This is a genomic window from Nocardia sp. NPDC050717, from assembly GCF_040654275.1.
GTDB lineage: Bacteria > Actinomycetota > Actinomycetes > Mycobacteriales > Mycobacteriaceae > Nocardia.
On record NZ_JBFAHR010000001.1, the window covers coordinates 1,138,307 to 1,195,977 of the forward strand.

General features: G+C 69.9%; 48 protein-coding genes (2 of these 48 running past the window's edge). 34 read left to right on the forward strand and 14 right to left on the reverse strand.

The window, feature by feature from the left end; genetic code table 11:
* The 4 genes in view from AB0H56_RS05430 to AB0H56_RS05445 are tightly spaced (at most 52 nt apart) and all read left to right on the forward strand, a layout consistent with a single transcriptional unit that may run on beyond the window.
* Positions 1-1,853, forward strand: the 3' portion of a protein-coding gene (locus AB0H56_RS05430) for an SCO2524 family protein (protein WP_357157474.1). 4 nt of this gene lie to the left of the window's left edge; 1,853 of the gene's 1,857 nt are visible here — the last part of the coding sequence; its start codon lies beyond the left edge, outside the window; its stop codon occupies positions 1,851-1,853.
* Between the two features lie 4 nt (positions 1,854-1,857).
* Complete coding sequence (locus AB0H56_RS05435; protein WP_357157477.1) at positions 1,858-2,778, forward strand: SCO2523 family variant P-loop protein; 921 nt, start codon at positions 1,858-1,860, stop codon at positions 2,776-2,778.
* Between the two features lie 52 nt (positions 2,779-2,830).
* On the forward strand, positions 2,831-3,829 hold the full coding sequence (locus AB0H56_RS05440) for an SCO2522 family protein (protein WP_357157480.1): 999 nt from the start codon (positions 2,831-2,833) through the stop codon (positions 3,827-3,829).
* Between the two features lie 40 nt (positions 3,830-3,869).
* Complete coding sequence (locus tag AB0H56_RS05445; RefSeq protein WP_357157483.1) at positions 3,870-4,838, forward strand: SCO2521 family protein; 969 nt, start codon at positions 3,870-3,872, stop codon at positions 4,836-4,838.
* Here AB0H56_RS05445 and AB0H56_RS05450 read toward each other — a convergent pair whose 3' ends face one another.
* From AB0H56_RS05450 to AB0H56_RS05465, 4 genes are all read right to left on the reverse strand, one after another.
* Positions 4,839-5,696, reverse strand: a complete 858-nt coding sequence (locus tag AB0H56_RS05450; RefSeq protein ID WP_357157486.1) for a hypothetical protein — start codon at positions 5,694-5,696, stop codon at positions 4,839-4,841. It abuts the gene before it with no gap.
* Positions 5,693-6,226 carry a GNAT family N-acetyltransferase gene (locus AB0H56_RS05455; protein ID WP_357157489.1) on the reverse strand — a complete coding sequence of 178 codons (534 nt, stop codon included), beginning with the start codon at positions 6,224-6,226 and terminating at the stop codon, positions 5,693-5,695. The genes AB0H56_RS05450 and AB0H56_RS05455 overlap by 4 nt, the downstream gene beginning before the upstream one ends.
* 161 nt (positions 6,227-6,387) lie before the next feature.
* Positions 6,388-7,869: a nitrate/nitrite transporter gene (locus AB0H56_RS05460; protein ID WP_357157491.1), complete on the reverse strand. Its 1,482-nt coding sequence runs from the start codon at positions 7,867-7,869 to the stop codon at positions 6,388-6,390.
* A 140-nt stretch (positions 7,870-8,009) separates the two neighbouring features.
* The gene (locus tag AB0H56_RS05465; protein ID WP_110036422.1) at positions 8,010-8,681 is read right to left on the reverse strand and encodes a FadR/GntR family transcriptional regulator; all 672 of its coding nucleotides are present in this window, start codon (positions 8,679-8,681) and stop codon (positions 8,010-8,012) included.
* Between the two features lie 258 nt (positions 8,682-8,939).
* Here AB0H56_RS05465 and AB0H56_RS05470 point away from each other — a divergent pair, with 258 nt between their 5' ends.
* The 7 genes from AB0H56_RS05470 (at position 8,940) to AB0H56_RS05500 (ending at position 18,592) form a co-directional block, all read left to right on the forward strand.
* Entirely contained in the window at positions 8,940-10,088 is a 1,149-nt protein-coding gene (locus AB0H56_RS05470) for an MFS transporter (protein WP_357157903.1), read from the forward strand.
* A gap of 286 nt (positions 10,089-10,374) precedes the next feature.
* Positions 10,375-11,814 carry a nitrate/nitrite transporter gene (locus tag AB0H56_RS05475; protein WP_357157494.1) on the forward strand — a complete coding sequence of 480 codons (1,440 nt, stop codon included), beginning with the start codon at positions 10,375-10,377 and terminating at the stop codon, positions 11,812-11,814.
* Between the two features lie 30 nt (positions 11,815-11,844).
* The gene (nirB, locus tag AB0H56_RS05480; protein WP_357157497.1) at positions 11,845-14,373 is read left to right on the forward strand and encodes a nitrite reductase large subunit NirB; all 2,529 of its coding nucleotides are present in this window, start codon (positions 11,845-11,847) and stop codon (positions 14,371-14,373) included.
* A 154-nt stretch (positions 14,374-14,527) separates the two neighbouring features.
* Positions 14,528-14,905, forward strand: coding sequence for a nitrite reductase small subunit NirD (nirD, locus tag AB0H56_RS05485; RefSeq protein ID WP_280342710.1), 378 nt, complete (start codon positions 14,528-14,530; stop codon positions 14,903-14,905).
* Positions 14,902-16,149, forward strand: a complete 1,248-nt coding sequence (locus AB0H56_RS05490; protein WP_357157500.1) for a uroporphyrinogen-III synthase — start codon at positions 14,902-14,904, stop codon at positions 16,147-16,149. Before nirD ends, AB0H56_RS05490 begins: the two co-directional genes overlap by 4 nt.
* A gap of 173 nt (positions 16,150-16,322) precedes the next feature.
* Positions 16,323-17,000, forward strand: a complete 678-nt coding sequence (locus AB0H56_RS05495) for a CbiX/SirB N-terminal domain-containing protein (protein ID WP_357157907.1) — start codon at positions 16,323-16,325, stop codon at positions 16,998-17,000.
* A 1,034-nt stretch (positions 17,001-18,034) separates the two neighbouring features.
* Positions 18,035-18,592, forward strand: a complete 558-nt coding sequence (locus AB0H56_RS05500) for a hypothetical protein (RefSeq protein ID WP_357157503.1) — start codon at positions 18,035-18,037, stop codon at positions 18,590-18,592.
* Here the strand turns inward: AB0H56_RS05500 and AB0H56_RS05505 are convergent.
* Complete coding sequence (locus AB0H56_RS05505) at positions 18,576-19,523, reverse strand: helix-turn-helix domain-containing protein (protein ID WP_357157506.1); 948 nt, start codon at positions 19,521-19,523, stop codon at positions 18,576-18,578. The genes AB0H56_RS05500 and AB0H56_RS05505 overlap by 17 nt on opposite strands.
* A 128-nt stretch (positions 19,524-19,651) precedes the next feature.
* Between AB0H56_RS05505 and AB0H56_RS05510 the strand changes: the two genes are divergently transcribed.
* The 8 genes from AB0H56_RS05510 (at position 19,652) to AB0H56_RS05545 (ending at position 28,630) form a co-directional block, all read left to right on the forward strand.
* Positions 19,652-20,581: an NAD-dependent epimerase gene (locus tag AB0H56_RS05510; RefSeq protein ID WP_357157509.1), complete on the forward strand. Its 930-nt coding sequence runs from the start codon at positions 19,652-19,654 to the stop codon at positions 20,579-20,581.
* An 80-nt stretch (positions 20,582-20,661) separates the two neighbouring features.
* Positions 20,662-21,624: an alpha/beta hydrolase family protein gene (locus AB0H56_RS05515; RefSeq protein ID WP_357157512.1), complete on the forward strand. Its 963-nt coding sequence runs from the start codon at positions 20,662-20,664 to the stop codon at positions 21,622-21,624.
* Positions 21,625-21,655: 31 nt separating this feature from the next.
* Positions 21,656-21,994 (forward strand): TfoX/Sxy family protein, encoded by a 339-nt coding sequence (locus tag AB0H56_RS05520; RefSeq protein WP_357157515.1) that lies wholly within the window; start codon positions 21,656-21,658, stop codon positions 21,992-21,994.
* A gap of 69 nt (positions 21,995-22,063) precedes the next feature.
* Positions 22,064-22,516: a VOC family protein gene (locus AB0H56_RS05525; RefSeq protein ID WP_357157518.1), complete on the forward strand. Its 453-nt coding sequence runs from the start codon at positions 22,064-22,066 to the stop codon at positions 22,514-22,516.
* A gap of 104 nt (positions 22,517-22,620) precedes the next feature.
* A complete protein-coding gene (locus tag AB0H56_RS05530; RefSeq protein WP_357157521.1) occupies positions 22,621-22,842 on the forward strand; it encodes a hypothetical protein in 222 nt (73 codons plus the stop codon).
* Positions 22,843-23,009: 167 nt separating this feature from the next.
* Positions 23,010-25,595 (forward strand): LuxR C-terminal-related transcriptional regulator, encoded by a 2,586-nt coding sequence (locus AB0H56_RS05535; RefSeq protein ID WP_357157523.1) that lies wholly within the window; start codon positions 23,010-23,012, stop codon positions 25,593-25,595.
* Positions 25,596-25,729: 134 nt separating this feature from the next.
* Complete coding sequence (locus AB0H56_RS05540) at positions 25,730-27,622, forward strand: alkyl sulfatase dimerization domain-containing protein (RefSeq protein WP_357157526.1); 1,893 nt, start codon at positions 25,730-25,732, stop codon at positions 27,620-27,622.
* A 39-nt stretch (positions 27,623-27,661) separates the two neighbouring features.
* Positions 27,662-28,630 (forward strand): DUF389 domain-containing protein, encoded by a 969-nt coding sequence (locus AB0H56_RS05545; protein ID WP_357157529.1) that lies wholly within the window; start codon positions 27,662-27,664, stop codon positions 28,628-28,630.
* Between the two features lie 57 nt (positions 28,631-28,687).
* Here the strand turns inward: AB0H56_RS05545 and AB0H56_RS05550 are convergent, their stop codons facing one another.
* The gene (locus AB0H56_RS05550) at positions 28,688-29,041 is read right to left on the reverse strand and encodes an SHOCT domain-containing protein (RefSeq protein WP_357157532.1); all 354 of its coding nucleotides are present in this window, start codon (positions 29,039-29,041) and stop codon (positions 28,688-28,690) included.
* Positions 29,042-29,054: 13 nt separating this feature from the next.
* Positions 29,055-29,486 carry a DUF6325 family protein gene (locus AB0H56_RS05555; RefSeq protein WP_357157535.1) on the reverse strand — a complete coding sequence of 144 codons (432 nt, stop codon included), beginning with the start codon at positions 29,484-29,486 and terminating at the stop codon, positions 29,055-29,057.
* Between the two features lie 159 nt (positions 29,487-29,645).
* Between AB0H56_RS05555 and AB0H56_RS05560 the strand changes: the two genes are divergently transcribed.
* The 9 genes from AB0H56_RS05560 to AB0H56_RS05600 all read left to right on the forward strand — a co-directional run bounded on the left by AB0H56_RS05560 (position 29,646) and on the right by AB0H56_RS05600 (position 40,983).
* On the forward strand, positions 29,646-30,845 hold the full coding sequence (locus AB0H56_RS05560) for an NAD-dependent epimerase/dehydratase family protein (RefSeq protein WP_357157537.1): 1,200 nt from the start codon (positions 29,646-29,648) through the stop codon (positions 30,843-30,845).
* Entirely contained in the window at positions 30,838-32,703 is a 1,866-nt protein-coding gene (locus tag AB0H56_RS05565) for a hypothetical protein (RefSeq protein ID WP_357157540.1), read from the forward strand. Before AB0H56_RS05560 ends, AB0H56_RS05565 begins: the two co-directional genes overlap by 8 nt.
* Complete coding sequence (locus AB0H56_RS05570) at positions 32,700-34,580, forward strand: glycosyltransferase (protein ID WP_357157543.1); 1,881 nt, start codon at positions 32,700-32,702, stop codon at positions 34,578-34,580. Before AB0H56_RS05565 ends, AB0H56_RS05570 begins: the two co-directional genes overlap by 4 nt.
* Positions 34,581-34,622: 42 nt before the next feature.
* Complete coding sequence (locus AB0H56_RS05575; protein ID WP_357157546.1) at positions 34,623-36,281, forward strand: SulP family inorganic anion transporter; 1,659 nt, start codon at positions 34,623-34,625, stop codon at positions 36,279-36,281.
* Between the two features lies 1 nt (position 36,282).
* A complete protein-coding gene (locus AB0H56_RS05580; protein WP_357157549.1) occupies positions 36,283-36,942 on the forward strand; it encodes a GAP family protein in 660 nt (219 codons plus the stop codon).
* A gap of 13 nt (positions 36,943-36,955) precedes the next feature.
* Positions 36,956-37,906: a hypothetical protein gene (locus AB0H56_RS05585; protein WP_357157552.1), complete on the forward strand. Its 951-nt coding sequence runs from the start codon at positions 36,956-36,958 to the stop codon at positions 37,904-37,906.
* Positions 37,907-37,977: 71 nt separating this feature from the next.
* Positions 37,978-38,637, forward strand: a complete 660-nt coding sequence (locus AB0H56_RS05590) for a GAP family protein (RefSeq protein ID WP_357157554.1) — start codon at positions 37,978-37,980, stop codon at positions 38,635-38,637.
* A 14-nt stretch (positions 38,638-38,651) separates the two neighbouring features.
* A complete protein-coding gene (locus tag AB0H56_RS05595; RefSeq protein ID WP_357157557.1) occupies positions 38,652-40,331 on the forward strand; it encodes a SulP family inorganic anion transporter in 1,680 nt (559 codons plus the stop codon).
* A 28-nt stretch (positions 40,332-40,359) separates the two neighbouring features.
* Entirely contained in the window at positions 40,360-40,983 is a 624-nt protein-coding gene (locus AB0H56_RS05600) for a DUF4203 domain-containing protein (RefSeq protein WP_357157560.1), read from the forward strand.
* Here the strand turns inward: AB0H56_RS05600 and AB0H56_RS05605 are convergent, their stop codons facing one another.
* Complete coding sequence (locus AB0H56_RS05605; RefSeq protein ID WP_357157563.1) at positions 40,984-41,598, reverse strand: TetR/AcrR family transcriptional regulator; 615 nt, start codon at positions 41,596-41,598, stop codon at positions 40,984-40,986. It abuts the gene before it with no gap.
* A 116-nt stretch (positions 41,599-41,714) separates the two neighbouring features.
* On the opposite strand from AB0H56_RS05605, the gene AB0H56_RS05610 reads away from it, so the two are divergent.
* From AB0H56_RS05610 to AB0H56_RS05635, 6 genes are all read left to right on the forward strand, one after another.
* On the forward strand, positions 41,715-43,088 hold the full coding sequence (locus tag AB0H56_RS05610; RefSeq protein WP_357157565.1) for an NAD(P)-binding domain-containing protein: 1,374 nt from the start codon (positions 41,715-41,717) through the stop codon (positions 43,086-43,088).
* Positions 43,085-44,227 (forward strand): serine hydrolase domain-containing protein, encoded by a 1,143-nt coding sequence (locus tag AB0H56_RS05615; RefSeq protein ID WP_357157568.1) that lies wholly within the window; start codon positions 43,085-43,087, stop codon positions 44,225-44,227. Before AB0H56_RS05610 ends, AB0H56_RS05615 begins: the two co-directional genes overlap by 4 nt.
* 2 nt (positions 44,228-44,229) lie before the next feature.
* Positions 44,230-45,270 carry an NAD(P)-dependent alcohol dehydrogenase gene (locus AB0H56_RS05620; protein WP_357157910.1) on the forward strand — a complete coding sequence of 347 codons (1,041 nt, stop codon included), beginning with the start codon at positions 44,230-44,232 and terminating at the stop codon, positions 45,268-45,270.
* Positions 45,271-45,281: 11 nt separating this feature from the next.
* The gene (locus tag AB0H56_RS05625) at positions 45,282-46,925 is read left to right on the forward strand and encodes a class I adenylate-forming enzyme family protein (RefSeq protein ID WP_357157571.1); all 1,644 of its coding nucleotides are present in this window, start codon (positions 45,282-45,284) and stop codon (positions 46,923-46,925) included.
* Positions 46,926-46,939: 14 nt separating this feature from the next.
* Positions 46,940-48,679: an amidohydrolase family protein gene (locus AB0H56_RS05630; protein ID WP_357157574.1), complete on the forward strand. Its 1,740-nt coding sequence runs from the start codon at positions 46,940-46,942 to the stop codon at positions 48,677-48,679.
* A gap of 114 nt (positions 48,680-48,793) precedes the next feature.
* Positions 48,794-49,141 (forward strand): hypothetical protein, encoded by a 348-nt coding sequence (locus AB0H56_RS05635; protein ID WP_357157576.1) that lies wholly within the window; start codon positions 48,794-48,796, stop codon positions 49,139-49,141.
* A gap of 5 nt (positions 49,142-49,146) precedes the next feature.
* Here the strand turns inward: AB0H56_RS05635 and AB0H56_RS05640 are convergent, their stop codons facing one another.
* From AB0H56_RS05640 to AB0H56_RS05665, 6 genes are all read right to left on the reverse strand, one after another.
* The gene (locus tag AB0H56_RS05640; RefSeq protein WP_357157579.1) at positions 49,147-50,319 is read right to left on the reverse strand and encodes an NADH:flavin oxidoreductase; all 1,173 of its coding nucleotides are present in this window, start codon (positions 50,317-50,319) and stop codon (positions 49,147-49,149) included.
* Between the two features lie 57 nt (positions 50,320-50,376).
* On the reverse strand, positions 50,377-51,084 hold the full coding sequence (locus tag AB0H56_RS05645; RefSeq protein ID WP_357157582.1) for a cutinase family protein: 708 nt from the start codon (positions 51,082-51,084) through the stop codon (positions 50,377-50,379).
* Positions 51,085-51,121: 37 nt separating this feature from the next.
* On the reverse strand, positions 51,122-51,877 hold the full coding sequence (gene narI / locus AB0H56_RS05650) for a respiratory nitrate reductase subunit gamma (protein ID WP_357157585.1): 756 nt from the start codon (positions 51,875-51,877) through the stop codon (positions 51,122-51,124).
* Entirely contained in the window at positions 51,874-52,554 is a 681-nt protein-coding gene (gene narJ / locus AB0H56_RS05655; protein WP_357157587.1) for a nitrate reductase molybdenum cofactor assembly chaperone, read from the reverse strand. The genes narI and narJ overlap by 4 nt, the downstream gene beginning before the upstream one ends.
* 133 nt (positions 52,555-52,687) lie before the next feature.
* Entirely contained in the window at positions 52,688-54,373 is a 1,686-nt protein-coding gene (narH, locus tag AB0H56_RS05660) for a nitrate reductase subunit beta (RefSeq protein ID WP_357157912.1), read from the reverse strand.
* A 10-nt stretch (positions 54,374-54,383) separates the two neighbouring features.
* Positions 54,384-57,671: the 3' portion of a nitrate reductase subunit alpha gene (locus tag AB0H56_RS05665; protein ID WP_357157590.1), read on the reverse strand. 423 nt of this gene lie beyond the right edge of the window; the window shows 3,288 of its 3,711 coding nt (coding positions 424-3,711); the start codon falls outside the window, past its right edge; its stop codon occupies positions 54,384-54,386.

Genomic DNA, 57,671 nt, shown 5'->3' on the forward strand with positions numbered 1-57,671 from the left:
GAATCCAGCCCAGACAACAGATTCTGGACATTTGGAGCGCCATGCTCTCGGCCTGCTACCGGGACGAGAAATGGCATTGGGACGGTGTCCTCGGCGCGAATTCGATCAGTGATTCCGAGCAGCTGCTGTGCCTGCTCTATCCGGCGACCGAGATCGAGAGCTTCGCGCTGGACCGGCCGGAGGCCATGTCCGACGACGTGAAGTTCGTCCTGGAGGCCTTCGGCGGCCAGGCCAGGATCGGCATCACCGTGCTCGGCCTCGTCGAGGAATACCTCGCCCGCAACACCGATCCCGACGGTGTGCCGCGCTTCGACGCGGGCAGCTACCTGCGCGCTCCCGATGACGGTGAACCGACCCAGGCCCAGCACACCCTCGAAGTCGTGGACGGCTACTCGATGTCGGTGACGCTGTGCATCGCGGCCCTCGGCTTCGCGCGCGTGTTCGACCGGTGGGCGCGTACCGAGCGACGCAAGGACGTCAGCGCCCGGATCACCGAGCTGAGCGCGGGTTTGAGTACCCGACTGACGGCCGCGATGACGGGCCTGGTGCGCAGTTTCGTGGTCAACACGGCCTCGCCGCGCTCGCCCGCGGGCAAGGTGATGCTCGGCATGCTCAACCAGTCGGGCCAGTCGGAGAAGGCGGTCGTCGACGCGGTGGCCCGCAGCCTCGATCGCGTGCGTGCCCGCCTGCGCAACGACGTCACGCTCGGCCGGGCGCCGGAATCCGAACTCGACGACGAGGACCTGCTCTTCGAGTGCGGGTGGAGCTGGGGCGTGGTGCAGGGCGCCGACCCGGTCGACTTCGTGCCCGACGAGATCGGTTCCAGCATCGGCTACGCCGACCCCCGCCCCTACCTCTACTTCACCATCACCGCGCTCGACGGCATCAACGACGTGCTCTCCCAGCGCACCCGAGAGCTCGACCTGCTCGACGACACCCAGTACCGCCTGGCCGAGGCGCTGCGCATCCGCTGGGACATCACCCAGCGCTACTGGGCCACCGTCGCCCGGTTCGGCAGCGGCACCTGGCCACTGGAGGACATCCCGTGGCGGACCTCCGACGGCGAGGAATCGGACTACTTCTCCCTGATCGTGTCCGCGGTGCTGATCCAGGAACTGGTCGCCCGCACGGCCTCCGACGACGACCTGACCCGCGCGATCGGCATCTTCGACGAGCTCGCCCGGCGCGGGCGCATCATCCGGCGGACCACCCAGGACGACCCGTCGGTGGCGCTGCACCATCCCGGTGTCCGGATGACGTTGCGCGGCAGCGAACTCGTCGAAGGCGGCGGCCCCCGGCTGGAGTGGATCGCCTCGGACTTCGCGCCCGTGCTGCTCAAGCGCAGTCTGCAGGCGGCGCGCCTGTCCGGCAACATCACCGCGCGCGACCGGCTGATGGAACTGGCCAAGAAGGTGATGGACCATCTCGACCTGCGCATGATCTCCGAGGGTGATGCCGCGGGCCTGTGGGACGACCCCGGTGCCGTCTTCGGCACCGCGGCCGCGCCGGGTCAGACTCGCCCCTCGTGGTACATGACCGAGCGCGTCATCGAATGCCTGGTCACCGCCGACCGCACCTATCGCGAGCCGCCGCTGCGCTCGCCCGCCATGGTCGTGCGCGCCGTCGAACTGCTCAACGAGGCCGAGCACCTGCTCAATCAGGAGATGCTCAATGTCAGCGTCGAGGACACCTCGGCCAATCGCACCGCGCTCGACGGTGTCGAGCAGCAGCTGGCCAGGGCCAGAGATGTGGTGAATCTGCAACCGGGGACGGCGTTCACGCTCGCCTCGGCGGCCCTGATCGAACTCGACCGGCTCGCCTACGCTCGTCTCGACGCGATGAGGAGCACCTGACCCGATGATCGTTTTCGCCACCTCGGACAAGGGCGGCACCGGACGGTCGGTGACCAGTTGCAATCTGGCCTACCGGCTCGGGCTGCGCGGCATCAGCACGGCCTATCTGGATTTCGACTTCGGCTCACCCACGGCGGGCGCGCTGTTCGAGATCAGCGCCGTCGAACGCGGCACCCAGCCGGGCAGCGGCCTGCACTCGTATCTGCGCGGTCACAACACCCTGCCGCAGCGCATCGACGTGCGGGCCAACACCAATCGGGATGCCCTGCGCAGCCAGCGATCTCGCGGCGGCAAGCTGGTGCTGCTGCCGGGTGACGAGGGCGGCGGCGAGGCCATGTCGGCCAACGACCAGCACGTGGTGCGCCGCTGCCGGGAACTGCTGCTCGACCTCGACAGCACCTACAAGGTGGTGATCGTCGACCTGAGCGCGGGCCGGTCGGTGGCCATGCAGATCGCGCTGGAAGCGACGCGGCCGCAGGACATGCCGGACAAGGAGGTGTGCTGGCTGGTCTACCACCGCTGGACCCGCCAGCACCTGATGGCCGCCCAGGGCCTGGTCCACGGGCCCAAGGGCCTGTTGAAGACCGGGGTGGAACTCGGCTACGCCCCCGACGACCTGCTGGCCCGGATCCGCTACGTGCGCACCGCCGTTCCGCGCGTCACCGACGAGCACGCGGCCAGCGGCGGCCCGCAGGCGGCCTGGTTGCTCAAGCAGAACGACGCGCTGCGATCGCTCGCCGCCGAATACCGCCTCGGCGCCGGCGCGCTGCTGGGGGAGACCCCCGTGGAGCCGGTCCTGCAGTGGCGCGAGCAGATCGTGCTCGATGCGGATGTCAACGCGGGCATCGCCAATCGCGCGACGGTGGAGGCGTTCGAGGAATTGGCGCGGCGGCTGTGGGATCGCGCGACCTGGGTACGCGTCTAGCGTTAGAATCCGCTCCGGTTCTGTCCGGTCGGGTAGGCAAGGGGTTGCAGTGGTGGGTGGCGCCGTCTACGCCGAGTCGACGGCGTCCGTGCGGGTCGAGGACGTTCCGCTCGCGCATCTGTCGATCGAGGTCGGGCACTTCTACATGTCGGATCTGCTCAACGGCGAAACGGCCATCGCCGCCCAGTTCCGCAAGGTCGCCCCGCTGCTCGAGGCGTTCACCGACATCGCCAGGCAGGAATTCGCCGAGGTCGCGGGCGGCCCGGCGCGCGTGCGGGTGAGCACCTGTTTCCTGCTCGACGACTACTTCCAGACCGACGCCGACCCCCGGCAGATCGTGCCCAAACTGCTGCGCATCGCCCGCGAGTGCGGCGTCCGGATCGACTACCTGGCCAGCGAGGCCGGATGCAGCAGGTATCTGCGCAGGCAGCACGAGGAACCGCGGATTCCGCTGGCGCAGATGGTCGCCGACTCGATCGTCGCCGAACCCGCTCCGGGCAGCACCGGGCGGCGCCCACCGACCGCGGAATCGGGCTGGCTGTGCAACGGTGAACGCTCCAGCGACCACGAGCCGGGCCAGGCCATGGAGGTCAACTACCGGCCGCCGGTGGAGTTCGCGGCGCGCAATCACTCGATCTTCCTCGACGTCGAGATGTGGCGCGACCGCGCCGGGCAGGACGTGCTCTGGTCATGTCCGTTCCTGGCCTCGGTCTGGCAGCTGCTGCGGCTGGGGATGCTGCGCTATGAGGGCAGAGCCGTCGTCGACGCCGAGTACTGGGGGCCCGAGCACGCCTGGCCCGCGCGCTGGGAGGACTTCCCGAGTGTGATCCGGCTCCAGGAACGGGCGGCGCCGTTCGCCGCGTTCCGGTCGCTGTCGCTGCTGCCGCAGCGGTACGTGGGCATCGAACACGCGGTGCGGATGATTCTCGATCACGTCCAGCCCGACCACGCCGTCGTCGCGCTCATCGCCCGGCGCGCGAGCGAGCAGGGCATCACCGTGACCGACGACGTCACCGACCGCCTCTCGCATTTCTTCCTCAGCACCGTGTGATCACCGTGCCGTGGCACGGGCGACCGGTTACGCTGCAGCAATGCAACTCAGCGGTGGTCCGCTGGCACTTCTGGGTGAAGTGCGCACCGGCCTGCTCCCGGAGTCGGCGGCTCTGAGCCGCGGGTCGGCGGCGGAATTGCTGACCCTGGTTCGCGGCCGCCGCGTGCAATCGCGCGAGCGGCCGGTGAGCTGGGCGCAATCCCCGGTCATCGCCGAGGGGGTCGACTGCAGGCTCGCCACACCGTCGCGTGGCCGCGTCCGCGGGGTCGGCACCGTCGCGGCGCACGCGGTCGTGCTCGGCGGCCGGATTCTGCAGAGTTCGGCCATGGCCACCGTCACCGCGGGTGAGGGCACGCACCGGCGCGGCTGGGGCCACTATCTGAGCCGGATCGGCCTCGTCGAGATCCTCACCAGGATTCCCGCCGACATCGGCGCCCAGCTCGTCGACGGCTTCCTCGGTCCCGGTGATCCGACCGTGGCCACGCTCGACCCCGGTGCGATCGCGGCCCGCCTGCACATGCGGGTGCGCACCGACCCGATGCTGAACCAGAAGCCGCCCATCCAGACCGGCGCGTCCCGGTTGCGCTGGGCCGCCAGGGTGGAGCGCGGGGCGGCGCCGAGCATGTCGTTCGTGCTCGTCGACGACGAGACCAGACTCGCCTCGGTCGTCGTCGGCGACGACGCGGAACTGCCCGCGGTGCAACGCTTCTGCGAAGACCTGGCCATGCACGACTGGTTGCTCACCGTGCTCACCGAGGTGATCGACGAGGCCGAGATGGCCGAGCTCTCGCGCAGTTCCCCCGCCCAGGTGCTCACCCCGCTGCTGGAACACCTGGTCCACCTGTGGCTGCCCGGCGCGTTCACACCGGCGCCGCTGCGCGGCCTGTGGACGGGTCTGGAGAGCGATCCCGGTTTCACCGTGCAGTGGAATTCGCGGATCGGGCAGCTGCGCGACCGGGTGGCGGTGGCCACGCTCGGCGCGCTGACCCGCAGCCAGACCCGCTGGTGATCAGAGCCGGAACAGCTGGCGCACCAGCAGGGCGAAGAACACCGAGGTCGACACGATGCCCGCGTACGATTCGACGATCAGCGTCGCCTGCGCGAAGGTGCTGAGCGCGGGCAGGTCGTCGGTGCCCACCGGATTCAGGAAGTTGAGCAGCCCCACCCTGGTGGCCGTGGCGAACCCGATCCCGGTGCTGGACAGGTAGAAGACCGCGACGAACACCGCGATCTCGAGTGCGATCCAGGCCAGCAGCAGGAACGGCCGATACCCGTAGCCGCACAACAGATCCGAGACGATGCCGGGCAGCCGCCGCCAGCGGGGGGTGCGCGCCCTGGTCTTGGCCCGCGCCATGTTCAGCCCGCACCGGTCCTGGCCGCGCGGGTTCTCGGTGATGGTGTGCAGGCGGTAGGCCTGCCGGTAGGCGAGGGCGGCGTGTGCGGGAAGCCGATGTGCCGAAAGCTGTTCGCCGAGTTCCTCGTACACCTCGGCGAGCAGGGTGGACTGGGTGCGGCTCAGGCGCAGCGGGCCACGGAATTCGACCTCGGCGGCGAACAGCGCGGTGAGCACGGTCTCGCAGGCCAGTTCGCGTCCCGCGTTGTCCAGCACGTCGGGGTCGGCGTCGCGGTAGAGGTGGGCGAAGACGAGGCTGTCGCCGACCCGGCGGGTGGACGGCGGAACATAGTCGGCGAGAAACTGTTCCACGCGGTGGTTGAGCTCGTCGAGCAGGGTGTATTCGGTGGCGGCGCCGGGCGCGCGCTGGAAATCGGCGATCACCTCGGCGAAAGCCCCGGCGTGCCTGCGGATGAGCGTGGTCTTGGAGGCGACGAAATCGCCGAGCCGGTCGTGTTCGGCGTACTCGGTCATCCGTCGTCGACCGGTCCGCGATCTTTACGCCAGCGCCGATCGGCCGGGTCGGCGGCGGACCACTCAGGAGATATTCGGTGTACCAACAGGTCTCGTGGCTCACCCGCCCCGAAGTACTGTTCCTCGTGGTCGAGCCAGGTGAAGCCGGAGTCCTTGTAGAGATTGGCCGCGGGCACATTCGACGGCCGCACGGTGATGAAGATGGCCTCCACCTGCGAGGACCGGCAGCGTGCGAGCGCGCGGTCGAGTAATGACCGGCCCAGCCCCTGGCCCTGAAACCGCGCCGACACGGCCAACCCGATCAGCCACGCGCTGCGCCTGCCGACCGCGACGAGCGCGTACCCGCAGATCGAACCGTCCAGATCGGCGACCACCCATTGTGATCCGTGAATATCGAACAATTGCCGCAGCGCGAAATAGGGGTAGGCCAGCGGCACGAATTCTTCCGACTCGAGTTCGGCGATGGCGGCCAGATCATCGATGGTGGCGGACCGGAATCGTAGCTCTGCCTGCTCGTTCGAGATGTTCAATACCGCTCACCTCTGCCGCCCCGGTGCAAGTCTGCTTTCCAGAGTAGAGCGCGGCATCGGCCGCGGCCACCACGATGGCCGAAAGGTGTTGGCACACAGCCGAAGGCCGCGTCCGGGGAGGGGAACCCGGGCGCGGCCTTCGTGGTCGGTGAGCTGGGGGATCAGACGTTGGCGTAGGCCAGGGAGGGGGCCTTCTCGATGGCGAAGGAGCTGCGCAGGTAGTACCACCAGGTGACGGCGGCCATCACCAGGAAGGCGCCCGCGTAGGCCCAGAAGGCGGGGGCCATGGTGCCGAAGTTGATGTTGGACAGGCGAAGTGCCTGCTGCAGGAGGTAGCCGCCGGAGGCGCCGATCGCGCCGATGACACCGATCGCGGCGCCGGCCTGGCGGCGGGCCGAGGCATTGGCCTCGGTGAGGTCGAGGCCGTGTTCGGAGGCGTGCTTCTTGGCGGTGGCGCTGAAGATGGACGGGATCATCCGGTAGGTCGAGCCGTTGCCGATGCCGGTGAGCACGAACAGCAGCAGGAACGCGGCCAGGTAGAGCGGGAAGCTCTTCAGGTCCAGCGCCACCATGATCAGCGCGACGGCGACGGCCATGCCGGAGAACACGAAGACGGTGATCTTGGCGCCACCGACCTTGTCCGAGACCCAGCCGCCGAACGGACGGCTGAACGAGCCGACCAGCGCGCCGAGGAAGGCCAGGTTGCCCAGCGTGGTGATCCAGCCGATCTTGGCCAGGTCGGGGAAGTTCGCCTTGATCAGGGTGGGGAAGGCGAAGGAGAAGCCGATGAACGAGCCGAAGGTGCCGATGTAGAGGAACGACATGATCCACGTGTGCGGATTGGTCAGCGCCAGCCGGTAGGACTTGCCGTCGGACTTGGCGTTGGTGATCGAGTCCATGTAGCGCAGCGCGCCGAACGTGGCGACCAGGATGAACGGAATCCACACCAGCACAGCGAGTGTGATGCCGAACCGGTAGCCCGCCGGGTCCTTGGCCGTCAGGTGCGTGCCCAGGGTGATCAGCAGCGGCAGCACCAGCTGGGTCTGCGCGACACCGAGATTGCCGCCCGCGGCGTTGATGCCGAGCGCGGCGCCCTTCTTGCCCTCGGGGAAGAAGAACGAGATGTTGGCCATCGAGGAGGAGAAGTTGCCGCCACCGAAACCGGCGAGCGCGGCGAGGATCAGGAACACCCACATCGGCGTGCCGGGCTGGTTGACGAAGTAGGCCAGGCCCAGCGTCGGGATGAGCAGCATGGCCGCGCTGAACGCGGTGAACGCCCGCCCGCCGAATCGGGGGATCGCGAAGGTGTAGGGGATGCGCAGGGCCGCGCCGACCAGGGTCGGCGTCGAGGTCAGCAGCAGGGCGTTGCTCACGGCGACCGGGTTGCCCTTGCCGAGGCCTTCGAGGAATCCGAAGCCCGCGGCGCCCATGCTGGTGACGACCGTGCCCCAGATGACCCAGACACTGAAGCCGAGATTCTCGGCGAAGACGGAGAAGATCAGATTCTTGCGGGCGGTCTGCTTACCGCCGGATTCCCAGAATTTCAGGTTGTCGGGTTCCCAGTGGGTCAGCCAGCGACCCTTCTTCTCATATGTGAAGGACGGGTTGTCCGTCTCCTGGCCGGTGGCGGCAATCGCGGTCATCGGCTTCCTCTCGATCGAGCGCGTGGCGCGGGGTCGAGTCAACGGTAGGAAGTGGTTGTTGCGTAGCCGTGGCCTCAGGTGACGATCCAGCCAACTCGGGCTCACCGGGGAAATCGGCGGCTGGTGACCGTCCGGTTACATCAGCGATCGGGGTACTGGCCGATGAGGGTGGCCAGGAAGCAGCGGGTGGCCTGCATCGCCTTGTCGGCGTCGCCGTCGATGACGGCCTGCACCAGTTCGGCGTGCTCGGTGTCGTAGGCGTCGTCGGAGCGGGAGGTCCGCGCGTGGATCACCTGCTCGATGATCGGCAGCAGCGAATCGTAGAACTCCAGGTACACCGCGTTGTGGCTGGCGACGACGATCGCGCGGTGCAGTTCTACGTCGGCGGCGATGGCCACCGGGTCGGGCTCGTTCCAGGTGCGGTTGCTGCGTTCGGCCAGCAGGCGGCGCAGGTTGGCGATGTCGGTGTCGTCGCGGCGCCGCGCGGCCAGACCGGCCGCGGTGGTGTCGAGGGCCTGCCGCAGCTCGAGGATGTCGCGCTCCTCGGCGTCGGCGAAGTACTTCGCCAGGGTGCCGCCGACCTCCGAGGTGGCGATCACATAGGTGCCCGAGCCCTGACGGCGCTCGAGCATTCCTGCGTGGACGAGGGCTTGCACGCCCTCGCGGACGGTGTTGCGCCCGGTCCCGGTGAGCTCGGTGAGCTCCGGTTCGGTGGGTATCCGTTGGCCGACTGGCCAACGGCCGGAACGGATTTCGGCCCGAAGCTGCTCGGTGACCTGGGCGATGAGGCTGGTTCGCCGGACGGGTTGCACGTCAGCAAGGGTACTTGGCCCGCCGCCCGGTGACTTTCGGCCGGACTCGGGGGCGGGGCAGATCTCCCGTTGGAGATTGCTCACAGAGGCTTGGCGATGGTCATCGGGTCATCCTATGATTTCGTGGTGCCGCCACTCCACGAATCCGCCACCGCCCCACACCCGCGTGACCTCGAGTCGGAGGTCGTTGTCGACGAGGGACGCATCAGCCGTCGATCGTTGATCGAGGGGCGGCTGCTGGTTCTCGCGGCCATCGTCATGTCCGCGCTGACGCTGCGGGCCGCGGTCACCGCGTTCAGTCCGCTGGCGGAGGAGATCGGCGCCGATGTCGGATTCGGGACGGCGATCGTCGGCGTCTTCGGCATGCTGCCGACCGCCATGTTCGCCGTCGCGGGACTGGTCACGCCGGTGCTCGTGCGCCGGTACGGGCTCGAGCGCACGGTCCTGATCGCCATGCTGCTCGCCGGTGTCGGCTCGCTGACCAGGGTGTTCGCGCACAGCACCGGCGAACTGCTGGCCTTCTCCGCCGTGGTCCTGCTCGGCATGGGCATCGGCAACGTGGTGATCCCGCCGCTGGTGAAGCGCTATTTCGCCGACCGGCTGGCCGCGATCAGCTCCCTCTACATCGTGATGGTGCAGCTGAGCACAGTCGTGCCCGCCTTCGTCGCGGTGCCGCTGGCCGAGGACCACGGCTGGCGGATCTCGATGGGCGTGTGGGCGCTGGTCGGCTTCGCCGCCGCCGTGCCGTGGCTGTTCGTGCTGCGCGACCGCAAGGGTCGCGACCTGGTCGACGTTACCGCGCTGCCCGCCGAACCCGCGCCCGCCGCGGGCAAGATCTGGCGTTCGCCGCTGGCCTGGGGCATGGCCGCGATGTTCGGCATGACCTCGCTGACCACCTACGCCATGTTCGCCTGGCTGCCCAAGATCCTGTCCGACGCGGGCGCGAGCGCCGGCTTCGGCGGCAGCATGGTCGGGCTGTTCGCGCTGATGGGCCTGATCCCCGCGCTGGCCGCACCGACCGTGGTCTCGCGGATGCGCAACCCGTTCCCGGTGGTCGTCGGCTGCGTCGCGCTGTTCGTCCTCGCCTTCGCGGGCCTGCTGATCGCCCCCATGGGCGCGCCGGTGCTGTGGGTGGTGCTGCTCGGCCTCGGCCCGAGCACCTTCCCCATGGCGCTGACCCTGATCAACCTGCGCACCCGCACCCCGCGGGGCTCGGCGGCGCTGTCCGGGTTCACCCAGGGCGTCGGTTATGCCGTCGCCTGCGTCGGTCCGCTGCTGTTCGGCATGCTGCACACCTGGACCGGTGGCTGGCTCGCCCCGTTCAGTCTGCTCGTTGTCGCGCTCGGCATTCTGCTCGCGGGTGCCTGGCAGGCGTGCAAGCCACGCATGCTCGAAGAGACCTGGTGACCGCGAACTCCTCACCGTCGGTCATTTCTCGAAGTGCGCTTTCGGCGGCTCTGTTCTAGAGTCGCTCGAAGCGGCGTAGCTCACACCCTCACCGGCGCACACCGCGAATTCTCGCCGCTTCCTTACCCGCGGAAATCGTTGTGTCACACGGCGGAAACAAACGTTCCGATCTCACCCCCGGCAACCGGGAATCGTGAGAAACCGTTGATTCGGGCGACATTTCCCGCAGCATTCCGGCAATACCCATTTCCTACCGTTGGGCCATCGCACTTTTGGGAGGCCCAACTTGAGGACGCTGCAGCGTAACCACGACATCGCGGACTGGGATGCCGAAGATGTCGCGGCCTGGGAGGCCGGCGGCAAGGACATCGCCAAGCGCAACCTGATCTGGTCGGTGATCGCCGAACACATCGGGTTCTCGGTGTGGTCGATCTGGTCGGTGATGGTGCTGTTCATGCCCACCGACAAGTACGGCATCGACGCGGCGGGGAAGTTCTTCCTGGTCGCCATGCCGACCCTGGTCGGCGCATTTCTGCGGATCCCCTACACGGTGGCGACGGCCCGTTTCGGCGGTCGCAACTGGACGATCTTCAGCGCGCTGATGCTGCTGATCCCGCTGCTGTTGACGCTGTATTTCGTCAACCAGCCCGGCACCTCGTACACGACCTTCCTGATCGTGGCCGCGTTCGCCGGCTTCGGTGGCGGCAACTTCGCCTCCTCGATGACCAACATCAACGCCTTCTACCCGCAGCGGCTCAAGGGCTGGGCGCTGGGCGTGAACGCCGGTGGCGGCAACATCGGCGTCCCGGTGATCCAGTTGCTCGGGCTGCTGGTGCTGGTCACCCTCGGTGGCGACCACGCCTCGGTCATCTGCGCGATCTACCTGGTGTTCGTCGGCCTGACCGCGGTCGGCGCCGCCCTCTTCATGGACAACCTGACCAACCAGCAGGCGGACCTGTCCTACATGGGCAAGGCGCTGCGGGTGCCGCAGTCGTGGGCGATCGCCTTCCTCTACATCGGCACCTTCGGTTCGTTCATCGGCTACAGCTTCGCCTTCGGCCAGATTCTGCAGATCAGCTTCAAGGCCGGTGGCGACACCGCCGCGCAGGCCGCCGTGCACGCCGCCTCGATCGCCTTCATCGGCCCGCTGCTCGGCTCGCTGTCGCGCCCCTACGGCGGCAAGATGGCCGACCGGATCGGCGGCAGCAAGGTCGCGCTCGGCACCTTCGGCGCCATGATGGCGGCCGCGCTGATCGTGATCGCCGCCTCGACGATGGCCGATCGCAACAACGGCATCGCCTCGGGGGCGACCATGACGGTCCTGGTCATCGGCTTCATCGCGCTGTTCGTGCTCTCCGGTTTCGGCAACGGCGCCGTCACCAAGATCATCCCGTCGGTGTTCGAGGCCAAGTCGAAGAGCCTGCCGCTCTCGCGCACCGAGCGGGCCGCCTGGTCGCAGAACACCGCGGGCGCCCTCATCGGGTTCGTCGGCGCGATCGGCGCCCTCGGCGGCGTCGGCATCAACATGGTGCTGCGCTCGTCCTACTCCTCCACCAACTCCGCGACCACCGCGTTCTGGGTGTTCCTCGCCTTCTACGTGGTCTGCGCCGCGGTCACCTGGACGGTGTTCCTGCGCCGTCCCCGCCTGTCCGCTGACGCCGATGTCGTGGTCGAGGCCGAGTCCCTGGTCCTCGAGGCCGAACACACCGCTTCGTCGGCTCGCTGACAACCGGCCCACACCTTGGAGGTCACCCTCATGAACAGCACGCGCAAGACAGTGGTCGTGGTCGGCCACGGCATGGTCGGACACCGTTTCGTCGAGGCACTGCGGTCCCGCGACGAGGCAGGGCAGTGGCGCATCGTCGTCCTGTCTGAGGAGAAGCTGCCCGCCTACGACCGGGTCGGCCTGTCCTACTACGTCGGCAACTGGAACCCCGAGGAGCTGGCGCTGCCCGGCAACTCCTACGACGGCGACGACCTGGTCGAGCTGCGGCTCGGCCAGCGCGGTGAGTCCATCGACCGCGCGGCCAAGACCGTCACCAGCTCCACCGGCGAGGTCATCGCCTACGACGCGCTGGTGATGGCGACCGGCTCCTACGCCTTCGTGCCGCCGGTGCCCGGCCACGATCTGCCCGAGTGCTTCGTCTACCGCACGATCGAGGATCTCGACGGCATCCGCGCCGCCGCCGAGGCCGCCGGTCCCGGCGCGCACGGCGTGGTCATCGGTGGTGGTCTGCTCGGCCTCGAGGCGGCCAACGCGCTGCGCCTGATGGGGATGACCCCGCACGTCATCGAATACAACGACCGCCTGATGCCCGCCCAGGTCGACGCCGGTGGTGGCGCGATCCTGGAGAAGCTGGTCTCCGACATCGGCCTGAACGTGCACACCGGCGTCGGCACCGCCAAGATCGAGTCGATCGAGGAGGAGACCGGCGGGGTCACGCTGCACCTGTCCGACGAGTCGGAGATCCACGCCTCGCTGGTGGTGTTCTCCGCGGGTATCCGTCCGCACGACAGCGTCGCCAAGGACGCGGGCCTCGAGCTCGGCCCGCGCGGCGGCATCCTCACCGATGTCGGCTTGCAGACCTCCGACCCGCACATCTGGGCGATCGGCGAGTGCGCCGCGGTCGAGGGTGTCTGCTACGGCCTGGTCGCGCCGGGCTACACCACCGCCGAGATCGTGGCCGACCGGCTGCTCGGCGGCGCGGGGGAGTTCCCCGGCGCCGACATGTCCACCAAGCTCAAGCTGATGGGCGTGGACGTGGCCTCCTTCGGCGATGCGCACGCCACCACCGAGGGCGCGCTCTCGGTCGTGCTGCACGACGCCGCCAAGGGCACCTACGCCAAGCTCGTCGTCTCCGACGACGCCCAGACCCTGCTCGGCGGCATCCTCGTCGGTGACGCCAGCCAGTACGCGGCGCTGCGCCCGCTGGTCGGGCGTCCGCTGCCCGCCGACGCGGCCGCGCTCATCTCGCCCGCGGGCGCCGAACTCGGCGCCGACGCGCTGCCCGACGACGCCCAGATCTGCTCCTGCAACAACGTCAGCAAGGGCGCGATCTGCGGCGCGATCGCCGAGGGCGCCTGCGACATCCCCGGCGTGAAGAGCTGCACCAACGCGGGCACCTCGTGTGGTGGCTGCGTGCCGATGATCAAGAAGCTGCTCGAGCAGAGCGGTGTGGCGCTGTCGAAGGCGCTGTGTGAGCACTTCGCCCAGTCGCGCGCCGAGCTGTTCGACATCGTGAACGTCACCGGCATCCGCACCTTCTCCGAGCTGATCGCCAAGCACGGCACCGGCTCGGGTTGCGACATCTGCAAGCCGACGGTCGCCTCCATCCTCGCCTCCACCTCGAGCGAGCACATCCTCGACGGCGAGCAGGCCGCGCTGCAGGACACCAACGACCACTTCCTGGCCAACATGCAGAAGAACGGCACCTACTCGGTGGTGCCGCGGATGCCCGGCGGCGAGGTCACCGCGGAGCAGCTGATCGTGATCGGTGAGGTGGCCAAGGAGTTCGACCTCTACGTCAAGGTCACCGGCGGTCAGCGCATCGACCTGTTCGGCGCGACGGTCGAGCAGCTGCCGCTGATCTGGAAGCGGCTGGTCGACGCGGGCATGGAGTCGGGGCACGCCTACGGCAAGTCGCTGCGCACCGTGAAGAGCTGCGTCGGATCCACCTGGTGCCGCTACGGCCAGCAGGACTCGGTCGGCATGGCCGTGCTGCTGGAGAAGCGCTACCGCGGCCTGCGCTCGCCGCACAAGCTGAAGCTGGCCGTCTCGGGCTGCGCGCGCGAGTGCGCGGAGGCGCGTGGCAAGGACGTCGGCGTGATCGCCACCGAGAACGGCTGGAACCTCTACGTCGGCGGCAACGGCGGCCTGACCCCCAAGCACGCGGTGCTGCTGGCAGGCGATCTCGACGACGAGACGCTGATCCGCTACATCGACCGCTACCTGATGTTCTACATCCGCACCGCCGACCGCCTGCAGCGCACCGCGCCCTGGCAGGAGGCGCTCGAGGGCGGCCTCGACTACCTCAAGGCCGTGGTGTGCGAGGACAGCCTCGGTATCGCCGCCGACCTGGAGGCCGCCATGGCCAAGCACGTCGAGGGCTACAAGGACGAGTGGGCCGCGGTGCTCGAGGACGAGAACAAGCTCTCGCGGTTCGTCTCCTTCGTCAACGCGCCCGAGGAGGCCGACCCGACCATCTCGTTCGACGACAGCGGTGAGCGCAAGGTGCCGGTCCTGCTCGGGCTGCCCGGAATGCCCGTAGGCGGCAGCCGTGCGTAACCACGGAGGGCATTGCGGGCAGCCCGCGTGCGACAGCCTGCCCGGGATGCCCGTCGGTGTTGGCTCGAACACAGCCGCGGCTGCGAAATAAGCGCTTAACGCTGCGGAAACAGGGCGCCTGTACCAATAGATAAGGCGTTCGGAGGAGGAACCGATGACCGTTGTCGATACACCCACCATCACCACCGAGACCACGACCTGGACCCAGGCGTGCCGACTCGATTTCCTGATCCCGGGCCGCGGCGTCGCCGTCCTGCTCGCGGGCGGCAAGCAGGCCGCGCTGTTCCTGCTCGCCGACGGCACCCTCGCCGCTGTCGGCAACATCGACCCCTTCGGCCGGGCCGCGGTGATGTCGCGCGGCATCGTCGGTGACCGCGGCGGCGTGCCCGTCGTCGCGTCGCCGCTGCTCAAGCAGGCGTTCTCGCTCATCGACGGGCGCTGTCTCGACGACCCCACCCAGTCGCTGCCGGTGTACGCCGTGCGCCTCGACGGCGGCGTCGTCGCGGTCTCGGACGAACCGGTGAGTCCATGACCCTGCCGACCGAACCCCGCCCGGCGCTGGCCGGTTTCACCATCGGTGTCACCGCCGCGCGCCGTGCCGAAGAATTCAGCACGTTGCTCAACCGGAAGGGCGCGACCGTGGTGTCCGCGCCCGCCATCCGGATCATCCCGCTGGCCGACGACACCGAGCTGGCCCGCGTCACCGAACAGCTGATCGCCGATCCGCCGCAGATCACGGTCGCCACCACCGGCATCGGGTTCCGCGGCTGGATGGAAGCCGCCGAGGGCTGGGGGCTGGCCGAGTCGCTGCGCGACACGCTCGCCGCCACCCGGATGCTGGCTCGCGGCCCCAAGGCCAAGGGCGCCATCCGGGCCGCCGAGCTGCGCGAGGAATGGTCGCCCGCTTCGGAGTCCTCGGCCGAGGTGCTCGACCACCTGCTCGCCGAGGGCGTGGAGGGGGTGCGCATCGCGGTCCAGCTGCACGGCGCGACCACCGAGTGGGAGCCGGTCCCCGACTTCTGCGAGGTGCTGCGCTGCGCGGGCGCCGATGTCGTCCCCGTGCCGGTGTACCGGTGGGAGCCGCCGTCGGATCGCGGTCCGATGGACTCGATGATCGAGTCGATCGTGGCGGGCAGCCTGGATTGCGTCACCTTCACCAGCGCGCCCGCCGTGGCCTCGATGTTGATGCGCGCCAAGGAAACCGGCCTGCTCGACGCGCTGCTGCACGCGCTGCGCGGGCGGGTGCTCGCGGCCTGCGTCGGCCCGATCACCGCGGCCCCGCTGGAGGAACTCGGCGTGCCGACCACGATGCCGGGGCGCGCGCGGCTCGGCGCGCTGGCCCGCCATGTCGCCGAGGAACTGCCGCGCCGGGCCAGCCGGATCTACGCGGCCGGTCATCTGATCAGCGTGCGCGGCGGCTGCGTGGTCGTCGACGGCGAGGTGCGGCAGCTGGCGCCGGCGCCGATGGCGTTGATGCGGTCGCTGGCGCGGCAGCCGGGCCGGGTCGTCTCCAGGGAGGACCTGCTCTCGGCGCTGCCCGGCGGTGGCGACGACACCCACGCGGTGGAGACCGCGATCGCCCGGTTGCGCGCCGGACTCGGCACGCCCAAGGCGATCCAGACCGTGGTCAAGCGCGGCTACCGGCTCGCGCTCGACGCCGCCGACTGCTCCGACACCGACATCCCGCCGCGGCCGCCGGTACAGCCGCCGCATCCGGCAGGCATCGGCACGCCAGCGCGTTCGCCGCGGCCCGTGCAACCGATCGGGGTCTGGTGAGTGCCGCGCGGCCGGGCGAGCCGGCTTCGGTGCGCATCACTCACGGTGTTCGGTGGGGTGATTCGGCTGCGGATGGTGGCGTGACCGACGGTGCTGTGCTCGGTGCCGCGCGGTCGGGTGATCCGGCGTTGGTGCTCGTGGCGCACGGCACCCGCAGTGCGCGCGGGGTGGAGATGATCGCGGCGCTCGCCGACGCCGTGGCGGTCGAACTCGGCGCCACCGTTTCCGGCGCGGAATCGGCTGGGGCAGCGCCCAATCCGGCGCTGCGCACCGCGTTCGTCGACGTGCTCGGTCCGTCGCCTTCGGAGGTTCTGCGCGATCTGGACGGTCCGGCCGTGGTGGTTCCGGCGTTCCTCGCCTCGGGCTATCACGTCTACCAGGACGTGCCGCGCGAGGTCGCGGAGAGCGGTCATCCTTCGGTCGCGGTGACCGCCGCGATGGGGCCCGATCCGGCGCTGACCAGGATCATGGCGGTGCGCCTGCGCGCCGCGGGCTGGCGCCCCGGCGATGCCGTGGTCTTCGCCGCGGCCGGGTCGTCCGACGCCCGCGCCCGCCGGGATGTCCGCCGCGCGGCCGGCATGCTCGCCGAACAGCTCGGCGCGCCGGTCCGCATCGCCTACGTGGCGACCGGCACCCCGCGGGTCCCCGAAGTCGTCACCGCCCTGCGTGATTCGGGCGCCGAACGCGTCTTCATCGCGTCCTACTTGCTCGCCCACGGCCTGTTCCACCAGCGCCTGCACGTCGCGGGCGCCGACGGCGTCGCCGAGCCCATCGGCGTCCACCCCGCCGTCGTGCGCCTGATCGCCGACCGCTACCGCACCGCGGCGCGCGACCTGGTCCGCGTGCGCTGAGCGGCGCGATCGCGGAATCTCCTTTGTCCGCGCGGTAACTCGAGCGTCCTCTGGATGGTCACCGAGGTCGACGGGATGGTCGCCGCGGTCGACGGGGCGCGGACAGCGGTACCGCCGTTCAGCCCCCCGCTCGTGCGGCGGTCGTGTCGGTGGGCGGATCGCCGCTGGTCGGACGGTCGCTGTGCGGACGACTAGAGTTGGTCTGACTTCACGTAGAGGGGGCTGACACTGTGCCGGATTCGTCCGCGGAGCACGATCCGCGACCACAGGACGAGCTGACGTCGTATCCCGACGAGGTGCCCTCGGCGCCCGCGCCGGGCCACATCCCGCAGCCACTACCGGGCCCGCCTCACGCCATCGGTCAGCCCACATACCCACCTGTGCCGCCCTACCCGGGCGCCCCGGGCCAGCCGCCGTACCCGGGCGTGCCTGGCCAGCCGCCGTACGCGGGCGTGCCTGGCCAGCCGCCGTACGCGGGCGTGCCGGGCCAGCCGCCGCAGCCTGGCGTGCCGGGCCAACCGCCGCAGCCTGGCGTGCCGGGCCAACCGCCGCAGCCGGGCGTCCCTGGCCAGCCGCCGCACGCTGGCGTGCCTGGACAGCCGCCGCCTGGCGTGTCGGGCCAACCGTCGCACCCGGGGGTACCTGGCCAACCGTCGCACCCCGATGTTCCTGGCCGACCGCCGCACTCGGATGCCGCTGGTGCGTCGCCGCCGTACCCTGCGTCGGGTCCAGGTCAGGGGGGCGTTGAACAGGCTCCGTATCCACCGGCGGTTCCGGGCGCCGCGCCCGATCCGGCGCCGGGGCACCCGCCTTACCCCGTGCCCGGGCAATCCCAGGCCGCCGGGACCGGGGATCAGGCGGCGTATCCCGATGCTGTTCCCGGAGTGCCGACCCCGGTCGGACAGGTTCCCGGCCAGGCACCGCATCCGGGGTTCGGTGGTGGACAACCTCCGTATCCGGGCGTCCCGTCGTTCCCGGGTGGGGCCCAGCTGCCTTACGCGGGTCAGGTTCCCGGGCAGCCGTATCCGGGTGCGGTGCCACCGGGTGGGTACGCGCCGGTTCCGGTGGGCGAGCAGGGGCCGCGCGTGGTGCCCGAGACGGTGCGGATGGCGTTCTTCGTGATGCTGGCGGGTGCCGCGGTGACGCTGCTCAGTGCCGCGTACATGCTGACGACCATCGATCAGATCCGGGAGGAGGCGCTCGACGCCTCCGGTGGGGTGCTGCGCGGGAACGATCTGGATGTGGCCGTGTACGCCGGGATCGGCGGTGGGCTGCTCACCTCGGCGGTGTCGGCGGGGTTGTGGGTGTGGATGGCGTTCGCGTGCCGGGCCGGGAAGAACTGGGCCAGGATCACCTCCACCGTGTTCTTCGGCATCAACGTGCTGTTCTCGCTGATCGCGGTGGTCGGCGTGTTCGTCGGCAACAGTCTCGGCTCCGGCGGCGGTGACGTGCAGTCGATGGTCTTCACCGGCGTGACGTTCCTGATCGGCCTCGGCGCCGTGGTGCTGCTGTGGCAGCCGCGGTCGGGCGCCTTCTTCGCCCCGCCCGTGCCGCCGGGCTACCAGCCGTACCCGCCTACCGGGCCGTGGTGAAGTTCGCCCGGTAGGTGCTCGGCGGCACGCCGAGGTGCCGGATCATGTGCTGGCGCAACGATTCCGCCGTCCCGATCCCGCTGTGCCTGGCGACCTGTTCGATCGGCAGCGAGGTCGATTCGAGCAGGGCGCGGGCCCGGTGCAGGCGCTGATGTAGCAGCCATTTCTGCGGGCTGAGCCCGGTTTCCTCGTGGAAGCGGCGGGTGAGGGTGCGCACGCTGGTGTTGGCGTGCCCGGCGAGTTCGCGCAGCGACAGGGGAGTGTCGAGGCGCTCCATGGCCCAGGTGCGGGTGGCCGAGAGGGAGAGGTCGTCGTCGGCGGGCAGCGCGGTGTCGACGAACTGGGCCTGGCCGCCGGGCCGCACCGGTGTCACCACGGCGGCCCGCGCGGCCGCGTTCGCGACGGCGGCGCCGTAGTCGGCGCGGATCAGGTGCAGGCACAGGTCGATTCCCGCTGCGGCGCCCGCCGAGGTGGTCACCGGACCGTCCTCGATGAACAGCGCGTCGGCGCGCACGGTGACGGCGGGGAAGGCCGCGGCCAGTTCGTCGGCGAGTCCCCAGTGCGTGGTCGCGGTGCGGCCGTCGAGGAGTCCGGCCTGGGCAAGCACGAACGCGCCGGAGCAGATCGAGGTGACCAGCGTGCCGCGCTCGACGGCCGCGCGCAGGGCGGCCAGCACGACCGGGCTCACACCGGCGCGGCTGCCGGTGCTCGGCACTATCACGATGTCGGCGGTGTCGAGCGTGTCGAGCCCGTGCGGGATCACCACATCGAAGCCGCCCGAATTCGCGGGCACCACACCGGGTTCGGCCGTGCACACGATCACCCGGTACCCGGGCTCGCCGTCGACGAGCGCCGAGGCCAGCAGGGTGCCCGGCATGGCCAGATCGAACGACTTCACCGGGGGCACGGCGAGCACGGCGACAGTCTTCATGGCCTGATCCTTGGGATAGCTGGCAATCCGGCCACTAGTGTAGCCCGCGCCAGCCCGGCATCGTTGGTTCCGTGCCCGGAGCAATTCGGAGGCCACATCGAAATATGTTGCTGGGAAAGGGAATTCACATGACCTCGCATGTCGTGATCGGCCGCGGCGCCACCGCCTCCGCCACCGCTGTCTCGCTCGCCGCGACCGGTGGCCAGGTGACGATGATCAGCCGCAGCGGCCTCGGCCCCGACCATCCCCGGGTGAACCGGGTCGCCCTGGACGCGCTCGACACCGACGCCCTGATCGCCGAAGCCGCCGGTGCGCGGACCGTGTTCAACCTCGCCATGCCGCCGTACCACACCTGGCCGGAAACCGTTCCGCCCCTGTTCGGTTCGATCCTCGCCGCCACCGAAACCGTCGGCGCCGACCTGGTGATGATGGGCAACCTCTACGGCTACGGCCCCGTCGACGGCGTGCTCGACGAGAACGCGCCGCTGGCCGCCACCGGCAGCAAGGGCGAGGTCAGGGCCAGGATGTGGACCGAGGCCCTGGCGGCGCACGAGGCGGGCAGGGTGCGCGTCACCGAGGTGCGGGCCGGGCAGTTCCTCGGCGCAGGCGCGGTGTCGATCTTCTCGCTGCTGGTCCAGCCCGCCGTCCTGGCCGGGCAGCAGGCACGGGTGCCGCAGGAACTGGACCTCGCGCACTCGTTCACCGCGATCGACGACGCCGCCGCGGCCCTGGTCGCCGTCGCGGGCGACGACCGCGCGTGGGGCCGCGCCTGGCACGCGCCGATGATCACCATCACGGTGCGCGCGGCCGCGCGCAGGCTGGCCGAGCTGGCGGGCGCGCCCGAGCCGGACCTGGCGGTGCTGTCGGACGCCGAGCTCACCGCGCTGGCCGTCGAGGATCCGTTCTGGGCGGAGTTGTTCGAGACCAAGCACATGTCGCATCGCGAGTTCGTTGCCGACGATTCCGCGCTGCGTGCCACTTTCGGCCTCGCCGCCTCGAACATCGACGACGTCCTGCGCGCCGTCGTGCCCGCGGCCGAGACGGCGAGGATGCCCTAGGTTTGCCCCCGACCGGCCCGCGTCGGAACACGGGCCGGTCAATGCCGGATCTCGGGGGTGTGGTGCGGCATGCTGAGAGGATGCGTCAGCTCCTGTGCTGTGTGCTCGTGCTGCTCGGCTGTGGGGTCCTCGCGCCGGACGCGAGGGCGGAGGCGGGAATCCTCGACGTGCGGTCGCTCGGTGGCCGCCAGCTGGAAGTGGTCGTGTATTCGGCGGCGATGAACCGGCCGATCACGCTGTGGATGTCGCATCCCGGCGCGGGCGCGCCTGCCCTGTACCTGCTGAACGCGGTCGACGGTGGGGAGAACGGCGGGCCGTGGATGCGGCGCACCGATGTCGCCGGATTCTTCGCCGACAAGCCGGTGAACGTGATCGTCCCGATCGGTGGCCGCGCCAGCATGTACACCGACTGGCAGCGCGACGACGCGATGCTGGGCCGCAACAGGTGGGCCACCTTCCTCACCGGCGAGCTGCCGCCGCTGCTGAACGCCCGCTTCGGCATGACCGGCGCCAATGCCATTGCCGGACTGTCGATGTCGGCCACCTCGGCGCTCAATCTCGCGATCGCCGCGCCGGGCCTGTACCGGGCGGTGGGCGCGTTCAGCGGCTGCACGCAGACCGCGAATCCGTTGGCGCAGGCGCTGGTGCGGGCCCAGCTGGCCCTCTTCGCCGCCGACGCCACCAATATGTGGGGTTGGCCCGGCGATCCGGCGTGGGCGGCGAACGACCCGGTCGTGCACGCCGAGCGCCTGCGCGGCACCGCCATCTACCTGTCCACGGGCAACGGCCTGCCGGGTGAGCACGAGGCGTTCAACGATCCGAGTATCGCGGGCAATCTGGGCGTGCTCGTCGACCGGCTGCTGGTCGGCGGCACCATGGAGGCGGTCGCGGGCAGCTGCACCGGCCCGCTGGCCGCGCGGCTGTCGCAGCTCGGCATCCCCGCCGACGTGCGTTTCCGCGCCGCGGGCACGCACGCCTGGCCGTACTGGCAGGACGACGTGCACGATTCCTGGCCGATGTTCGCCGCCGCGCTGGGCGTGTGAACCTGTCGGTGCCCCGGCGCACACTGTGTCCATGGCCTATGACGAAGAGCTCGCCGACCGGGTCCGGGAGATCGCCTACCCGGGCCGCACGCTCACCGAGCAGCGGATGTTCGGCGGGCTCGGGTTCCTCATCGGGGGCAACATGGCCGTCGCCGTCAGCGGGAAGGGCGGTCTGCTGGTGCGGGTCGATCCCGGCGAGTTCGAATCCCTCCAGGACGGAGACGCCGTCGCGCCCATGGTGATGGGCGGCCGGGTGAGTCGTGGCTGGCTCCGCGTCACCGCCGCGACCGTCGACGACGACGCGGCCTTGCGCGCGTGGGTCGAGCGCGGTCTGGACTACGCCGGGAAATTGCCTCCGAAAAAGAAGTGAAGTGTGTCGAAGCGGCGGTATCGGCTCCGACCAGTGGGTGAACCGCAACCACCACCGAAGGAGCACACCATGACCGTCAGCACTTTCCTCTGGTTCGACACCGACGCCGAAGCCGCGGGCGAGCTCTACGCCGCGACCGTGCCGAACTCGCGGGTCGTCGAGATCACCCGGCAGGGCGACGGCTCGGCCTTCGTCGTCAGCCTGGACCTGGACGGCCACGCCGTCACCCTGATGAACGGCGGCCCGGGGCATCCGCACACCGATGCGGCGTCGCTGCAGATCACCGTCGATACCCAGGACGAGATCGACGCCCTGTGGGACGCGCTCACCGCCGACGGCGGCGCGCCCGGCCCGTGCGGCTGGCTGACCGACCGCTTCGGCGTCTCCTGGCAGGTCGTCCCGGCCGAACTGCCCAAGCTGCTGGCCGGCGAAGCCGAGCGCGTCATCGCGGTGGGCACCGCCCTGCGCGCGATGTCCAAGCTCGACATCGCGGCGCTGCGGCGGGCCCACGACCAGGCCTGACCGCGACGCGGACCGGTCACGGTGTCCGCGCCGCGACCGGTTCGCCACAGGTTCACCCCGAGCGGATGAGGCGATCGGACGCGCCCGCGTCAAGACTGGGAAACATGTCGACGTCGGGCCCGATTCGCTTCCAGTTCGTCCTCGAGGGCGAACTGTCCGAGCGCGCCGTCGCCGCCTTCCCGGATCTTCGCCGCAGCGCACACTCGCCCACGGGCACCACCACCCTCTACGGCGAACTGGCCGACAACACCGCCATGCGCGGCGTGCTCGCCCAGATCGACGCGCTGGGGCTCACCCTGCTCGGCATGTCCCGGCTCCCCGACTGATTGCCGAAAGTTAGCTGTATTCCGGTCGGTCGACGTCATGACGACGATCTGATAACCATCACGCCCACGCCTCGCGACAGACAAACGCGCAGGTCAGGTTTGGCCTACCGTCGAACTTGCTGGCGGATCGACCCGGAGAACAGGCGACGAACGCAGGAGTGTGGGTGGTGGCAACCTCGTACCGTGCGATTGCTGAAGGTGCCGCGGCCGCCCGCATCCCGGAGTTGTCGTGCACCTCCGTCCGGTCCACCGAGCTGACCGCCCGCCTCGACCACGCCCCGGGCGGGCACACCGTCCTGATGTGCGGCCCCGCGGGCAGCGGCAAGACCGTCGCCCTCGTCGACTGGGCGACCAGATCGCGCCGCGCCCGCGCCGCCACCGTCGCCTGGCTGACGGTCACCGAGCAACTGGCCGACCGCGGCGAACTGATCCCCGCGATCGCGCGCGCCCTCGACCGCGCGGGCGAGGTCGCCGACGGCGCCCTGTGCATGCCCGTCGACCAGGCCGCCGATCTCGCGCTCGCGCTGTCCACGGCCGAGCCGTCGGTCCTCGTGCTCGACGACGCGCACCTGCTCACCGACCCCCTCCAGCTCGCCGGTCTCGAGCGCCTCCTCACGCACCTGCCCGCCACGGTGACGGTGCTGGTCGCGGCCAGGTTCGACCCGCCGCTGCGCTGGCACGCACTGGAGCTGGAGGGCAGGCTCACCCGGATCGGGGCCGCCGATCTCGCCCTGTCGCCGGCGCGGATAACGCGGCTGTTCGCCCAGCACGGTTGTCTGCTCGACGACGACGAACTCGCGCTCGTGTCCTCCCTCACCCGGGGCTGGGCCGCGCTGGTGCGGATCGCCGCGATCTATCTGGCGGCCGACCCCGACGACCGCGCCACCGCGCTCGCCACGCTGGCCAGGCCCTCGCACGCGGTCGCCGATTTCCTCGTGGCCGAACTGATGGGCGCGTTGCCCGCCGAGACGCTCGAGTTCCTGCTCGTGACGGCGGTGCCCGCCCGGTTCTGCCTGCCGCTGGCCGAGGAACTCGCCGGGGAACACGCGGCGCGCATCGTCGACGAGCTCTCGCGCGCCAACTTCCCCATGCACACCGTCGCCGACGCCGGGGAACTGTGGCATTCCTACCATCCGCTGCTGCGCGCCTATCTGCTCGCCGAGGCGGCGTACACCAGGGCTGAGCGGCTGCCCGCGGTGCACCGCCGGGTCGCGGCCTGGTTCGGCGCCGCCGGGTGGCCCGGCCCGGCACTGGACCATGTGCTCGCCGAACCCGGCGCGCCGGGATTGGCGGCGTACCTGCGCGAGTGGGGGTTGCGCCTGGTGCTCGACGGCGCCGGGCACCGGCTGCTGGCCGCCGTCGAGCACGTCCCCGAGCTGGCCGAGGACACCTTCGTGCGGCTGCTGCGGGCGGCCGTCGCGATCGAGGCGGGGGAGAGCGCCGCGGCGGAGGTGTACCTGGAGGCCGCGCATGTCGGTTCCGGCGCGGCCTCGCGACTGGTGCCGAAAGCGTGGACCGTCGCGCTGGACCACGCGGTCAGTGCGGGAGTCGCTGTGCTGGTGGGTGATTCGGCCTCGATGCGCTGGCCGCTGCCCGAGGTGACCGGTCAGCCGGATCTCGATTGCTTCGCCGCGCTGCACTGCGGCTGCGCCGAGGTGTCCGGTGGTGCGCTCGACAGCGGCGTCGCGGCGCTGCGGCACGCGATCGTGCACGCGGAGGAGGTGGGGCTTGGCCGTACCGCGGTGCGTGCCAGGACCGCCCTCGCCGTCGCGGCCGGCTTGGCGGGCCGGATCGGCGAGCAGTACTCCCTGGCCGAGGCCGCGCTCGACTGCGCCGATCGCCACCACCTGTCCGGCGCGGCCGAGACGGTCTTCGCCGCGACGACCGGCGCCTACGCCGCCCACCAGCGCGGCGAGCTGGTCACGCGGGTACTCGGTGTGTTGCCCGGTGACGCGGAATTCGAGATCGCCACGCCCGCGCCGCTGCGGCAGGCGGCGGTCGTCACCGGCATCCTGGCCTTCGCGGACGCGACCGATCGCGCCTCGGCCGCCACCGCCCTGGCCAAGCAGCTGCACCGGCTGCTCGACGAGACCCCGACCCTGCTCGGCACCGACGCCCTGGTCACCGACGTGCTGTGGCTGCTGCTGCGGGTACAGGCGAAAATCGACGCGCAACAGCTGGTCGAGCACGCCGTGCGGGTCCTCGGCGAGACGCCCGAAACCCTGGTCGCGGCCGCCGGTCTGGCGCTGGCGACCCAGCGGCCGACCGCGGCACTCGCCCTGCTGGAACCGCTGCTCGCCGGCGCGCCGACCTGGCGGTCCGCGCACGAGGTGACGGCCTGGCTGGTGGTCGCGGTGGCCGCCGAGCGGCTCGACCGGCCGCGCAAGGTCGACGACGCGCTCGGCCACGCGCTGGCCCTGGCCAGCGGTGACCAGGTGATCCGCCCGTTCCTCGACGTCCCCGGCGCCGCCGAGACCCTCGACCGGCTCGGCGGCCGCTTCGGCCGCTACGACGCCTTCGCCGACCAGGTCCGCGCGCTGCGCGGGCCCGCCGCCGACGCCCCCCACCTCACCGACACCGAATTCGCTGTGCTGCGCCAGCTTCCGTCCGGTATGACCGCGGTGACCATCGCCGCGGGGCTCGGTGTCTCGGTGAACACCGTGAAGACCCACCTGCGCGGCATCTATCAGAAACTGGGCGTCAACGCCCGCGCCGACGCCATCGCCACCGCACGTGCTCTCGGCCTGATCTGACGCGCGGCGCCGTCGATTTCACCCCGCGCGGATGAGGTCGCGAGGGCGCCCCGATGTGATGCTGCGGGAGCGGTCGACCCGGCGGCCGGGAACCGTTCGCCGCGAGTCGCTCATCTGTCGTGGGAAGGGTACTGATGACCAGTCAGCAGGAAGCCTCGGCCAGCATCGAAGCGGGCAACGAACAGGCAGCGCGCACACTGCCGTTCGGCGACACCCAGGACTTCGCCGACGCGCAACGGGGGTTCATCGCCGCGTTGTCGCCGGGCGTCGTGCGCGACGCGGACGGCGATGTGGTGTGGGACAGCGGCGCGTACTCCTTCCTCGACGACGAGTGCCCGCCCACGGTCAACCCGAGCCTGTGGCGGCAGTCGAAACTCGTGGCGATGCAGGGGCTGTACGAGGTGAGCGAGGGCATCTATCAGATCCGCGGCCTCGACCTGTCGAACATGACCCTGATCGAGGGCGACACCGGCGTGATCGTGATCGATCCGCTGATCTCGGCCGAGACCGCCGCCGCCGGACTCGGGCTGTACCGCGAGCACCGCGGCGACCGCCCGGTGACCGGCGTGATCTACTCGCATTCCCATATCGACCACTTCGGCGGGGTCAAGGGGGTGACCACCCAGGCCGACGTCGATGCCGGGAAGTGCCCGGTCATGGCCCCGGTAGGGTTCACCGAGCACGCGGTGGAGGAGAACGTGTACGCCGGGACGGCGATGGCCCGGCGCGCGGCGTTCATGTACGGCGCCGCCCTGCCGCGCGGACCGCTCGGCGCGGTCGGCGCCGGCCTCGGACCGACGACCTCCACCGGCACGCCGACCCTGATCCTGCCGACGATCTACATCGACCACACCGGGCAGACCGTGACCGTCGACGGTGTCGAGATCGAATTCCAGATGACGCCCGGCACCGAAGCGCCCTCGGAGATGAACTTCTACTTCCCCGCCCGGCGCGCGCTGTGCATGGCCGAGAACGCCACCCACACCCTGCACAATCTGCTGACCCTGCGCGGCGCGCTGGTGCGCGACCCGCACGTGTGGTCGAAATACCTGACCGAGGCGATCAACAGCTACGCCAACCGCTCCGACGTCGTCTTCGCCTCCCACCACTGGCCCACCTGGGGCACCGAGCGGCTCACCGAGTACCTCTCGATCCAGCGTGACCTCTACGGCTACCTGCACGACCAGACGCTGCGTGCGCTGAACAAGGGCGCCACCGGCATCGAGATCGCCGAGGACATCCAGCTGCCACCGGCCATCGAGAACGCGTGGTCCACCCACGGCTACTACGGCTCGGTGAGCCACAATGTGAAGGCCATCTACCAGCGGTACATGGGCTGGTTCGACGGCAATCCGGCGAACCTGTGGCAGCACCCGCCGGTCGAATCCGCCCGCCGCCACGTGGAATTCATGGGCGGCGCCGACGAGGTGATCGCCAAGGCGCGCAAGTCCTACGACGACGGTGATTTCCGCTGGGTCGCCCAGGTGCTCAACTACGTGATCTTCGCCGACCCCGGCAACACCGAAGCCGTGGCGCTGCAAGCCGATACCTACGAGCAGCTCGGCTACGGATCCGAGAACGGCACCTGGCGCAATTTCTTCCTGATGGGCGCCTATGAGCTGCGCAACGGCAAGGTCGGGACGCCGACCGTGGCCGCCGCGCCCGACATCCAGGCCGCGCTCTCGGTGGAGCAGCTCTTCGACGCCATCGCCCTGCGCGTCGACGGGCCGAGCGCCTGGTCGGCGTCGATCGTCATCGACTGGCGGGTCGAGGGTGGGCCGGTGCATCGCACCCAGCTGCGCAACGGGCTACTCGTGCACTTCGACGTGGTCGGCGATCTCCCGGCCGCCGACGCGACGTTCAGCCTCACCGAACCGGATCTGCAGGCAGCCCTGCTCGGCGGCGAGTCGTTGCCGGACATGATCGCTGCGGGGCGGGTGACGGTCGAGGGTGACGCGAGCAAGCTCGCCGAACTGGTCGGCTACCTCGACGAACCCGACCCCGATTTCTCGATCGTCACCCCCTGATCCACCCGCGGTGCGCTCGTTCCACGGAAGGAACATTCGATGCTCGGATTCCTGGTTCCCGACCAGCAGCGACGCACGCTCGACGAGCTCACCGACAAGCTGGACCTCTCCGTCGGTGATGTGACGGCGAAGCGGTCGGCGTTCTGGATCATGCTCGTGCTCTCGGCGGTGATCGCGATCTCCGGTGTCATCGGCGATTCCACGGCCACGGTGATCGGCGCGATGATCGTGGCGCCGCTGTCGGTGCCGATCCTCGGTGTCGCGCTCGGGGTGGTCACCGGGCGGGCCGCGCTGGTCGGGCGCAGCCTGATCCTGGTGCTGGCCGGGATCGTCGTGGTGGTCGCGCTCGGGTTCGTCTTCGCCCAGGTGCTGCCGAACCCGGTGAACGTGCTGTCGAACGCGCAGGTGGTGGGGCGGACCTCGCCGAAGCTGATGGATCTCACCGCCGCGCTGGCGACCGGGCTGGTCGCGGCGGTGGCGATCACCCGGCGCGATGTCGGTGACGTGCTGCCGGGCGTGGCGATCGCGATCTCGCTGGTGCCGCCGCTCGGCGTGGTCGGGGTGTGTCTGGGGTCGGGGGCGCCCGCGCTCGCGCTCGGCGCGTTCGTGCTGTTCGCGTCGAATGTCGTCGCCATGATCATCACCGTGACGACGGTGCTGCTCATCGCCGGCTACGCGGGGGACGCCGAGGCGACGGGTGCCCGGCGCGGTCGCGCGTATCTGGTGCTCGGTGCCGCGCTGGTGCTCGTCGCGATCCCGATGGTGATCAATTCGCTGTCGACGCTGTGGGCCAGGCAGATCGCCGACGCGACCGCGGACTGGCTGGGCGACGCGCCCGGCGCGCAGGTCGTCGACGTGACGGTGCACGGTGACACCGCGACGGTCTCGGTGCTCGGCCCCGAACAGCTGCCGCCGGTCGCCGAACTCCAAGCGGCGGTGGATGATCTGGTGCCGTTGAATCCCCGGGTGATCGTCGTCCACACGGTGGGCGCGCGCCTGCAAGAGTGAGTTCGGCGAAAGAGCCGCGCCCCTGGATGATCCAGGGGTGCGGCTCGTTACCCGTGCTCAGCCGAGCAGCTGGGCCTTGGCCGCGGCGAACTCCGCGTCGGACAGCGCTCCGGCGGAATGCAATTCGCTCAACTGCTTCAGCTTGCCGACCATGTCGACCGGCTCGGCCTGCGGTGGTGGCGGCGGCGCGTAGGCCTGCTGCTGCGCGGCGGCCTGTTGGGCGTAGGCCTGCTGCTGGGCGGCCTGCGCGGCGGCCTGCTGCTCGCCGTAGGCCTGCTGCTCGGCCGAGCGCCTGGCGGCCCGGTTGTTGATCGCGTTGGACGTCGCGGTCGCGGTACCGGCGACGACGGCGGTTCGCGCCATCGCGCCGAGAAGTCCGGGCCGACCGATGCGGCCCCTTCGTAGCGGCATGTCTTGCTCCTCCCTAGGCCGTCATCGCGGCGAACACCGCGGATTCGACGACATCGCGGGGAACCGGCACCTGCAACGCCACCTCGCCCTCGACCCCGCGCACCGCCGAGGCCAGCCGCACGGCCCAGGTCTGTTCGAAGACCAGGATCAGGGCCGTACTGCCCGGTTCCAGCGACGCGCGCACGACCTCCACATCGGAGTCGCTGACCAGGTCGATGTCGGCGGCGGTGAGCCCGGTCAGCCCCACCTCGGTCAGGTTGTCGTCGATCTCGGACTCGGTGATCGTGCCCGCCTCGTCCATCGTCAGCACCACCATGTCCAGCAAGGTCACCAGCCCGTTCCCGACGACCTCGGCGAGCGCGTCGGTGACGGCGGAGTCGATGCTGGTGCCGGGAAAGGCGAGGACGACGAACTCGACCGGGCCGAGCGCAGGTGTTGATCCCATCCCGCGATCCTGCGCCGATCCCGCGCGCCCCGCCTCACCCGATACGGGTGAATCCGGCGGTTACGGGTGAATCCGGCGAACTCACCCTGATCGGATGAGGTGCGCACTCCTTCCGACCGGCAGCATCACGGAGACAATCGACAGCCGAAGGGAGTCGCGATGCGGATCTTCGTTCTTGGTGGTGACGGTTTCTGCGGGTGGCCGAGCGCGTTGCACCTCTCGGCCCACGGTCACGACGTGACCATCGTCGACAGCGGGGTCCGCCGCAAGATCGACAAGGAACTCGGCGCCGGATCACTGACCCCGATCCGCACCCTGGACGAGCGCGTCGCGGCGTGGCGCGGCGCCACCGGAAACGTCATCGACACGGTCGACCTGGATATCGCCAACGACTACGCGGGCTTGTCCGCGCTGCTCGCGGACCGGCGTCCCGACGCCGTCGTGCATTTCGCCGAACAGCGGTCGGCGCCGTATTCGATGAAGTCACCCGGACACAAGCGCTACACGATCGACAACAATGTCAACGCCACGCACAACCTCATGGACGCGTTGGTGGAGACCGGTGTCGACGCGCACGTCGTGCACCTGGGCACGATGGGCGTCTACGGCTATGAATCGGTTCCGGTCGACCTGCCCGAGGGCTATCTGACGGTGTCCTATCCGGATCGCGACGGAAAGACGCGCTCACGCGAGATTCTGTACCCGACCAACCCGGGCAGTGTGTACCACCTGACGAAGTCGATCGACCAGCTGATCTTCCAGTTCTACGCCCGCAACGACGGGCTGCGGATCACCGATCTGCACCAGGGCATCGTGTGGGGTACCCAGACCGACGAAACCGTCCTCGACGAGGCCCTGATCAACCGTTTCGACTACGACGGTGACTACGGGACGGTGCTGAACCGGTTCCTGGTCGAGGCCGCGATCGGCTACCCGCTCACCGTGTACGGGTCCGGCGGCCAGACTCGTGCGTTCATCAACATCCGCAACACAGTCCAATGCATTCGCCTCGCGGTGGAATCCGGCGACGAGGTGTCCGGACGGCCACGGGTGATGAACCAGGTCACCGAGACCCACCGCGTCGCCGATCTCGCCGATCTGGTCGCCCGGGTGGTCGGGGCCGAGGTCACCCATCTCAGCAACCCCCGTGCCGAGGCCGACACCAACGAGTTGAGTGCGGTCAACGACCACCTGATCACGCTCGGGCTGGACCCGATCCTGCTCGAGTCCGGCCTGCTGGCCGAGTCGGTCGACATCGCGCACCGGTACGCCGACCGCATCGACAGGGACCGCATCCCCGCCACCTCCTACTGGAACCGCGAGCGCGCGGCGAAGAGCGAGGTGGCCGCGGGTGGCTGAAGACGACGCCGCAGGCGTGGGGCGAAGCCCCGATCCGCCGCAGTACTTCCCCGATGAGCACCGCAGGACGGTGCCGCGGTCGGCCTGGTTCGTGCTCGGGCTCGCCGCGGTGCTCGTCGCGGCCTGGGTGGTCGTGCGGGCGGGCTGGCTGAATCCGCCACCGAGCGACGGTTTCGACGTGCCACCCGATCAGCTCTACGCCAAGACCTTGACCGACCTGGGCAGACCGGACGGGATCCGGCTCACCGGTGACGCGCCGTCGGCGAGCTTCCAGGTGGCGGTTCCGGTGGACTCGGCCAGGGAGCGGACCCGGCTGCGGCTGGCGGGCACCGCGCAGGTGGCCGAGGACAGCACCGTCTTCCTGATCGTCGCCGTCGACGGGCAGCAGGTGTTCCAGCGCGAGCTCCCGCGCGGCCGCAACGCCGTCGACGACACGATCGCGATCCCGAGCCAGGCCACTGCCGACGGCACGGTGCGCGTCACCGTGCGCACCAGGTGGAACCTGCATCACGAGCCGTGCACCGCCGATCAGAGCGCGGGCATGGTCATCACCCTCGATCCCGGCACCGTGCTCGAATCCGCGCTCGACGAACCGGTGCACACGGTGCGCGACGCGGTCTCCGCCTGGGACGACACCGTGACGCTGGTGCTGGCCGACACCGCCGACCCGTGGCGTAGCACCGCCGCCGAACTCGGTGTGGCACTGACGGAAGCGGGCCACACCGTGCGCTTCGCCGACACTGTCCCCGGCACCGGACTGCGCAGCGTGATCCTGCTCGGCCCGCCGCAACGGTTGGCCGAGACGCCGGGCTGGTCGCGCACCGGCATCGACAACAGCATCATGCTCGGCGCCGTGGACGGCACGCCGGTGGTCAGTGTCGTCGAGCCCGAGGCGGATCTCGTCAGCCCGTACCTGACCACGGCCGCGGTGCACACGGCCGATCGGCAGAGCGCCGACCCGCGCGCGGTCGGAGTCGCGCCGCCGCCGGGCGAGGTCAGCCTGATCGCCCTCGGCGCGGAAGCGGGCGAAGTGCAGATCACCGAGAATCACACCTGGCGCGCCCGGTTCTCGCTCGCGGACCTCCCCGGTGGCCGGATCCCGGCCGGTGTGCGGGTGGCGCTGCAATTGCCCGCCGCCCCGCCCGACCTGGTCTGGCTGCTCAACGTCGACCTCAACGGGCAGTTCCTCGACAGCAGGCGACTCGCGCCGACCCGCGACCCCGTGGTCGTGCCACTGCCGCCGGAAGCCTTGTCGATGCGCAACACCCTCACCCTGACGGTGCAGCGCGATCGCGACCTCGGCGGCTGCGACGTGCGGATCACCCCCTATCCGATGCAGCTGCTCGGCTCCTCGGGGCTCGACCTCGGCGACGATCCGGGCGCCGGATTCACCGCCCTGCCCCGCGAGCTCGGCCCGCGGCCCGCGATCCACCTGTCCGCCGCCGACCCGGCCGATACCGTCGAGCTGCTCACCGCCGCGGTGCCGGTGCTCGCCGAGTTCCTCCCGGCCGCGGCCGATCCGGAGATCAGCTGGAACACCCCGCCCGCGTCCGGCAGGCCGTTCGTCGTGGTCGGTCGGGGCGACCCCGGTGTGGGCACCCTGGTCCGGTTGGTGGACAACCGGCTCGTGTCCGGGGCCGCCGTGCTCGACCTGCCCGCGGTCGAGACCGGCATCGTGGTGCAGTGCGCGACCGGTGACGGCGCGCGCGGGCTGGCCGTGCAGTACGCCGGTGACACCGCCGCCGTGGCGCTGCCGGCCTTCGGCCGCGAATGTGTCCAGGTCAGCACACCCGCCGGAGCGTTCACCGTCGACAGTGGTGGCGCGCTCGTCACGGACGGCGCGGGCATCCCTGAATGACGCACGCCGAGGCGGACTTTCCCACACCGGCGGCGATCGCCGAGCACTACCGGTCGGTCGACAGCGCGCCCGTCGACTACTCCGTGGATCGCCCGCCGAGTGCGAGCAACGGCTTCCTGCTCATGTTCACCGGGCTCAGCGTCATCGTGCTCGGCGGGCAGGCCGTGCTCCGGCACGCGGGCGTCATCGGGACCAACGACCTGGTGATCCTGGCCTCGGGGCGTGGCGATGTGGCGGTGCCGACGCGGATCTTCCTGGTGGTCTTCTTCGCCACCTACGCCTACTACGCCTACAGCAATCGGTGGCGCCGGGCCCATCTCGGCGCGTTGCTGGTCGGGAAGTTCTTGGCGTCGTGCGTGTTCTTCGACGTGCTCGGCTGGTGGCTGGCCACCGAGCACATTCTCGAGCTGCACGTGCTCGGGCAGCAGATCGCCTCGGCGTTGATCGCCCTGGCCATCTTCCCGCAGACGGTGCTCGCGCACGCGCAGCTGCCGCGTCCACTCGACGCGACGGTCGACCCGCGTACTCCGCCGGGCGCGTATGTCCGCCTGATCGGTTCGCTGCTGGCGGCCATGGCGGTGGCCACCGTCGTGGAGGCCGCGCTGCCGGGTCTCGTCTTCGACCTGCGCTCGGTCGCCCTGCTCGGCGGGATGGGCCCCGGTGTCTTCCTGACCCAGCAGGTGTTCGCCGTCTGCACCGCGACCCTCGGCTGGTTCGCACTGAAACGATCACGGACACAAGACTTCTCGCCGCCGGTCGCGGTGCTGGTGCCCGCCCACGACGAGGCGCACGACATCGCGGCCACCATCGCCGCGGTGGATCGTGCCGCGCACACCTACGCCGGGCGCATCCACCTCTACGTCGTCGACAACGCCTCGACCGACAACACGACCGAGGTCGCCGAGGAAGCCATCGCGGAGTGCACGGCGATCACCGGTGAGGTCCTGGACTGCCCGACGCCGGGCAAGGCGATCGCGCTGAACCTGGGCGTGCACCGGATCACCGAGGAGTTCATCGTCCGCATCGACGCCGACACCGTGATCGGACCCGGCTGCCTGCAGACGGCCATGCGGCATTTCGGCGATCCGCGCGTCGGCTCGGTGGGCGGGCTGCCGCTGCCGGTGGGGAACACGACCTGGATCGACAAGGTCCGCCTGGTGGAGGTGTATCTGCGGCACGGCTTCTTCCAGGTCGCCCTCGACGGCTACCAGGGGGTGATGGGCGTGCCCGGCATGTTCGCGATCTACCGGCGGCGTGTGGTGGTCGAGGTGGGCGGGATGGTCGAGGGGATGAACGGCGAGGACACCGATATCTGCCTGCGGATGGACGCGGCCGGCTACCACACGGTGGCCGATCCGCGCGCCGTCTACTACAGCGAGACCCCGGCCTCCTACGCGCACCTGCGCGAGCAGCGGGTTCGCTGGTTCCGCAGCATCTATCACATCTCCGCGCACAACCGGAAGATGCTGCTGGACCCGCGGTCGATCACCGGCGGCTTCGTCTTGCCGTTCCAGCTGGTCAACGCTGCGCGCCGGGCGATGCTCGCCCCGCTGCTCATCTTCGCCGTGGTCGACGCCGCCGTGTCGACGGTGGCCGGGCAGCCACTGCACTGGCAGCCGATCGTGGCCACGGTCCTGGGCATGCAGATGATCATGGCCGCCTCGGTCTGCCTGCTGTGGCAGCCCGGCTCGGTCAAGCACATCCCCGCCTATCTCGGGTTCCGCGTGCTGCGCAGCTATTTCACCCTCGGCGCCGCGCTGAGCCTGCGCTATCCGCCGGTGGACCCGATCCGGGCGCTGGCCGCGCGCCGCCCGCACCGGCGGCGGCCGACCTCACCCCGTTCGGATGATGCGCGCGGCGATCCGGAGTCGGCATGATCGCTGGACCGGCACCATCCGGCGGGCCAGGAGGAGCGTGGCATGCGTAACCCATTCGCGGGGCAGCGCATGACCAAGGCCGATGTGGTGGCCGGGATTCCCGGTGCGATCGGCGGGGTGCCCGATGGGATGGCGGCGGGGCTGCTGGCCGGGGTGAGTCCGGTGCACGGGCTCTACGCGAGTCTGGCCGGGCGGTTCTTCGGCGGCATCGGTACCGATACCCGGCGGATGGTGGTCACCACGACCAGCGCGTCGGCGCTGGCCGCGGGGTCGGTGCTCACCGACGTCGCCCCCGAGGACCGTTCGGCCGCCATGGTCGTGCTGACCCTGGCCGCCGGGATCGCCATGATCGTCGCCGCCGTCCTGCGGCTGGGCCGCTACACCCGGTTCGTCTCGCATTCGGTGATGACCGGGTTCCTGCTCGGCGTCGCGGCCAACATCGTGTTCGGGCAGCTGCCGGTCCTGCTCGGCGCGCCCTCGGAGGGGTCGGTGGCGGCCCTGAAGGCCGTGCACGTGGTGCTGCATCCGCTCCAGATCCACTGGCCGTCGGCGCTGGTCGGTGGGCTCGCGGTGCTGCTGCTCGTCGCGGTGGCGCGCACCAGGTTCCGCACCGTCGCCTCGCTGGCCGGGCTCCTGGTGCCGATGGCACTGGTGCTCGGCTTCGGCTGGGACGGGGTCGCGACGGTCTCGGACGCGGGCGCGATTCCGCGCGGATTCCCGCTGCCGCAGCTTCCTGAGGTGCGCCTGCTGTCGCCGTCACTGCTCGCGGGGGCGCTGGCGGTGACCGTCATCGTGCTGGTGCAGGGCGCGGGCGTCGCCGAAGCGGCGCCCAATCCCGACGGCACGCGCGCGAAGACCGACCGCGACTTCTGCGCCCAGGGCATCGGCAACGTCTTCGCCGCCCTCTTCCGTGGCATGCCGGTGGGTGGCTCGGTGGGGCAGACCGCGATCAATGTCACCGCGGGCGCGCGGACCCGGTGGGCGGGCATGTGGTCGGGGCTGTGGATCCTGGTGATCCTCGTCGCGCTCAGCGGGGTGGTCGGTCGTGTGCCGATGCCGACGCTGGCCGCGATCCTGATCGTCGCCGCCGTGGGCTCGATGAACGTGGACCAGATCGTCGCGATCTGGAGCAGCGGCAACATCTCGCGCACCGCGCTCGTGGTCACCTTCGTCGCCACGCTGCTGCTGCCGGTCACCTCGGCGGTCGGGGTGGGTCTGGCTGTGTCCCTGTTGATGCAGATGAACCAGGAGGCGATCGACCTGAAGGTGGTTCGCCTGCGGGTGCAAGGCGACTATCTGGTCGAGTCGCCGGCGCCGAAGCACCTGTCCGACAACGAGATCGTGATCCTGGACGTGTACGGCAGCCTCTTCTACGCCGGGGCACGCACACTGCAGTCCCGGCTGCCCGATCCGACCGGTGCCGTCAACTGCGTGGTGATCCTGCGGTTGCGCGGCCGGACCACGGTGAGTTCCACCTTCCTGCACATCGTCGCCGATTACGCGCGCCGGCTCGACGAGGTGGGCGGACGGCTCTACCTCAGCGGTGTCGATCCCCAGGTCCGCATCGTGTGGACCGACGAACTGCTCGACAGCCAGGGCATCAAGATCGAATTCTTCCCGGCCTCGAGCACGGTCGGGGAGTCGACCCTGTCGGCCTACGCCGACGCCGAGGTACGCATCGACGAGCGACGGAGGACCTGACATGGGTGGACTGCTGGTCTTGCTGTTGCCCGAGATTCTCGGTCTGATGATCACCCCGGGCGCGGTCATCGGCTGTGTGCTGCTGTTGCGTTCGCGCGAGCCGGTGCGCAACGCCTCGATGTTCGGTGCCGGATTCCTGGTCGTCTATTTCCTCGTCGCGGTGGCGGCCGTGCTGGGTGGCGCGTCCGATCCGGCTGCGACGTCGGCGCGGTCGTCGGCCTACGCCGGACTCGTCGTCGGCGTGCTGTTCCTCGCGGGCGGCTGCTGGCTGCTCTTGCGCAAGCCACGCAAAGCCGCCGAACGGCCCCGGCTGCTCGCCGAACTCGACGCGGCAGGCCCACGCAAGGCCTTCGCCCTCGGCCTCGTCCTCGGCATGGTCAACCCCAATCTGTTCATCATGCTCTCGGGAATGAGCGTGATCTCGAGTTCGGCGGTCAGCGTCGGCGCCGCCCTGCTGGCCACCCTGATCCTGCTGCTCGCCGCCGTCGCCGACTTCCTCGTCCCGATCGGCGTCTACCTCGCCGTCGGGCCCCGTGCCGACCAGGGCCTTGCCACGCTCGAGAAATGGATGCTCGCGCACAGCCGAACACTGACCCTGTCGGTCCTGTTCGGCTTCGGCGCCTTGTTCACCGTCCGCGGCATCGTCGACCTCACCAGTTGAAAAGGAGAAAACCATGGCGGAAATCGTGACCAGGGACAATTTCGTCGAGGCGGAGACCGCGCACTACATCCGCGAACAATTGAAGAAGGCGCCGGTCAACGAGTACTACCACAACCGGGTGCCGGTGAATGTGGACAACCAGGTGATCATCCGCTCGAATGTGGACCTCATCTATTCCTACGCGGTCGTCGATGTCACCGAGGAAGCGACGTTCTCGGTCGCGCCGTCCGAGGAATATCAGGTCGACGAGATCATCGACGAGAACCACTACATCGTCGACGTCGTGTATCCCGGCCAGACCCGCACCATCCGGCACGCGGACCTGTCCTCGGGCAACCACGTCTACGTGCTCGGGAGGACGGCGACCGCGGGCGGGCTCGACCGGGCGCACGCCCTCCAGGACGCTCGCCGGATCACGGCCGCGACCGCGAATCCCTATGTGGGGCGCGAATTCGACGAGGAGAGCCGCAAGGCCGTGGGGGCCGAGCTGGAAACACACGCGGCGGAAGCCGATTTCAGCAAGGCCTTCGGCACGCCGGCATCGACCGAGCCCTATCAGCACCTGCTCGGCGCCCGACTGGGCTGGGGCGGACTCTCGCCGGAGCACGCGCAATATTTCCAGGCGATGGCCACCAGCACCGGAAGCGATGTGTGGACTTTCGCGGTGCCACCGCTGGACTACGACCACAACGGCTATTTCTCGGTGATCAAATACTCCGATATGGGCTGGATCGATGTCCAGCGCCCGTGTCTGCCCGACAGCGAGCTGGTCCGCAACGACGACGACACCGTCAGCGTCTGGTTCGGTGACGAGCGGGTCGCGGGTAAACCGAATGTCATCGAGGCGACCGAGGGCCAGCGGTTCTACTACGGCATCCGCATGTACCGGCCGCTCGACGCCGCGCAGACCCGCGAATTCATCGGCACGCTGCGCGCGAATCCGATCGTCGCGACAGCGGGCTGACCGGCACCGGGTATCGATCTCATCCAGAAAGTGTGAGGCAGGCCGGTTCCCCCGGTTCCTACCCTGATGGCATGGGCTCCGTACTCGGTGATCTGCTTCCGCTCGCCGTCGGTATCGCGCTGTCACCGATTCCGATCGTCGCGGCGATTCTGATGATCCTGTCGAAGAACGCGGGCGGTGCGGCGAAGGGGTTCGCGGCGGGCTGGGTGGCGGGCATTCTGCTGGTGACCGTGGTCGTCACGCTGGTCTCCGGGTCGCTCAGCGACGGGACCGAGCAGGAGCCGTCGGCGGTGGTGTCCTGGATCAAGATCGTGCTCGGCGCGGCGCTCGTCGTGCTGGCGGTCCGGCAGTGGCAGGCGCGTGCCGACACCGCGGTGCCCGCGTGGATGCAGGCCATCGACTCCATGACCGCGGGCAAGGCCACCGGGCTCGGCGCGCTGCTGTCCGGGGTGAATCCGAAGAATCTGCTGCTCGGGTTGTCGGCGGGCCTCGTGATCGGCGGCGCCGGACTCGGCACCGGCGCGACGATCACGGCGATCGTGGTGTTCACGGTCCTCGCCTCGTCCACGGTGCTCGCGGTCGTGCTCGGCTACCTCGTCGCCGCGGATCGGCTGCGGCCCACCCTGAACTCGTTGCGGGAGTGGCTGCAGGCCAACAACCACGCGGTGATGGCGATCGTGCTGGTCGTGATGGGTGCGGTGGTGCTCGGCAAGGGGATCGGCGGACTGTAGGAGGAACCGACACGATGGCGCCCGCGATCTTCGAATCCCTGCGCGGCTACCAGCGCGGCTGGATCCGACCGGACGTGGTGGCCGGCCTGACGGTGTGGGCGGTGCTGGTGCCGGAGGGGCTCGCCTACGCCTCGATCGCCGGGGTCCCGCCGGTCGTCGGCCTCTACGCGGCGGTGCCCTCGCTGGTGCTCTACGCGCTGGCGGGCAGCTCACGGCATCTCATCGTGGCGCCGATGTCGGCCACCGCGGCACTGTCGGCGGCGATCATCACGCCCATGGCCGCGGCCGACAGCGGCCGCTACCTCGCGCTGTCGACCGCGCTGGCCATCGCCACCGGCCTGGTCGGCATGCTGGCGGGCCTGATCCGCCTCGGCTTCATCGCGGCGTTCATCTCCGAACCGGTGCTCAAAGGGTTCATCGTCGGTCTCGCGCTGACCATCGTCATCGGCCAGGTGCCCAAGCTGCTCGGTGTCGACAAACACGAGGGGAACTTCTTCGAGCAGACCTGGGGTGTGCTCGGCAACCTGGGCGAGACCCATTGGCGCACACTGCTGATCGGTCTGCTGAGCCTGGCCGTCGTGCTCGCCGTGCGGCGCTGGCTGCCGCTGGTGCCCGGCTCCCTGCTCGCGGTGCTGCTCGGCATCCTCGCGGTGGGGATCTTCGGCCTCGACGACAAGGGCGTGGCCATCGTCGGCCCTATCGACGCCGGGCTGCCCGCCCTCGGTCCGCCGTCGGGCGTGGGCTTCCACGACTATCTCGACCTGCTCGGCCCGGCCTGCGGGGTGCTGTTGATCGGCTTCGCCGAGGGCCTCGGCGCCGCGAAAACCTATGCGGCCAAAGCCGGTTACCCCATCGACCCCAACCGGGAACTGTTCGGGCTCGGCGCCGCCAATCTGGGATCGGGGCTGAGTTCGGGGATGGTGGTCAACGGCAGCCTGTCCAAGACCGCGGTCAACGGAGGGGCAGGCGCGAAGACGCAGCTCAGCGGACTGGTCGTGGCCGCCCTCACGCTGCTCACCCTGTTGTTCCTGACCGGTCTGTTCGAGAAGCTGCCCGAGGCGACGCTGGCCGCGGTGGTGATCGCGGCCGTGATCGAACTGGTCGACATCTCGGCCCTGCGCAGGCTGTACCGGGTCTGGACCCAGCTGCTCGGCAGCATCTACGGCCGCGCCGCCCGCGCGGACTTCCTCGGCGCGATGGCGGCGCTGCTGGGGGTGCTGCTGTTCGACACCCTGCCCGGCCTGCTCATCGGCATCGGCGTGGCGATCCTGCTGCTGGTCTACCGCGCCTCCCAGCCGCATGTCGCGGCGCTGGCCAGGAACGGATCGCTGTGGGTCGACCAGGTCCGCCATCCCGACCTGGCCGTGCGGCCCGACCTGCTCGTGGTGCGCGTCGAATCCGGGCTGTTCTTCGCCAACGCCGACTACGTGCGGGAGCGGATCGAGGCGCTGTGCACCGACCAGACCAGGATCGTCGTCCTCGACGCCGAGACCTCACCCACCCTCGACGTCACCGCCGCCTCCGCGCTGCTCGCGCTGCGCAAGGATCTGGCCCACCGCCGCGTCGACTTCCGGATCGCCCGCACGGTGGCGCAATTCGGCGACGAGCTCGGATCCGCCGTCCACGGCGACACCCCGATCGGCGTCTACCCGACCGTGGCCGCCGCCACCGCCGACCTGCCCGACCAGCCGTGATCACGCTCGACTCTGGAAAGGAGTGCCCATGAACGGCATCGTCGTCGCGGTGGTCGGCGTCCTGCTCTGCTTCTACGGCATCCGCTCGGTGCACCTGGGGATCATGGCGATCGGCTTCGGCCTCGGCTGGCTGATCGCCGACCTGTTCGACGCCTCGTTCTGGTGGCTGCTGCTGATCGGCCTGATCGGCGGGCTCTCGGCCTGGGTGGTGACCTCGCTGGTCTTCCGCTTCGCGTCGTACTTCATCGGCGGCCTCACCGGCGCGATGATCGGCACCAAACTGGCGATGGTGCTGCAGCCGGGGGACAAGAACATCGCGCTGAGCATGATCGTGGCGCTGGCCGTGTGTGTGGCGGGCGCGTTCCTGGCGCAGAAGTTCCGCGCCCGCGCCCTGCTGTGGCTCACCTCCATCGGCGGCGCCAGCATGGTGCTCAGCGGGCTCGGCCGGATGAGCGATTCGCTGGCCTTCCTGCGCGACCCCGAACCGGGCTGGCAGCAGGTCACTTCGACGCTGGCCTGGGTCGGTCTGTCGGTGCTCGGCTGGATCACCCAGCGGCACCTGTTCGCCGAGAAGCTCGGCATCGAACACCTCGTCGGCGACGACGACAAGGTCGACCAGCGCAAACGCAACGGCGGCTGGCCGACCCGCTGATCAGGGGGCCTGCAGCGCGGGGAACCACACGTCGGTCAGGACCGCGGCGGCCTGCTCGGCGGTGACGTCGATCGTGCCCTGCATGGCCCACCGGGTGAAGAACCGCTCGAGCTGGGCGACGAGCAGTTCGATGCGCAGCCTGGCCTCGTCGCGGCGGGCCTCGGGCCAGCGCGCGAGATAGGCGGGCATGCTGTCGGCGAGGGTCATGATGCCCTCGCGCGCCACCGCGCGGAACTCCGGCTCCACCGCGGTCGCCTCGTCCCAGGCGGGCAGCATGTCCTTGTTGGTGAAGAACCAGTCGATCGCGCGGGTCATCCACTCCGCGAACGCCTCTCGGGAGCCGGTGGTGAGCACCCGGTCCAGGTCGGCGTAGAACTCGTGCACGCTGGTGAGGGTGCCCTCGTTGGCGATCGCCCGCAGCACCTCGCCCTTGCTGGGGAAGTGCAGATAGAAGGTGGCGCGACTGCAGCCGACGGCGGCGGCGATGTCGTCCACGCGGACATCGGAGTAGCCCTGCGTCTCGAACAGGGTGCGCGCGGTCTCGACGATCCTGGCCTTGGTGAGGCGCTTCTGTTCCTCGCGCAACGATCCGCGGCGGGCGGGTTCGGACGTCATGGTCTCATCCTAGACGATTCGCCCATTCACTAGACGCCGTGTCCAGCGAAAGGTTATTCTGTGTGCCACGTCACTCGGCGGGGTCATCGAGGACCCGGGCCGTTCAGGAGTTGTGCATGGAAACACGAGAGCTACCCAGGGTGTGCGTCATCGGCGCCGGACCTTCGGGTATCACCGTCGCCAAAAGGCTTGCCGAGAACGGAATTCCGTTCGACTGCTACGAAGCCTCCGACGAGGTCGGCGGCAACTGGTACTTCAAGAACCCCAACGGGATGTCGGCCTGCTACCAGAGCCTGCACATCGACACCTCGAAGTACCGCCTGCAGTTCGAGGATTATCCGGCGCCCGCGGAGTGGCCGGACTTCCCGCATCACTCCCAGCTGCTGCAGTACTTCAAGGACTACGTCGACCATTTCGGCCTGCGCGACCGGATCAGGTTCAACAGCCTGGTCACCGCGGCCGAACGCGACGACGCCGGGCTGTGGCGGGTGACGACGGCCGCGGGCGACACCGAGACCTACGACGCGCTGATCGTCTGCAACGGCCATCACTGGAACCCCCGATTTCCCGACTACCCGGGCGAATTCGACGGCGTGCTCATGCACAGCCACGCCTACAACGATCCGTTCGACCCGATCGACATGCGCGGCAAGCGCATCGTGGTGGTCGGCATGGGCAATTCCGGACTCGACATCGCCTCGGAACTGTCGCAGCGGTTCATCGCCGCGAAGCTGTTCGTCTCGGCCCGGCGCGGTGTGTGGGTGCTGCCCAAATATGTCAACGGTCAGGTGGGTGACCGCAGGTCGATGCCGAGGTGGATGCCGCCCAAGCTCGCACTGAAGCTCAAGCAGCGCTTCGTCCGCAAGAACCGCGGCGAGATGCAGAACTACGGCCTGCCCGCGCCCGACCACGAGCCCTTCGAGGCGCACCCCTCGGCCAGCGAGGAATTCCTGCACCGGGCGGGGTGCGGTGACGTGGAGTGCAAGCCGGCGATCACCCGCCTGGACGGCGACACGGTGCATTTCGCGGACGGCAGCAGCGAGCGGATCGACGTGATCGTCTGCGCCACCGGCTATCACATCAGCTTCCCGTTCTTCACCGACCCGGACCTGGCGCCCGGCGCCGACAACCGGTTCCCGCTGTTCCAGCTGATGCACAAGCCCGGGGTGGACAATCTGTTCTATCTCGGCCTGGCTCAGCCGATGCCGACCCTGGTCAATTTCGCCGAGCAGCAGAGCAAGCTGGTCGCCGCCTACCTCACCGGCCGCTACCACCTGCCGCCGCGCGCCGAGATCGAGCAGGCGCTCGCCGCGCACGAGGCGAAAAGGGCGGGCCGTTACTACGATTCGCCCCGGCACACCATCCAGGCCGAGTTCGAGCCCTACGTGCGGGCCATGACGAAAGAACTGGCGCGCGGCGCGAAACGGGCCGCCGCCGCGGGCAATGCCCTGCCGGTGCCCGCCCGCGCGACGGCGGGGGTGTCGCGATGAGTCTCTCCTCGGGCTTCTGCCACGACGATTTCGCGGCCGTGCGCGCCGCGTTCGACGAACACCTCGGCTCCGGCGCGGAACTCGGTGCGGCGCTGTGCGTCACGGTCGAGGGGGAACCGGTGCTCGACCTGTGGGGTGGCTACGCCGATCCGGGACGCGAGATCCCCTGGCGCGCCGACACTCTGGTCAACGTCTTCTCGGTGACCAAGACGATGACGGCGCTGTGCGCGCTGCTGCTGGTCGATCGCGGCGACCTCGACGTCGACCAGCGGGTGGCGCACTACTGGCCCGAGTTCGCGGCCAACGGCAAGGACGCGATCGAGGTGCGCCATCTGCTCGCGCACACCTCCGGTGTCTCCGGCTGGGAGAAGCCGATCGAGCTCGCCGACATCTACGACACGGAGGCGGCAGCGGCCCGGCTGGCGACCCAGGCGCCGTGGTGGGAGCCGGGCACGGCCTCGGGCTATCACGCCATCAACTACGGCCACCTCGTCGGTGAGCTGGTGCGCCGCATCGACGGCCGCTCGCTCGGCCGCTTCTTCGCCGACGAGCTGGCCGATCCGCTGGGCGCCGACTTCCACATCGGCACCGGCCCCGAGCACGCCGACCGCATCGCCACCCTCGTCGCGCCGGAACTCCCCGAATTCGACCTGTCCGCGCTGGACCAGGACAGCGTGCTGATCAAGACGCTCACCAGCCCCTGGCTCGACGTGGCCGAAACCGCGACGCCCGCCTGGCGTTCGGCCGAGATCGGCGGCACCAACGGGCACGGCAACGCCCGCTCGGTCGCCCGGATCCAATCGCTGATCGCCAACGGCGGCGCCCTCGACGGCCGGAAGTTCCTCGCGCCGAACACGATCGAGCTGATCTTCCGCGAGCAGGCCGACGGCATCGACAAGGCCCTGCTCACCCCGCTGCGCTTCGGCATCGGCTACGGGCTGCCCCGTCCCAAGACCTTCCCGCACATCCCCGACGGGCACGTCTGCTGGTGGGCCGGGTACGGCGGGTCGATGGTGGTCAACGACCTCGATCGCCGGGTCACCTTCGCCTACACCATGAATCGCATGGCCACCGGCCTGATCGGCTCCGACCGCTGCGACAGCTACCTGAAGGCCACCTTCGACTCGGTGCGCCGATGAGCATGCGCGCGATGCAGCTGACCGCACCCGGCACCCTGGAACTGCGCACCGTCCCGATCCCGGAGCTCGGGCCGGACGATCTGCTGCTGCGTGTGGGCGCGGCGGGTATCTGCCACTCGGACTCGTTCGTTCTCGGCCTGCCGTATCCGCTGGGGGACCGCCCGCTCACCCTCGGTCACGAGATCGCGGGAACCATCGAGTCGGTCGGCACGGCGGTGGCCGACCGGGTGGCCGGTGAGCGCGGCCTGGTCTACCTGTGCTGGTCGTGCGGAGAGTGCCGGGAATGCCTGGGCGGCAACGAGAACGTCTGCCTGGCGGCGGGCCGCACCGCCATGCCGCCCTGTCCGGGCCTGGGTCCCGACGGTGGGATGGCCGAATACGTGCGCATCCCCGCCCGCTCGTTCGTGCCGATCGGCGACCTCGATTTCGCCGAGGCCGCGCCGCTGGCCGACGCGGCGCTCACCCCGATGCACGCGATCCGCGGCGCCATGGACCAGCTCCGGCCCGGCGGCACCGCCGTGGCCATCGGTATCGGAGGCCTCGGGCACGTCGCCATCCAGCTGCTGAAGGCGCTCACCGAGACCACGGTGATCGCCGTCGACGTGGACCAGGACAAGCTCGCCCTGGCCACGGCGTGCGGCGCCGACCAGACGCTGCTCGCGGGGGAGGCCACCGCTGCCGCGATCCTGGACCGCACCGAGGGCCGCGGCGCCGAGGCCGTCTTCGACTTCGTCGGCTCCGACGCGACCGCGAAACTCGCCGTCGAGACCGTCGCCCCAAACGGCGCCTACCGCATGGTCGGGCTCGCCGGCGGCGTGCCGGGGATCGACTCCGGCCCGGCGGGTGGGCCCGGCCTGCCGTGGGGTGCGACCGTGCGGAAGTCCTACGGCGGCACCAGAACCGACCTCATCGACGTGGTGGCACTGGCCGCCACGGGTGCTGTGCGCGCCGAGATCGAACGCTTCGACCTCGCCGACGCCCGCACCGCCTTCGACCGACTCGACTCCGGCGCGATCCGTGGCCGCGCCGTCCTCATCCCCTGATGGAGCAGAACATGACCGACCCGCAGGAATTCGTCGCCCAGGTCGCCGCCGGGCTCACCGCGCCCGGCGCGCCGTTCGAACTGACCGTCGAACCCGTTCTCGGCGTGCCGATTCCGGTGCTGGCCCGCAGGCAGCGCAGCCTGCGTGACCTGCTCGAGCAATCGCAAGGCTGGGGCGAGCGCGACTACCTGGTGACCGAGGATCGGCGCATCTCCTTCGCCGAGCACGCCGCGGCCGCGGGCGCGCTGGCCACCGCGCTGGCCGAGCGCTACGGCGTCGGCAAGGGCGACCGCGTCGGCATCTTCGCCGCCAACGGCCCCGACTGGGTGATCACGTTCTGGGCCGCGCAGTGTCTCGGCGCGATTCCGGTGGGCTACAACGCCTGGTGGGCGCCGCCGGAGATCGCCTACGGCCTCGACCACACCACCCCCACCGTCGTCGTGGCCGACGCGAAGAGGGCCGCCGTGCTGGCCGAAGCGGGCACCGCGATCCCGGTGCTGACCATGGACACGGACCTGCCCGCGCTGATCGCCGAGCACGGCGGCGGCCCCATTCCGCACACGCCGGTGGCCGAGGACGACCCGGCCGTGATCCTCTACACCAGCGGCACCAGCGGCAGGCCCAAGGGCGTGGTGCACTCGCAGCGGAACATGGTGGCCATCAGCGACTATCACCGCTTCACCGACGCCATGCTCGCCGCGTTCACGGGCCAGGCGCCCGGCGACGCGCCCAGCGATCGCCGGTATCTGGTCACCGCGCCACTGTTCCACATCGCCAGCCTGCACAACCTGGTCGTCCCGCGGCTGCGCACCGGCGCGGCCGCGGTCTTCCCGCACGGCGCGTTCGAGGTGGGCCGGGTGCTGGATCTGGTGGAACGCGAGCGGGTCACCAACTGGGCGGCCGTGCCGACCATGGCCACGCGGCTGCTGGAACACGATGTCGCCCAACACGATCTGTCCTCGCTGGCCGCGCTCTCGCTCAACTCGGCGCCGACCTCGCCCGCCCTGCTGGCAGCCCTGCGCGCGAAGATCCCCTCGGCGCAGCTGTCGCTGACCACCAGCTACGGGCTCACCGAGAGCGGCACCGCGGCCACCGTCGCCACCCCGCTCGACCTCGCCGTCGACGACGCGTCGGTGGGCAGGGCCATCTTCGGCGTCGAGGTCCAGATCCGCGACGCCGACGGCACGCCCGTCGCCGACGGCGAGGAAGGCGAGATCTGCATCCGCAGCGCGTACGTGATGCTGGGCTACTGGAACGACGAGACCGCCACCAAGGCCGCCATCGACGACGAACGCTGGTTGCGCTCCGGCGATTTCGGCACCCTGCGCGAGGGCAGGCTCACCGTGTCGGGCAGGCGCACCGACCTGATCCTGCGCGGCGGCGAGAACGTGTATCCCACCGAGATCGAGAACGTGCTTAGCGAGCACCCCGCCGTCACCGAGTGCGCCGTGTTCGGCGTCGCCCATCCCGACCTCGGCCAGGAAGTGGCGGCCGTCGTCGTCGCCGAACCCGGGGCGGTCGAGGCCGAGGAACTGCGCGCCTACCTCGCCGAGCGGCTCGCCTACTTCAAGGTGCCCGCCCGCTGGCGGATCACTTCGGACATGCTGCCGCGCAACGCGACAGGTAAAGTCACGCGACGCGAGCTCGCGCTGTAAGAGGGGTCAGAAAAATGTTCGACAGCATCATCAAAGGCGGCCGGTGGTTCGACGGCACCGGCGCCCCGTCCGCGATCCGGCACCTCGGGATCAAGGACGGCAAGATCGCCGAGATCTCCGAGACCCCCCTGGACGAAACCGGCTGCGGCCGGGTGATCGACGCCGAGGGGAAATGGGTCCTGCCCGGCATGATCGACATCCACACCCACTACGACGTGGAGGTGCTGCTCGACCCCGCGCTGTCGGAGTCGGTGCGCCACGGCGTCACCACCGTGTTCGTCGGCTCGTGCTCACTGTCGACGGTGCACGTCGACGGGGAGACCGCGGGTGATCTCTTCGGTCGCGTCGAGGCCATCCCGCGCGAATACGTGGTGAGCGGGGTCGACGCGAAGAAGTCCTGGTCCGGCGCCGCCGAATACGCCGACGCGCTCGCGAGCCTGCCGCTGGGCCCCAACATCGCCGGCTTCATCGGGCACTCCGACATCCGCGCGGCCGTCATGGGTCTGGACCGCGCCACGCGCGACGAGGTGCGCCCGACCGACGCGGAACTGGCCGAGATGGAGCGCATGCTCGTCGAGGCCCTTGACGCCGGCTTCGTCGGCATGTCGTCGCAGCAGCTGATGTTCGACAAGCTCGACGGTGAGGTCTGCCGCTCCCGCACCCTGCCCTCCACCTACGCCAAGCGCAAGGAACGCGGTCGCCTCAACGGCATCCTGCGCGCTCGCGGTCGCGCGCTGCAGGGCGGACCCGACATCGGCAGTCCCACCAGCCTGATCTCGATGGCGCTGTCGAGCACGGGCGTGTTCCGCAAGCCGCTCAAGGTGAGTCTGCTCTCGGCCGCCGACGTCAAGGCCGTGCCCGGCGCCGCCAAGATGTTTCCGGCCGTCGGCCGGATCATGAACGCCCTGCGCGGCGACTTCCGCTGGCAGCATCTGCCGGTGCCGTTCGAGGTGTACTCCGACGGCATCGCGCTGCCGGTGTTCGAGGAATTCGGTTCCGGCGCGGCGGCGCTGCACCTGTCGAACCAGATCGAGGAGCAGCGCCATCTGCTGCAGGACGAGGAGTACCGCCGCTCCTTCCGCAAGGACTACGACAGCAAGTTCGGTCCGCGCGCCTGGCACCGCGACTTCTTCGACGCCGACATCGTCGCCTGCCCCGACGAATCGGTGCTCGGCAAGACCTTCGGTCAGGTCGGCCTCGACCGCGGCGGCCTGCACCCGGTGGACGCCTTCCTCGACCTGGTCGTCGAGCACGGCGACAAGCTGCGCTGGCGCACCACCATCTCCAACCATCGCCCCGACGTCGCCGATGTCCTGACCGCCGACCCGTCGGTCCAGCTCGGCTTCTCCGACGCGGGCGCGCACCTGCGCAACATGGCCTTCTACAACTTCGGCCTGCGCCTGCTGCGCCGGGTGCACGAGGCCCAGCGCACCGAGAAGCCGTTCATGACGGTCGAACACGCGGTGCACCGGGTCACCGGCGAGCTCGCCGACTGGTACGGCCTCGACGCGGGTCACCTGCGGGTCGGCGACCGCGCCGACGCCGTGGTGATCGACCCGGCCCACCTGGACCACTCGCTCGACGCCTACGCCGAAGCCCCGATCGAGGTGTTCGGCAACCTCTCGCGCATGGTCAACCGCAACGACGACACGGTGACCGCCGTGTTCGTCAACGGCCGCTACGTCTTCGGCGCGGGCGAGGCCGATCCCGCGCTCGGCGCCGAACGGGTCGGCACCTTCCTGCGCGCGAGCTAGACCGGGGCTGCCGCGGATCGCCTGGCTGTCGTCTGCGACAGTCAGGCGACCGCGCGGCGCTCGGCGTCCGTGCCGGTCGACCCGAATGCCCGCACGTCAGCGAGAGGACTCGCCATGTCGGACCCGAAACGGATCACCTGGGGCAAGCCGCGCAGGCCCAGCGACGCCGATCGCGACGCACTGCGCGCCGACCTGCTCGCGAAGGCCAGTGCCGTGCGCGCCGAGGGCTGGGCCGCGCGTCGCGAGGACTGGTCGGAAGGCCAGGTCGCGGTCGTCGCCTACCTGCTCGAGGACGCCGACGTGCTCACCGAACTCGGCGAGAACGAGGCCACGGTGCTGAGTCGCTCCGCCGCCGACCTGTACGGCTTCGTCGGGGGCCGCAAGGACAACGAGAAGGGCCTGCCCGACACCCAGGCCTGGTTCGACAGCGTGCGCAAGGACCTCGGCCGCCCCTCGGCGTGACCGCGTCAGACCGTCGTGGTGGGGCGCAGCACGCACTCGGTACGGGTGTAGATGGTGGGCATGCACTCGTTGCAGTGCGTGCACAGCGAGGGGGTCGCCGTGTCGGGCGCCCAGCGCTGGATCAGGTCGGGTTCGCGCAGCAGCGCACGGCCCATCGCGACGAAGTCGAAGCCGTCGTCGATCGCCTGCTGCGCGGTGGCGAGGTCGGTGATGCCGCCGAGCAGGATCAGCGGCAGCGTCAGCTCCGCCCGGAACCGCCGCGCCTTGTCGGCGAGATAGGCGGGCCGGTAAGGGTATTCGCGCAGGAAGCCCTTGCCGACCAACCGGAATCCCCAGCGCGCGGGCGGCGGAAGCACCTTGGCGAAATTCTTGCGCGGCGCGTCACCGCGGAAGATCGCCATCGGGTTCAGCAGCGAACTGCCCGCGGTGAGTTCGAGGGCGTCGAGCGCGCCGTCGTCCTGCAACCACTGCGCCACCTGTAGCGACTCCTCGATCGAGAAGCCGCCGCGCACACCGTCTTCCATGGTGAGCTTGGCGGTCACGGCCATCGCGTCGCCGACCGCGTCGCGCACGGCCTTGACGACTTCCCTGGCCAGGCGGGCGCGGTTCACCAGCGGGCCGCCGTACTCGTCCTTGCGCCGGTTCAGCATCGGGCTCAGGAACGCGCTGGCCAGATAGTTGTGGCCCAGGTGCACCTCGACCGCGTCGAAGCCGGCGGTGCGCGCCAGCCGGGCCGCGCCGGCGTGGGCCGCGACGACCTCGGCGATGCCGAGCGCGTCGGGCACCTTCGTGAAACGCATGCCGAGCGGGTTGAACATCCGGCTCGGCGCCAGCGCGGGCGCCTGGTTGGACTTCGCGTTGGCCACCGGCCCCGCGTGCCCCAGCTGCGCGCTGATCGCGGCGCCCTCGGCGTGCACGGCCTCGGTGAGCCGCCGCAGGCCGGGCAGCGCCTCCTCGCGCATCCAGATCTGATGCCGATCGGTGCGCCCGCCCGGCGCGACCGCGCAGTAGGCGACGGTGGTCATGCCCACCCCGCCCGCCGCGACCTCCCGGTGGAACTCCACCAGGTCGTCGGTCACCAGGGCGTCCGGTGTGCGCCCCTCGAAGGTGGCCGCCTTGATCACCCGGTTGCGCAGGGTGAGCGGGCCGAGCCGGGCGGGTGCGAGCACGTCACTCATGCCAGAAAGTGAAACACGTTACAGTTTGCAAAAGCAATGGGTGTTCCCACCGAGCGGTCACATGCGCGCGAGCGCGTAGTCCGCCGCCTGCAAGGTCATCCCGTTCGCCGCGTACAGCACGTGCAGCCCGTTCGGCGGACCGGCCGGGGAGCCGTCGCAGATGGTGTCGCCCGCGACGCACAGCTCCAGGGTCTTGTGGGCGTAGGCCGGGCCGACGCGCACCGGCGGCGCGCCCACGTCGGCCATCCACCGATCCGAGGGGCCACCGAACAGCACGACCGCCGCCACGTGGTCGGCGACCTCGGGGGCCAGCGGGCTCGGCAGGTACTTCGCGTCGGCCTCGGTGACCCCGTCCGGGGTGTCGGCGATGGTGGCGAACCCGGCGAGCGCGGCGCCCTGGGAGTAGCCGCCGAGCACGATCTTCGTGCCGGGGCACGCCGCGACGACGGCGGCCAGGCGTTTGTGCGCGTCGCGGATGCCGTCGAGCACGGTGCCGGCGAAGACTCTGGTGTCGGTGAAGTCGCTGCTGGCCGGGTAGTCGACCGGATGCGCGGCCACACTGCGGCCGCCGGCCTTGGCGCGCAGCGCCTCGGTCAGCGACTGGCCGGTGAAGCCGAGGCCGGGCGGCTCGGCGGTGCCGCGGGCGAAGACGACCTCGATATCGGAACAGGGCGCCGCCGTGGCGGTCTGCTGCGGCAGACCCCAGGGGGCGATCGTGGCCACGGCCGCCGCCGCGAGCACGTGGGCGAATGTGCGACAGGTCATAGTGCGAAAGCCTATAACGGGAGGTCAGGCGGTCTCGTCACCAGCGGTCGGGGGTGACCGGCGCGTCCCAGGCCTTGGCGAAGCGGGTCTTGTCCTTGATGTCGACCTCCTTGCGCCGGTACACGATGTACGGCCTGGTCAGGTAGCCGATCGGCGCGCTGAACATGTGCACGAGGCGGGTGTACGGCCAGGCCGCCACGAGCGCGAGCACCACGAGGCCGTGCAGCTGGAAGGTCCACGGCACGCCGACCATCAGGCCGGGTTCCGGGTCGATGGTGAACAGGCTGCGGAACCAGGGGGAGACAGTCGTGCGGTAGTTGTAGGTGCCCCACAGCAGGTTGGCGCCCCAGGTGTTGAGCAGGCCGGTGACCAGGGCCAGCGTCAGCAACGTGTACATCAGCACGTCGTTGCGGCTGGTGGCCTTGCGCACGGCGGGCACCACGATCCGCCGGTAGCACAGGATCGCCACCCCGGCCACGACCATCAGACCCGCGACCGACCCCGCACCGACCGCGACCAGGTGATACGTGTGCTCAGAGATGCCGACCGCGCTGGTCCACGACTCGGGGATCAGCAGGCCCATCACGTGCCCGCCGAACACCCCGAGCATCCCGAAGTGGAACAGCGGACTGCCCAGCTGCAGCAGCTTGGACTCGTAGATCTGCGAGGACCGGGTGGTCCACCCGAACTGGTCGAACCGGTAGCGCCACACATGGCCGAGCACGAAGGAGGTCGCGGCGATGTAGGGCAGGATCAGCCAGAGGCCCTCGGGGAGGGGGATGGTGGCGTTCATCGTCGACCTTCCGTGGCGTCGAACAGAGCGGGGTCCATGGCGAAGGGCTCGAGCCCGACTTCTTCCTCGGGCGGGCCCTGGGCGGCGAGTTCGGCGATGCGGCGCCGGTCGGCGGTGGTCGCCGGCGGCAGTGTGGTGAGCACCGCGGCCAGCACGCCGCTGTAGGGAGAGCCGTTGTCGCCCAGGGACAGTCGCAGCAGTTCCAGGACGGGAACGTGCTCGCCGAGCAGTCGCTCGCCGCCGACCGGGTCGACGGTCGCGGCGAATTCGAGCAGCACCGGCAGGTGGTCGGGCAGTTCCTCGTCGCCCAGTTCCACCCCCGCCTGGCGGTAGGCGTGTTTGAACCGCAGCAGCGCCATCCCGCGCTTGCGGGTGTCACCGTAGGCGTAGAACGTCAGGTGCAGGCTGGCGCGCCGACGCATGTCGAAGGTCTCGACATAGCTCTGGGCGACCTCGATCGAGGAGGTGTCGCGCAGGTAGGCGAGCACGGCGTCGAAATGCGCGCGCACGTCCTCGGGCAGTTGCCGTGCGGCGGCGGTCATCTGGTCGAGCAGCGCCAGAGTGGACTCGCCGGGGTAGTCCAGCAGCAGCGCCGCCAGCCGCCACACGACCCTGCGGTCGTGTTCGGCCATGGCCAGCACGGGCTGGGGACGTTTGCGAATCGAGAGCAGGCTCATCGGTGCTCACCTCGCGCGCGGACATCGGGTTCCTCGTCGCGGGTGCGCCGGTACGCCGCGAGGAGCGCGTCGACCGCGCGGCGATCGGACCGGTCGTGGTGACAGGGCGCAGGGCCGACCGGCGGACCCGCGGTCACTGCGCGACTCCGCTGACGGTGGCATCGGTGGTGGCGGCGCCGTTGCCGCCACCACCGGGCCCGGCGCCGTTGCCGTTGTGGCCGTTGCCATGTCCGTTGCCGGCCGGGACGAGTCCGTTCGTGGACCGCCCGTCCCAGTTGAGCAGGTTGATCCGCCCCGACTTCTCTTCCGGCGCGGCCTGATTGGTGTCGGCGAGGGAGAACTTCTCCACCACCTGGTCGAAGGCGGTCATGCCGGGGCCGCCGTCGGTGTCGAGCGAGCAGCCGGTGGCCAGCGAATCCAGCTCGTGCGCACGGGAAGTCGCGCCGGACGGGATCACGTAGCGGTGCTCGTACTTCGCGATGGCGAGCAGCCGGTACATGGCCTCGATCTCCTCCGGCTCGAGCCCGATCGAGGGCGCGATGCCGGGCTCGGGTTCCTCGCCGAGGTTCACCGAGCGCATGAACGCCCGCATGCCGGCCAGGCGCTGCAGCGAGGCGCGCACCGGCCCGATCTCCCCGGCCGTGAACAGCTCGGCCAGGTACTCGATCGGGATGCGCAGCGCGTCGATGGCGCCGAACAGATTGCCCGCGTCCTCACCGTCGTGGCCGGTCTCGCTGAGCACGTCCACCACGGGCGAGAGCGGCGGCACGTACCAGACCATCGGCATGGTGCGGTATTCCGGATGCAGCGGCAGCGCCAGCTGGTAGTCCACGATCAGCTTGTAGACCGGCGAATCCTGCGCGGCCTGAATCCATTCCGGTGAGATGCCCGCCTTCTCGGCCTCGGCGATCACCCGGGGGTCGTGCGGGTTCAGGAACACGCCGAGCTGCGAGGGGTACAGGTCCTTGTCGTCCTTCACCGAGGCCGCCTCGAGCACCGCGTCGGCGTCGTAGAGCATCACGCCGATGTAGCGCAGCCGCCCGACACAGGTCTCCGAGCACACGGTCGGGATGCCGACCTCCACGCGCGGGTAGCAGAAGGTGCACTTCTCCGCCTTGCCCGTCTTATGGTTGAAGTAGATCTTCTTGTACGGGCAGCCGGTGATGCACTGGCGCCAGCCGCGGCACTTGTCCTGGTCGACCAGGACGATGCCGTCCTCCTCGCGCTTGTAGATCGCGCCCGAGGGGCACGACGCGGCGCACGAGGGGTTCAGGCAGTGCTCGCAGATGCGCGGCAGGTAGAACATGAAGGTCTCTTCGAACTCCAGTTTCACCTTGTCCTCGAGCTTGCCGAGCAAGGGGTCTTTGCCGACCGCTTCGGGACCGGAGCCCAGGTCGTCGTCCCAGTTCGCGCCCCAGGTGACCTTGGTGTCCTCGCCGGTGATCAGCGACTTCGGCCGCGCGACCGGGGTGGTGTCGGTGGGCGGGGAGGCCAGCAGGTTGCCGTAGTCGTAGCTCCACGGCTCGTAGTAGTCCTCGACCGTGGGCAGATCAGGGTTGGCGAAGATGTTCATCAGGCGCTTGAACCGCGAGCCCGACTTCAGCGACAGCTTGCCACGCTTGTTGAGCGTCCAGCCGCCCTTCCACTTCTCCTGGTCCTGGTACTGGCGCGGATAACCCTGTCCCGGCCGGGTTTCCACATTGTTGAACCAGACGTACTCGGTGCCACCGCGGTTGGTCCACGCCTGCTTGCAGGTCACCGAGCAGGTGTGGCAGCCGATGCACTTGTCCAGGTTCATGACCATGGCGAGCTGAGCCATTACGCGCATGTCAGTACTCCACGTTCTGGTTACGGCGACGGATCGTCGTCACTTCGTCACGCTGGTTTCCGGTGGGGCCGTGGTAGTTCAGGGCGAAGGACTGCTGGGCGTAGCCGCCGATCAGGTGCGACGGCTTGATCAGCACCCGGGTCAGCGCGTTGTGGATACCGCCGCGCTTGCCCTTGGATTCCTTGGTCGTGGTCTCGGTGCCCTCGATGCGCGGCACGTCCACGGCGCGGTCCTGCGCGTGGTACATGAACACCGTGCCCTCCGGCATGCGGTGCGAGACGATCGCGCGGGCCACGACGATGCCGTTGCGGTTGACCGCCTCGATCCAATCGTTGTCCGCGACACCGATCTTGGCCGCGTCGCGGTCCGACATCCAGATCGTCTGACCGCCGCGCGAGAGCGTCAGCATGTGCAGGTTGTCCTGGTAGGCGGAGTGGATCGACCACTTCGAGTGCGGGGTCAGATACCGCACGGTGACGCCGCTGCCGCTCACATTGCCGATGCTCGGCTCGGCGAACAGGGCGGTCATGTCCAGCGGCGGCCGGAAGATCGGCAGCTGCTCGCCGAGCTCGATCATCCAGTCGTGGTCGAGGTAGAAGTGCTGACGCCCGGTGAGGGTGTGCCACGGCTTGAGCCGCTCGACATTGATCGTGAACGGCGAGTACCGGCGCCCGCCGCTCTCACTGCCCGACCACTCCGGCGAGGTGATCACCGGCACCGGCCTGGCCTGGGTGTCGGCGAACGAGATCCGTTTGCCTTCGGCTTCTTTGGCGAGGTCGGCCAGTTCGGTGCCGGTGCGCCGTTCCAGCGCCTCGAAGCCCTCGACCGCGAGGCGGCCGTTGGTGGTGCCCGAGAGCGCGAGGATGGCTTCGGCGGCGTGGGTGTCCTTGGCCAGCGACGGCCGCCCCGCCGCGATCCCGGAGACGATGGTGCCGTTCTGCCCGGCCAGGTATTCGACCTCGGCGTCGGGGTGGGTGGTGATGCCCTTGGTGGTCACGCCGAGCGTGTCGACCAGCGGACCGAGCGCGGCGAGCTTCTCCGCGATCTTGGTGTAGTCGCGTTCGATCTCGACGATCTTGGGCATGGTCTTGCCCGGGATCGGCTCGCACTCACCGGCTTTCCAGTCGAGCACCTTGCCGCCTGCCTGGGCCAGTGCGTCGGGGGAGTCGTGTTGCAACGGCACCGCGACGATGTCCTTGCGGGTGCCGAGGTGCTTCTCGGCCAGCCAGGAGAACCCGCGGGCGATCCGGTGGAACGCCTCGAAGTCGGTCTTGGCCTCCCACGGCGGGGAGATGGCGGGGGAGAAGGCGTGCACGAACGGGTGCATGTCGGTGGAGGACAGGTCGTGCTTCTCGTACCAGGTGGCGGCGGGCAGCACGATGTCGGCGAACAGGGTGGTGCTGGTCATCCGGAAGTCCAGCGCCAGCAGCAGATCCAGCTTGCCCTCGGCGCCCTCCTCGCGCCATTCCAGCTCCTGCGGGCGCACCCCGGTGGCGTCGGTGGTCTGCAGGTTGGAGCCGCAGCCGAGCAGGTGCTTCTGGAAGTACTCGTTGCCCTTGCCGGAGGAACCGAGCAGATTCGCCCGCCAGACGGTGAGCAAGCGCGGGAAGTTCTCCGGGGCGTCGGGGTCCTCGCAGGCGAAGCGCATCTCGCCCGACTTCAGCTGCGCGACCACGTGTTCGGCGGGCGTCACACCCGCCGCCGCCGCCTCGTCGCTGAGGTCGAGTGGGTTGCGGTTGAACGTCGGGTAGCTCGGCATCCAGCCCAGCCTGCTGGCCAGGGCGATGTTGTCGGCGGCGGTGCGGCCGGCGAACGTGCCCTTGCCCAGCGGGGAGGCGAACGCGTCGGAGGTGAAGGGGTCGTAGCGCCACTGGTCGTTGGTCAGGTACCAGAACACGGTGCCCTGCATCTGGCGCGGCGGGCGCTGCCAGTCCGACGCCGAAGCCAGTGTGGCCCAGCCGGTGACGGGGCGGCACTTCTCCTGGCCGACGTAGTGGGCCCAGCCGCCGCCGTTCTTGCCCTGACAGCCGGTCAGCAGCGTCAGCGTGAAGAAGGCACGGTAGATCTGGTCGGAGTGGAACCAGTGGTTGGTGCCCGCGCCCATCAGGATCATCGAGCGGCCGCCGGAACGTTCGGCGTTGTCGGCGAACTCGCGGCCGATGCGCGCGGCCTGCACGGCGGGCACGCCGGTGATGGTCTCCTGCCAGGCCGGGGTGTAGGGCGAGTCGGCGTCGTCGTAGCCCGTGGCCCACTCGCCGGGCAGACCGTCACGGCCGAGGCCGTACTGGGCGAGCAGCAGGTCGAACACGGTGGTGACGCGGTGGCCCGCGACGATCTTGGTCGGCACGCCGCGGCGGATCGTCGCGGCGGTGTCGGTGTCGAAGCGCGGCAGCGCGATCTCGGCGGGGGCGTCGCCGGTATGACCGAGCAGGGTCAGCAGGGGGTCGACGCCCTCGAGGTCGAGGTTCCACTTGCCCGTGCCGTCCTCGCCGAAACGGTGGCCGAGAGAACCGTTGGGCACCACCGGGTTACCGGCCTGGTCCAGCAGCACCGGCTTGTGCTCGACGCCTTCGCCGGTCTGGCCGAGATCGGCCGCGGTGAGGAACTTGCCGGGCAGGGCGCCGCCCTGATCCACCGGGTCGTCGAGGCGGATCAGGAACGGCAGGTCGGTGAACTTCTTGATGTAGTCGAGGAACATCGGAGTCTGCTTCTCGAGGAAGAACTCCTTGAGCACCACGTGGCCCATGGCCATCGCCAGCGCCGCGTCGGTGCCGGGACGCGCCGCCACCCACTCGTCGGCGAACTTGGTGTTGTCGGCGTAGTCGGGAGAGACCACCACGACCTTCTGGCCGCGATAGCGGGCCTCGGTCATGTAGTGCGCGTCGGGGGTGCGCGTCACCGGGACGTTGGAGCCCCACATGATCAGGTAGCCCGCGTCGAACCAGTCGGCCGATTCCGGCACGTCGGTCTGATCGCCGAAGACCTGCGGCGAGGCCACCGGCAGGTCGGCGTACCAGTCGTAGAACGACAGCATGTAGCCGCCGATCAGCGAGACGAACCGGGCGCCGGTGGCATGGCTGACCATCGACATGGCCGGAATCGGCGAGAAGCCCGCCACGCGGTCGGGGCCGTACTGCTTGATCGTGTACACGTGCGCGGCGGCTGCGATCTCGGCCGCCTCCCACCACTCGGCCCGGACGAATCCGCCCTTGCCGCGGGCCCGCTTGTACGCCTTGGCCTTGACCGGGTCCTCGACGATCGACTCCCAGGCCAGCACCGGGTCCTTGAG

Excerpts from the sequence above, each read along its gene's own strand:
- AB0H56_RS05525 (WP_357157518.1), top strand. The coding sequence starts at position 22,064 with ATGACCGTCAGCACTTTCCTCTGGTTCGACACCGACGCCGAAGCCGCG.
- AB0H56_RS05520 (WP_357157515.1), top strand. The coding sequence starts at position 21,656 with ATGGCCTATGACGAAGAGCTCGCCGACCGGGTCCGGGAGATCGCCTAC.
- AB0H56_RS05445 (WP_357157483.1), top strand. The coding sequence starts at position 3,870 with ATGCAACTCAGCGGTGGTCCGCTGGCACTTCTGGGTGAAGTGCGCACC.
- AB0H56_RS05560 (WP_357157537.1), top strand. The coding sequence starts at position 29,646 with ATGCGGATCTTCGTTCTTGGTGGTGACGGTTTCTGCGGGTGGCCGAGC.
- AB0H56_RS05540 (WP_357157526.1), top strand. The coding sequence starts at position 25,730 with ATGACCAGTCAGCAGGAAGCCTCGGCCAGCATCGAAGCGGGCAACGAA.
- AB0H56_RS05630 (WP_357157574.1), top strand. The coding sequence starts at position 46,940 with ATGTTCGACAGCATCATCAAAGGCGGCCGGTGGTTCGACGGCACCGGC.
- narI (WP_357157585.1), bottom strand. The coding sequence starts at position 51,877 with ATGAACGCCACCATCCCCCTCCCCGAGGGCCTCTGGCTGATCCTGCCC.
- AB0H56_RS05590 (WP_357157554.1), top strand. The coding sequence starts at position 37,978 with ATGGGCTCCGTACTCGGTGATCTGCTTCCGCTCGCCGTCGGTATCGCG.
- AB0H56_RS05635 (WP_357157576.1), top strand. The coding sequence starts at position 48,794 with ATGTCGGACCCGAAACGGATCACCTGGGGCAAGCCGCGCAGGCCCAGC.
- AB0H56_RS05610 (WP_357157565.1), top strand. The coding sequence starts at position 41,715 with ATGGAAACACGAGAGCTACCCAGGGTGTGCGTCATCGGCGCCGGACCT.
- AB0H56_RS05495 (WP_357157907.1), top strand. The coding sequence starts at position 16,323 with ATGATCGCGGCGCTCGCCGACGCCGTGGCGGTCGAACTCGGCGCCACC.
- AB0H56_RS05645 (WP_357157582.1), bottom strand. The coding sequence starts at position 51,084 with ATGACCTGTCGCACATTCGCCCACGTGCTCGCGGCGGCGGCCGTGGCC.
- AB0H56_RS05515 (WP_357157512.1), top strand. The coding sequence starts at position 20,662 with ATGCGTCAGCTCCTGTGCTGTGTGCTCGTGCTGCTCGGCTGTGGGGTC.
- nirD (WP_280342710.1), top strand. The coding sequence starts at position 14,528 with ATGACCGTTGTCGATACACCCACCATCACCACCGAGACCACGACCTGG.
- AB0H56_RS05585 (WP_357157552.1), top strand. The coding sequence starts at position 36,956 with ATGGCGGAAATCGTGACCAGGGACAATTTCGTCGAGGCGGAGACCGCG.
- nirB (WP_357157497.1), top strand. The coding sequence starts at position 11,845 with ATGAACAGCACGCGCAAGACAGTGGTCGTGGTCGGCCACGGCATGGTC.
- AB0H56_RS05530 (WP_357157521.1), top strand. The coding sequence starts at position 22,621 with ATGTCGACGTCGGGCCCGATTCGCTTCCAGTTCGTCCTCGAGGGCGAA.
- AB0H56_RS05490 (WP_357157500.1), top strand. The coding sequence starts at position 14,902 with ATGACCCTGCCGACCGAACCCCGCCCGGCGCTGGCCGGTTTCACCATC.
- AB0H56_RS05510 (WP_357157509.1), top strand. The coding sequence starts at position 19,652 with ATGACCTCGCATGTCGTGATCGGCCGCGGCGCCACCGCCTCCGCCACC.
- narH (WP_357157912.1), bottom strand. The coding sequence starts at position 54,373 with ATGGCTCAGCTCGCCATGGTCATGAACCTGGACAAGTGCATCGGCTGC.
- AB0H56_RS05615 (WP_357157568.1), top strand. The coding sequence starts at position 43,085 with ATGAGTCTCTCCTCGGGCTTCTGCCACGACGATTTCGCGGCCGTGCGC.
- AB0H56_RS05545 (WP_357157529.1), top strand. The coding sequence starts at position 27,662 with ATGCTCGGATTCCTGGTTCCCGACCAGCAGCGACGCACGCTCGACGAG.
- AB0H56_RS05575 (WP_357157546.1), top strand. The coding sequence starts at position 34,623 with ATGCGTAACCCATTCGCGGGGCAGCGCATGACCAAGGCCGATGTGGTG.
- AB0H56_RS05435 (WP_357157477.1), top strand. The coding sequence starts at position 1,858 with ATGATCGTTTTCGCCACCTCGGACAAGGGCGGCACCGGACGGTCGGTG.
- AB0H56_RS05640 (WP_357157579.1), bottom strand. The coding sequence starts at position 50,319 with ATGAGTGACGTGCTCGCACCCGCCCGGCTCGGCCCGCTCACCCTGCGC.
- AB0H56_RS05625 (WP_357157571.1), top strand. The coding sequence starts at position 45,282 with ATGACCGACCCGCAGGAATTCGTCGCCCAGGTCGCCGCCGGGCTCACC.
- AB0H56_RS05555 (WP_357157535.1), bottom strand. The coding sequence starts at position 29,486 with ATGGGATCAACACCTGCGCTCGGCCCGGTCGAGTTCGTCGTCCTCGCC.
- AB0H56_RS05600 (WP_357157560.1), top strand. The coding sequence starts at position 40,360 with ATGAACGGCATCGTCGTCGCGGTGGTCGGCGTCCTGCTCTGCTTCTAC.
- AB0H56_RS05470 (WP_357157903.1), top strand. The coding sequence starts at position 8,940 with ATGTCCGCGCTGACGCTGCGGGCCGCGGTCACCGCGTTCAGTCCGCTG.
- AB0H56_RS05605 (WP_357157563.1), bottom strand. The coding sequence starts at position 41,598 with ATGACGTCCGAACCCGCCCGCCGCGGATCGTTGCGCGAGGAACAGAAG.
- AB0H56_RS05460 (WP_357157491.1), bottom strand. The coding sequence starts at position 7,869 with ATGACCGCGATTGCCGCCACCGGCCAGGAGACGGACAACCCGTCCTTC.
- AB0H56_RS05505 (WP_357157506.1), bottom strand. The coding sequence starts at position 19,523 with ATGAAGACTGTCGCCGTGCTCGCCGTGCCCCCGGTGAAGTCGTTCGAT.
- AB0H56_RS05580 (WP_357157549.1), top strand. The coding sequence starts at position 36,283 with ATGGGTGGACTGCTGGTCTTGCTGTTGCCCGAGATTCTCGGTCTGATG.
- narJ (WP_357157587.1), bottom strand. The coding sequence starts at position 52,554 with ATGAGCCTGCTCTCGATTCGCAAACGTCCCCAGCCCGTGCTGGCCATG.
- AB0H56_RS05570 (WP_357157543.1), top strand. The coding sequence starts at position 32,700 with ATGACGCACGCCGAGGCGGACTTTCCCACACCGGCGGCGATCGCCGAG.
- AB0H56_RS05595 (WP_357157557.1), top strand. The coding sequence starts at position 38,652 with ATGGCGCCCGCGATCTTCGAATCCCTGCGCGGCTACCAGCGCGGCTGG.
- AB0H56_RS05620 (WP_357157910.1), top strand. The coding sequence starts at position 44,230 with ATGCGCGCGATGCAGCTGACCGCACCCGGCACCCTGGAACTGCGCACC.
- AB0H56_RS05550 (WP_357157532.1), bottom strand. The coding sequence starts at position 29,041 with ATGCCGCTACGAAGGGGCCGCATCGGTCGGCCCGGACTTCTCGGCGCG.
- AB0H56_RS05450 (WP_357157486.1), bottom strand. The coding sequence starts at position 5,696 with ATGACCGAGTACGCCGAACACGACCGGCTCGGCGATTTCGTCGCCTCC.